The 57,671-nt window shown below is 34.8% G+C and carries 46 protein-coding genes and 2 pseudogenes (1 of these 48 running past the window's edge); 3 read left to right on the forward strand and 45 right to left on the reverse strand.

Going from position 1 to position 57,671, the window contains the following annotated elements; translation table 11 throughout:
- Positions 1-29: 29 nt before the first annotated feature.
- The 28 genes from KTB61_RS04195 to KTB61_RS04330 form a co-directional block, all read right to left on the reverse strand.
- Positions 30-314 carry a transposase gene (locus KTB61_RS04195; protein ID WP_009245215.1) on the reverse strand — a complete coding sequence of 95 codons (285 nt, stop codon included), beginning with the start codon at positions 312-314 and terminating at the stop codon, positions 30-32.
- A gap of 87 nt (positions 315-401) precedes the next feature.
- On the reverse strand, positions 402-857 hold the full coding sequence (locus KTB61_RS04200; protein ID WP_216696872.1) for an acyltransferase family protein: 456 nt from the start codon (positions 855-857) through the stop codon (positions 402-404).
- A gap of 38 nt (positions 858-895) precedes the next feature.
- Positions 896-2,935, reverse strand: coding sequence for a family 16 glycosylhydrolase (locus KTB61_RS04205; RefSeq protein ID WP_216696873.1), 2,040 nt, complete (start codon positions 2,933-2,935; stop codon positions 896-898).
- A 56-nt stretch (positions 2,936-2,991) separates the two neighbouring features.
- Positions 2,992-4,170 carry a Coenzyme F420 hydrogenase/dehydrogenase, beta subunit C-terminal domain gene (locus KTB61_RS04210; protein WP_269145772.1) on the reverse strand — a complete coding sequence of 393 codons (1,179 nt, stop codon included), beginning with the start codon at positions 4,168-4,170 and terminating at the stop codon, positions 2,992-2,994.
- 36 nt (positions 4,171-4,206) lie between these two features.
- Positions 4,207-5,301 carry a non-hydrolyzing UDP-N-acetylglucosamine 2-epimerase gene (wecB, locus tag KTB61_RS04215; protein WP_216696875.1) on the reverse strand — a complete coding sequence of 365 codons (1,095 nt, stop codon included), beginning with the start codon at positions 5,299-5,301 and terminating at the stop codon, positions 4,207-4,209.
- A 12-nt stretch (positions 5,302-5,313) separates the two neighbouring features.
- Entirely contained in the window at positions 5,314-6,858 is a 1,545-nt protein-coding gene (locus tag KTB61_RS04220) for an oligosaccharide flippase family protein (protein WP_216696876.1), read from the reverse strand.
- A 20-nt stretch (positions 6,859-6,878) separates the two neighbouring features.
- Complete coding sequence (locus tag KTB61_RS04225; protein WP_216696877.1) at positions 6,879-8,051, reverse strand: polysaccharide pyruvyl transferase family protein; 1,173 nt, start codon at positions 8,049-8,051, stop codon at positions 6,879-6,881.
- Positions 8,052-8,054: 3 nt separating this feature from the next.
- Entirely contained in the window at positions 8,055-9,095 is a 1,041-nt protein-coding gene (locus KTB61_RS04230; protein WP_216696878.1) for a glycosyltransferase family 2 protein, read from the reverse strand.
- Between the two features lie 19 nt (positions 9,096-9,114).
- Positions 9,115-9,681, reverse strand: a complete 567-nt coding sequence (locus tag KTB61_RS04235) for an acyltransferase (protein ID WP_216696879.1) — start codon at positions 9,679-9,681, stop codon at positions 9,115-9,117.
- Between the two features lie 23 nt (positions 9,682-9,704).
- Positions 9,705-10,682: a glycosyltransferase family 2 protein gene (locus KTB61_RS04240; RefSeq protein WP_216696880.1), complete on the reverse strand. Its 978-nt coding sequence runs from the start codon at positions 10,680-10,682 to the stop codon at positions 9,705-9,707.
- 2 nt (positions 10,683-10,684) lie between these two features.
- Positions 10,685-11,914: a glycosyltransferase family protein gene (locus KTB61_RS04245; RefSeq protein WP_216696881.1), complete on the reverse strand. Its 1,230-nt coding sequence runs from the start codon at positions 11,912-11,914 to the stop codon at positions 10,685-10,687.
- 110 nt (positions 11,915-12,024) lie between these two features.
- Positions 12,025-13,098, reverse strand: coding sequence for a glycosyltransferase family 4 protein (locus KTB61_RS04250; protein WP_216696882.1), 1,074 nt, complete (start codon positions 13,096-13,098; stop codon positions 12,025-12,027).
- An 11-nt stretch (positions 13,099-13,109) separates the two neighbouring features.
- Positions 13,110-13,778, reverse strand: coding sequence for a DUF1919 domain-containing protein (locus KTB61_RS04255; protein WP_216696883.1), 669 nt, complete (start codon positions 13,776-13,778; stop codon positions 13,110-13,112).
- Positions 13,775-14,896 (reverse strand): glycosyltransferase, encoded by a 1,122-nt coding sequence (locus KTB61_RS04260; protein ID WP_216696884.1) that lies wholly within the window; start codon positions 14,894-14,896, stop codon positions 13,775-13,777. The genes KTB61_RS04255 and KTB61_RS04260 overlap by 4 nt, the downstream gene beginning before the upstream one ends.
- A complete protein-coding gene (locus KTB61_RS04265; protein WP_216696885.1) occupies positions 14,893-16,668 on the reverse strand; it encodes an HAD-IIIC family phosphatase in 1,776 nt (591 codons plus the stop codon). Before KTB61_RS04265 ends, KTB61_RS04260 begins: the two co-directional genes overlap by 4 nt.
- A gap of 10 nt (positions 16,669-16,678) precedes the next feature.
- Positions 16,679-17,641 (reverse strand): polysaccharide deacetylase family protein, encoded by a 963-nt coding sequence (locus tag KTB61_RS04270; RefSeq protein ID WP_216696886.1) that lies wholly within the window; start codon positions 17,639-17,641, stop codon positions 16,679-16,681.
- Positions 17,642-17,662: 21 nt separating this feature from the next.
- Positions 17,663-18,760 carry an EpsG family protein gene (locus KTB61_RS04275; RefSeq protein WP_216696887.1) on the reverse strand — a complete coding sequence of 366 codons (1,098 nt, stop codon included), beginning with the start codon at positions 18,758-18,760 and terminating at the stop codon, positions 17,663-17,665.
- A gap of 13 nt (positions 18,761-18,773) precedes the next feature.
- Positions 18,774-20,492: a sugar transferase gene (locus KTB61_RS13210; protein ID WP_216696888.1), complete on the reverse strand. Its 1,719-nt coding sequence runs from the start codon at positions 20,490-20,492 to the stop codon at positions 18,774-18,776.
- Positions 20,493-20,521: 29 nt separating this feature from the next.
- A complete protein-coding gene (locus KTB61_RS04285) occupies positions 20,522-22,384 on the reverse strand; it encodes a polysaccharide biosynthesis protein (protein ID WP_216696889.1) in 1,863 nt (620 codons plus the stop codon).
- A 217-nt stretch (positions 22,385-22,601) separates the two neighbouring features.
- Positions 22,602-24,035 carry an adenylosuccinate lyase gene (purB, locus tag KTB61_RS04290; RefSeq protein WP_216696890.1) on the reverse strand — a complete coding sequence of 478 codons (1,434 nt, stop codon included), beginning with the start codon at positions 24,033-24,035 and terminating at the stop codon, positions 22,602-22,604.
- Between the two features lie 9 nt (positions 24,036-24,044).
- On the reverse strand, positions 24,045-25,472 hold the full coding sequence (gene purF, locus KTB61_RS04295; RefSeq protein ID WP_075759417.1) for an amidophosphoribosyltransferase: 1,428 nt from the start codon (positions 25,470-25,472) through the stop codon (positions 24,045-24,047).
- 20 nt (positions 25,473-25,492) lie between these two features.
- Positions 25,493-26,197, reverse strand: coding sequence for a phosphoribosylaminoimidazolesuccinocarboxamide synthase (gene purC / locus KTB61_RS04300; protein WP_075759418.1), 705 nt, complete (start codon positions 26,195-26,197; stop codon positions 25,493-25,495).
- A 124-nt stretch (positions 26,198-26,321) separates the two neighbouring features.
- Positions 26,322-27,524: a glycoside hydrolase family 3 protein gene (locus KTB61_RS04305; protein WP_075759419.1), complete on the reverse strand. Its 1,203-nt coding sequence runs from the start codon at positions 27,522-27,524 to the stop codon at positions 26,322-26,324.
- A 358-nt stretch (positions 27,525-27,882) separates the two neighbouring features.
- Positions 27,883-29,994 (reverse strand): sensor histidine kinase, encoded by a 2,112-nt coding sequence (locus tag KTB61_RS04310; protein WP_230973608.1) that lies wholly within the window; start codon positions 29,992-29,994, stop codon positions 27,883-27,885.
- Complete coding sequence (locus KTB61_RS04315; protein WP_075759420.1) at positions 29,966-30,673, reverse strand: response regulator transcription factor; 708 nt, start codon at positions 30,671-30,673, stop codon at positions 29,966-29,968. Before KTB61_RS04315 ends, KTB61_RS04310 begins: the two co-directional genes overlap by 29 nt.
- Before the next feature lie 218 nt (positions 30,674-30,891).
- A complete protein-coding gene (locus tag KTB61_RS04320) occupies positions 30,892-31,533 on the reverse strand; it encodes a YibE/F family protein (RefSeq protein WP_216696891.1) in 642 nt (213 codons plus the stop codon).
- Positions 31,534-31,870: 337 nt separating this feature from the next.
- Complete coding sequence (locus KTB61_RS04325; protein WP_216696892.1) at positions 31,871-32,884, reverse strand: Rpn family recombination-promoting nuclease/putative transposase; 1,014 nt, start codon at positions 32,882-32,884, stop codon at positions 31,871-31,873.
- A gap of 731 nt (positions 32,885-33,615) precedes the next feature.
- Positions 33,616-34,812 (reverse strand): NADP-dependent isocitrate dehydrogenase, encoded by a 1,197-nt coding sequence (locus tag KTB61_RS04330; protein ID WP_075759424.1) that lies wholly within the window; start codon positions 34,810-34,812, stop codon positions 33,616-33,618.
- A 216-nt stretch (positions 34,813-35,028) separates the two neighbouring features.
- On the opposite strand from KTB61_RS04330, the gene deoC reads away from it, so the two are divergent.
- Positions 35,029-35,739: a deoxyribose-phosphate aldolase gene (deoC, locus tag KTB61_RS04335; protein WP_075759425.1), complete on the forward strand. Its 711-nt coding sequence runs from the start codon at positions 35,029-35,031 to the stop codon at positions 35,737-35,739.
- Positions 35,740-35,853: 114 nt separating this feature from the next.
- On the opposite strand, the gene KTB61_RS04340 is transcribed toward deoC, so the two are convergent.
- From KTB61_RS04340 to KTB61_RS04370, 7 genes and pseudogenes are all read right to left on the reverse strand, one after another.
- Positions 35,854-37,569, reverse strand: coding sequence for a [FeFe] hydrogenase, group A (locus tag KTB61_RS04340; protein WP_216696893.1), 1,716 nt, complete (start codon positions 37,567-37,569; stop codon positions 35,854-35,856).
- Positions 37,563-37,811: pseudogene (locus tag KTB61_RS04345) on the reverse strand (NAD(P)-binding protein); the annotation flags it as partial. The pseudogene KTB61_RS04345 and the gene KTB61_RS04340, both read right to left, overlap by 7 nt.
- A 173-nt stretch (positions 37,812-37,984) precedes the next feature.
- Positions 37,985-39,569 (reverse strand): annotated as a pseudogene (locus KTB61_RS04350) (NAD(P)-binding protein); the annotation flags it as partial.
- Between the two features lie 448 nt (positions 39,570-40,017).
- Positions 40,018-40,854, reverse strand: a complete 837-nt coding sequence (locus KTB61_RS04355; RefSeq protein WP_216696894.1) for a DegV family protein — start codon at positions 40,852-40,854, stop codon at positions 40,018-40,020.
- Between the two features lie 86 nt (positions 40,855-40,940).
- Positions 40,941-41,621 carry an undecaprenyl phosphate translocase family protein gene (locus tag KTB61_RS04360; RefSeq protein ID WP_216696895.1) on the reverse strand — a complete coding sequence of 227 codons (681 nt, stop codon included), beginning with the start codon at positions 41,619-41,621 and terminating at the stop codon, positions 40,941-40,943.
- A 44-nt stretch (positions 41,622-41,665) separates the two neighbouring features.
- Positions 41,666-42,145 carry a DUF5721 family protein gene (locus KTB61_RS04365; RefSeq protein WP_075759431.1) on the reverse strand — a complete coding sequence of 160 codons (480 nt, stop codon included), beginning with the start codon at positions 42,143-42,145 and terminating at the stop codon, positions 41,666-41,668.
- Between the two features lie 87 nt (positions 42,146-42,232).
- Positions 42,233-43,522, reverse strand: a complete 1,290-nt coding sequence (locus KTB61_RS04370) for a S1C family serine protease (RefSeq protein ID WP_216696896.1) — start codon at positions 43,520-43,522, stop codon at positions 42,233-42,235.
- Between the two features lie 179 nt (positions 43,523-43,701).
- Between KTB61_RS04370 and KTB61_RS04375 the strand changes: the two genes are divergently transcribed.
- Together KTB61_RS04375 and KTB61_RS04380 are read left to right on the forward strand one after the other, a co-directional pair.
- The gene (locus KTB61_RS04375) at positions 43,702-45,132 is read left to right on the forward strand and encodes an undecaprenyl-phosphate glucose phosphotransferase (RefSeq protein ID WP_075759433.1); all 1,431 of its coding nucleotides are present in this window, start codon (positions 43,702-43,704) and stop codon (positions 45,130-45,132) included.
- A 49-nt stretch (positions 45,133-45,181) separates the two neighbouring features.
- The gene (locus KTB61_RS04380) at positions 45,182-46,207 is read left to right on the forward strand and encodes an LCP family protein (RefSeq protein WP_230973609.1); all 1,026 of its coding nucleotides are present in this window, start codon (positions 45,182-45,184) and stop codon (positions 46,205-46,207) included.
- Positions 46,208-46,309: 102 nt separating this feature from the next.
- Here KTB61_RS04380 and KTB61_RS04385 read toward each other — a convergent pair whose 3' ends face one another.
- The 10 genes from KTB61_RS04385 to KTB61_RS04430 form a co-directional block, all read right to left on the reverse strand.
- Positions 46,310-47,479: a CDP-glycerol glycerophosphotransferase family protein gene (locus KTB61_RS04385; protein ID WP_216696897.1), complete on the reverse strand. Its 1,170-nt coding sequence runs from the start codon at positions 47,477-47,479 to the stop codon at positions 46,310-46,312.
- Between the two features lie 9 nt (positions 47,480-47,488).
- Positions 47,489-48,424 carry a glycosyltransferase family 2 protein gene (locus KTB61_RS04390; protein WP_075760543.1) on the reverse strand — a complete coding sequence of 312 codons (936 nt, stop codon included), beginning with the start codon at positions 48,422-48,424 and terminating at the stop codon, positions 47,489-47,491.
- A gap of 52 nt (positions 48,425-48,476) precedes the next feature.
- Entirely contained in the window at positions 48,477-50,858 is a 2,382-nt protein-coding gene (locus KTB61_RS04395; RefSeq protein WP_216696898.1) for an alkaline phosphatase family protein, read from the reverse strand.
- Between the two features lie 9 nt (positions 50,859-50,867).
- A complete protein-coding gene (locus tag KTB61_RS04400) occupies positions 50,868-53,027 on the reverse strand; it encodes a bifunctional glycosyltransferase/CDP-glycerol:glycerophosphate glycerophosphotransferase (RefSeq protein WP_216696899.1) in 2,160 nt (719 codons plus the stop codon).
- 9 nt (positions 53,028-53,036) lie between these two features.
- Positions 53,037-54,209: a CDP-glycerol glycerophosphotransferase family protein gene (locus tag KTB61_RS04405; RefSeq protein ID WP_075759438.1), complete on the reverse strand. Its 1,173-nt coding sequence runs from the start codon at positions 54,207-54,209 to the stop codon at positions 53,037-53,039.
- A gap of 11 nt (positions 54,210-54,220) precedes the next feature.
- Entirely contained in the window at positions 54,221-55,120 is a 900-nt protein-coding gene (gene galU, locus KTB61_RS04410; protein ID WP_075759439.1) for a UTP--glucose-1-phosphate uridylyltransferase GalU, read from the reverse strand.
- A 21-nt stretch (positions 55,121-55,141) separates the two neighbouring features.
- Positions 55,142-55,561: a glycerol-3-phosphate cytidylyltransferase gene (tagD, locus tag KTB61_RS04415; RefSeq protein WP_075759440.1), complete on the reverse strand. Its 420-nt coding sequence runs from the start codon at positions 55,559-55,561 to the stop codon at positions 55,142-55,144.
- 23 nt (positions 55,562-55,584) lie between these two features.
- A complete protein-coding gene (locus tag KTB61_RS04420) occupies positions 55,585-56,325 on the reverse strand; it encodes an ABC transporter ATP-binding protein (protein WP_216696900.1) in 741 nt (246 codons plus the stop codon).
- 9 nt (positions 56,326-56,334) lie between these two features.
- Complete coding sequence (locus tag KTB61_RS04425; protein WP_216696901.1) at positions 56,335-57,111, reverse strand: ABC transporter permease; 777 nt, start codon at positions 57,109-57,111, stop codon at positions 56,335-56,337.
- A gap of 114 nt (positions 57,112-57,225) precedes the next feature.
- Positions 57,226-57,671, reverse strand: partial view of a bifunctional glycosyltransferase/CDP-glycerol:glycerophosphate glycerophosphotransferase gene (locus KTB61_RS04430; protein ID WP_216696902.1) — the 3' end only. Its footprint extends 2,101 nt past the window's final position; the window shows 446 of its 2,547 coding nt (coding positions 2,102-2,547); the start codon falls outside the window, past its right edge — the gene reads right to left on this strand; the stop codon is at positions 57,226-57,228.

The raw sequence follows: 57,671 nt of genomic DNA on the forward strand, positions 1-57,671 counted from the left end.
CTCAGCAACTTCGAGATAAATGGCTTCCGTCATTTTCCCAGAATGTTGATTGCTTTTTTTAGTACATCAAGAGCGTCCTGTGCATCACGAAGTTCACGTTTTAATCGTGCGATTTCTTTTGCTTCATCAGAAGCATAATTACCGGAACCACGGCATTCAATATCACCTGTCTCACGTAGCTCCTTTTGCCAACGTGATAATGTTTGTTGGCTGATTCCTAAATTTGATGCACAGCCCTGCAGTCCTAAGTCTCTGTGATCATGATAATACTGGACTGCATCCAGTTTAAATTGTTTGTCATAATGCTTTGCCATAATGAGATCCTCCTTCAGTGCGGTACCTACATTGTACCATGAAATAATAGATTGGGAATTCTCATTTTGACTTGTACTATTTATATTCTAGCACCAAAATCTTAAAATAATGATTGCATAAATAATGCACAATAAATACCACAAATGATAGTATGAACCATTTACAACCAGTGCTAATCCCCAATCAATAAATGCATGAATCGAAAACCACCCCGTCTCTAACCATGTAGGTATACTAAATAATAAATATATCAGAGACCACTCTATATACAAAACCATTATTTTTTTTTTATATTTTTTTATATAATTAGAATTTGAAGAATTATTCAAACATTTATTATCTTTAAATTCTAATTTTTGTGCTAAATAATATCCACTACATACAATAAAAAACGGCACTGCAACCCTAAATATAACATTTTCCAAATAGAAATTTCCAAAATCTGAAATATTCTTTAATGGTGCTACATGGATACCAATTACAAATAAAGATGCTATATATTTGGTTAAATCAATAGCAGGATTTCTATAACATCGTTTCATCATAACCACCTTAACATAATTTTTCTCACTCTGTTATATTATTTATACATTAAATCAAGAGAGTTCTCTAATGATAATACTTCTTCTTTTTCTAATGCTCTATCGTATGCAATAAAAGCTTGATAAACGGCATTTGAAATAGATTTATTACCAATCATTAAATTCATTCCAGATATATTCATTTTCTCTAAATTTTTAAAATCTTGCTCTTCTAAAATTAATTTTCCATTAATATAAAGTTTTATTATTTGATTAGTATCTTTTACTAGTATTGCATTTACAATTCTATCTCGCGAAAGATTAGAGTCAATTTCAAACTCTTTATTAATTATATTCATTCCGTTATTATCTTTAACATAAATATGCGTTGACTGAAGTTGAATATTTCCAGCTTCCGTTCCATTGGAATTTACAATTTCAAATGCATTACCACCACTATTCTCCACACCAGCAGGATAAAAATATCGTACAGCAACAGTAAATGGACCATTTATATCAAATAAACCCATTCCTGCAATATGTCTTCCATTTTCTACATATGCAGAATCATCTGAAATATATTTTTGTTGAAAACCCTTTCCACTTAGAAATTCTAATCCTGTTGATGAATCTCCTGTAACTTTAAAATCTTCCCCATTAGCAAGATCACTCTTCCAATTATCCTTTCTCCAACCCTTTTTGGTGTATTTTGCAACTAAACCTTTCGTATTAATTGTATCATCCACTTCCGGCTTACAATTTAACGACACAGACTTACTAACTTGACCATCTGCAGAAGAACATGTAATAATAACTTTGCCTCCTTTAGGATTAATTGCAGACACCACTCCATCTTTTACTGTCGCAATATTTTCATCACTACTATTCCATACTAATCTAGGATCTGTATTGTATTCAGGTTTTACAACTGTACGAATTACTGAGGTTGTATTATAATCTATGAATGGTGAATCAACATATAAATTTATATCTTTAATATTATTAGTTGCATCTTGTATGACCTTTAATATAGTACTTGCTTTTAATCCATCTGATGTAATCGCAGTAATTGTTGTCACACCATTGGAAATAGCTTTTACTGTTCCTGCTTTGCAAGTCGCAACACTTTCATCAGAACTACTCCAATTTATACAATAATTAGGGACATTTTTAATGTTAAATTGTGGATTCAAAACTCGACGCTGTCCAGCCTGCAATTCAAATTCCTTTCCACAATCTAGTTTTAATTTTGATGGCTTTTTTAATTTCTTTTCTGATTCTGGTAGATAATATCTAATCCAATCAACCTGAAATTCTGTTTCAGTAAGAGACTCTTCAGGATTCTCTTGAGAGCCACCTCCAATTGCAAGATCAAAAATAACGTTAAATGGTGAATATAATTCTTCTTGAAAATCTTTTTTTTCTAATTTTCCTATTAGATTTCTATCATAGTAAAATTTTATTGTATTTTCAGTTCGCTCCATTCCTACAATATGCCATTTATCATCATATTCAAAATCTGACAATTTTGTTTTCTCGAAGCACATTTTTCCCGTATCATCTTGCACCCAAATTGTACCACTTTGATGTTGTCTATTATGGGTAAACTCAACCATATCAATTTCCCCACATTCAGGCCAATTAATACCTTGGTTAACTGATAAATTAAAATCTCTCCAATAATTATACCCAGTCCCCCAAAAGGCAGGCCAACAACCTTTTTGAGAATCATACTTTACTTTTGCTTCAATTAATCCTGTACCAAATGCAAAACCTTTTCTAGAAATAATGGATCCTGAACTCCACGCATATCCCTTTTTCGGATTATCTTTTATTGCCTTTAAATGTAAAATTCCATTTTCACAAAATACATTTTTATTGTCTGAAGTATAAATTTGATGTTCTTTATTTCTAACTGCGCCTATTTCATAATCCCACACTTGTGTATTTAGTTTATCAAATTCATCATGCCACGCCAAAACTCTTCCTTTGGCTAAATCTTCTAAAAAAAAGGAAGTTCTATTTAAAAATATAATTATGAAAATTCCAACTATTATTAACAATATAAACAAAAATGTTAACCCTTTTTTCTTTGACATTTTTACAAATCTCCTTTTAAAAATTACATCAGTGTACAATGAAACATATACAAATTTTATCTATGGAAAATGTTTCTTGCTTTTATTTTAATTAAATTAATAAAGGATTTTTTTTCCGTGCTATTTGTATGTAATAAATCAACAATTTTCTCCATTTTATCTGCTCGAATATAGTCAAAAACTTCACTTCTATTATTATTCAAAATAGAAGAGTACAAAATAGAAGGATTTTTTTCACTAACCTGATCTAATTTTACCGGAAGAATTTTAATTTCTTTTAAAATTCTATTCATCAACTTTTTTCCTTTATCAGTATGGATAAGAACAGCCGATGTTCCTTTATTGTCATCCATTTCTGGTGCCACATCCCATATTCCCCAAAAATCACCTAAAGTAATATCGCTGACTCTATTATATCCTTTAAAATGACAATGTTCACAAGATAATCTAGATATAGAATTTGACACAAATAATTTCATAAATAAATCTTTTGAATTTATAGATACATATTTTTTGTCATCGCTATACTTATAAATATTCGAATACTGAAAACGGCTCCAACCCGTATGTTTTGATCTAAGATTTATCCAAATCGGATTTTTTCCATTATTGTCTATCTTAGCTCTGTATTTTACGTATTCCATCCAAGCCATTGGAGAGGGAACACTATGACAAATAAAATCTACACAAAACAATGATTCATAAGGCTTATTTAAAAATTGTTTTAATCCCGCAACCTGACAAGGAGTTCCTGAAAAAAGAACTATTTGTTTTTTCTGAAGCTTCTTTAGAATTTCAGAGAAACAATCTCCTAGTTCACTTTGTACATATTTTGCTCCTTGAAGTTTTGATATATGATTTTTGGAATCTATACAAATATGTTTTACCGAAAAATCTTCTGAATAAGCTGCTCCATACACTACTCCTCCCATATCCAAAATTGCATAAGCCAGTTCAGAAAAAATTCCACCAGAAGAACTGCATTCTCTAAGTTTTGTATTTAAAGAATACGCCGCATAGGCTTTTGTTTTATACTCATTTAAAGCCATAGAATGTATCACTGGGCAACTTTTCTCACATATTTTACAGTCAACACAGTATTGAGAATTTACAACGGGCTGGAGAAAACCTTCTTTATCCGTTTTCATAATAATACATTTTATTGGGCATGAAGAAACACACGCTGTACATCCGGTACAATCATTATGACTAGCTAAATGCGGCAATATTGACATCTCCTTTCAATTGTTGATATACAGATTTATTTTAATTTATTTATTTTCTAAAATATCAGCTATTCTTTTGCTTGCGAATCCATCTCCGTAAGGATTACTTGCATTACTCATTTTGGCATATTCTTGTTGATCTTCTAATAATTTTTTAAAATTCTGATAAATTGTCTCTTCCTCTGTTCCTACTAGTTTTAAGGTACCTGCGGCAATTCCTTCTGGTCTTTCAGTAGTATCTCTCATAACCAACACTGGCTTTCCAAGTGAAGGAGCTTCTTCTTGAATTCCTCCTGAATCAGTTAATATTAAATAACTTCTATTTAAAAAATTATGAAAGTCAAAAACTTCTAATGGTTCTATAATATGTATTCTATCATCTCCACCCAAAATATCATTTGCTACTTTTCTAACTTCCGGATTCATATGAATTGGATAAATAGCCTTCACATCAGAATGTTCATCCATAACTCGTTTGATAGCCTTAAACATATGAATCATAGGTTCTCCTAAGTTTTCTCGACGATGCGCTGTAATCATTATTAATCGACTATCTTCTGCCCATTCAAGTTCAGGATGTTTATAATCATCCTTAATTGTAGTTTTTAACGCATCTATTGCTGTATTTCCAGTAACATAAATTGTATTTTCTTTTTTTCCTTCTTTAATAAGATTATTTTTTGAAAGTTCCGTTGGAGCAAAATTATATTTACTTATAATACTCACTGCCTGACGATTAAACTCTTCAGGATATGGTGAATATATATTATAGGTACGCAAACCAGCTTCTACATGACCAACAGGAATCTGCATATAAAAACATGCTAAAGATGTAACAAAAGTTGTTGAAGTATCTCCATGGACTAAAACAACATCTGGTCTTACTTCTTCCAAAACTACCTTAACCTTATTTAATATGTTAGTTGTAATATCAAATAAAGTCTGATTTTGCTTCATAATAGACAAATCATAATCTGGAACGACTTTAAATGCTTCTAAAACCTGATTTAACATTTCTCTATGCTGTCCACTAACACAAACAATTGTCTTTATATTTTTTCTTGTTTTTAATTCATTCACCAAAGGACACATCTTAATTGCTTCAGGACGTGTTCCAAAAACTAACATTATTTTTTTCATTAAAATACCCTCTTAAATTTTTCTATTTTTCGCATGAATGTATTGCATCAATTTATTTATCGGTTGTCTCACAATATCTTTTTCATAATTATTTAAAATAAATCCGTACATTAGAATACAGTATATGACAGTATAAATGAATACGTTAACAAAAAAGAAAAACCAATTATTTAAAATAATAAATTTATTTAATAGTAATCCAATACTCATCATAACAGCAGGAATTATTGACATCTTAGCTATGTTTCGCCAAAACATAGGAATATCTATTCCTGTAATTTTATAATAATAAATATTCATAATTAATCCTTGTCCCAGTAAATATGAAATACATGAACATAATGCTGCTCCAATTCCACCTAAATATGGCACAACTATATAAGTGGAAATAACATTTGTAACAGCTATTATAAAATATACCTTAGCTCTAAATTGATGCTTATTCTGTGCAACAACAATGCTCATTCCCGTATTTTGGATCAACGGAATACACAATGGAAACAATGTTAAAATAGCAATCCAATAGGCATCTAAATAATTAGATCCCGCCCATAGTTTAATAAAAGTTTGTCCAAAAACTGTAAATCCTGAGATAATTAATGCAATAATAAAATATTGAATTCTTCCTACCCGAATAAATAACTCGGTAAGCTTCTCTTTTGTTGCTTTTTTAATAACCATTCCAGTTATTCTAGGTGTTAATACACCAGAAATTGATGTTGATAAATTCATAACAATATTATTAAATGTTCCACCAACATTATAAACTGCAACAACAACGCTACTGGTAAGCATCCCAAGAATCACTTTATCTGTTGACCAAAATAACATATCTACTAGTGTACCCAAAAAAATATATACAGAAAACCCCAACATTTCATGAATCAATTTGCTTGGCAATCGTGAAAATTTAGGTCTTATATGCAAACATTTAAAACTATATCCTATATTTAAAGGTAACATTATTAGCTGCAAAATAGTAGAAACCACTGCCATCCCTACTGACGCAAACCCTAAATAAAGAGCTATAAGATTTGCAATTGGGACAATTACAGTAGAAATCATATCCACCAATCGACGAAATATATACTTCTCATATGCCAATACAACAGAAGAAAATACACTAACTGGAAATGAAAGTGCTGTATTAAAAGTCATAATCAAAACTAATATATGAACTTTATCCAGTTCATACACAGTTAAACCTCGATGAAAAATAGGTTCAACATTATTAGCAATAGCAATTCCCACTAACATAACTAACACAGATAAAAAACTATATAATATTAAAAAGAATCCAAAGGTATTCTCAACTGCTTTTTTATTTCCTTCTGCCCTATATTTAGCAATATAACGGATAATAGTGCTTCCAAAACCAAAACTTAACAATGTGAGATAGCTAATCGCAGAACTTGATAACGAATAAAGTCCATACTCAGCTTGTCCTAATATCCGCAACATAACTGGTGTATAAAAAAAAGGTATCAAACTTCCTAAAACCAAGTTAAGATAAGATAAAACAACACCCATACGTAATTGATTAATTTGTTTTTTCATTTTTTCTTCCCATATGATAATTAATTATCTTTTGTTTTTAATTCATCTAAATAAACTTTTGCTCTCAACGCCTTTTCTTTATATTCCGGCATGATTTGATTAAGTTGATTCCTAATTTCATTTTCATGATACTCTATCCAATGATACACTTCTAATAAATCGTCAGCTTTCTGAATCATTTGAACTGGAATAACATAATTATCTTCTTTACCAAACAAATCAATGGCAATTCCTCTACTTTTTACAGAATACCCAATTACTAAAGTTGGTACACATGATGAATATGCGGCAATTGAAGCATGAGTTCTTGCTGCAATCATAATACGGCACTTTGAAATAATGTATTTTAACTTCATACAATTTTGATCAGAGATTAAAATTACACGATTTGAACTTTTAAAATGTTCATAAATAGGTTTTAAAATTTCTAAATCACTATTTCCCTTTTTTACAACATGAGGAATCAATGCAATCATATTATCTGTTGTATCTAAAATCTCTTGAATCAATCTATAAAAAGAATCTAATACTTGTGCTTTATATTCTGTATATTGTAAAATTAAAGGACTAAGATTAATTCCAACTGTTTTGCCTTCGAGAAAGCCCATAGGTAAATCAACTTTTTGATCAGGTAATACGAAAGCAGGATCAGAAACTGTACGCACATTTTTTACTACGCCTCTATACGCAAGTGCTTGCATTGTAATTGATTCCCTAACAGTAATCAAGTCATATCGTTTTAAATCTTCAATCACTGCAGAGGTTAAAACCTCTGGATCAATGGAACATCCCCATAAAACAGTTTTTATTCCTTTCCGTTTCATAATGTGATTAAGATCTGCCATTATTTCTCTTCCATTATAACAGTAATTATCCCCACCAATTGACAAACAAATGTCATCAGTTTTTATTCCATTCATTAAACTTTTTCGAGAAAAATATGTATATAATATTGTTGATTTCACTAATTTAATCAAAATTGCAGAAATTAAATATTTTAACGAATGACGCTCTAATTTTAAAATTTTATCATCGTGCACGTCAGCAATCTGATCTATTTCATATTTCAAATCTTCTTCATATCCCATTGAGTAAAGAATTGGTTTTTCTTGTATAATCTTGGACGTTGATCGTACCAATGCCTCACAGCCATGATTCTCACTCCCTGTATGATAATATAATACATATTTCATAAATTAAACTCCTAACATCTTCTTTTTTATCCTACTAATAAATTCAGAGAATTTAATACTTAAATAATATATAATATAAGAATTACTACATAAGCCCCAGTATTGAACTATATTAATATTAGATTTATTGATTGATTTACTACATTTTTTAAATTCTTTTGAATGAAAAACTTTAGAATTATATATTATTTTAGAAAAAATATCAGCTGTATTTTCTTTTGACCATGTATTTCTAAAAACTCGATCAAATGCATAAAAATATGATTGATAATATTCTTTTTTATAATTATTTTTATTACATTTAAGCACTTGAAAAGTCTCAAATAATTTTTTATATAAAATTTTATAAATGGCATTTAAATCTGAATAATATTTTTCACTTAATCCTTCATTATTTCCAACTGAATAATTATATAAAGGCACATTTATTATTTTAAAATCACAACGACTACACATAATATAATCCAATACAAAAATTAAATCCTCTCCCAATGAAAGACTTTCATTAAAGCGAATCTTATTATTCTCAATAATATTTCTTGAATATAATTTATTCCAGGGAATACCAAGTAATTCTCCTTTATTAAGAAGAAAAAAATCTTCATTTGTTATTATTTCATCATATGTATCACAAATATCTTTTTTATTTGCTTTTAATATATTGTCACATATTCTATAATAATTACAAACAGGTAAAACATTGGTCTTGCTTTTGAAACCTCTGTAAAGCTTATCGCACCAATCTGATTGAACAAAATCATCGGCATCACAAAAAAGAATGTAATCCCCCGTTGCACTATCTATCCCTATATTTCTTGCCAAGGAAACTCCTTTGTTTTCCGTATGTATTACTCGGATTCTAGAATCTATCTTAGAATATTCATCACAGATTTTTCCACTTTTATCTTTAGACCCATCATCTATCAAAATAATCTCTAAATTATCATATGTCTGATTTATAACACTCTTTATACAACGCTCCAAATACTTTTCAACTTGATAAACTGGAATAATAACGCTAATCAATTCATTCCCTTTCTTCATTTATAAAAATCCTTTTTCATCATTTAACATAACCATAGGTATTTTCTAATATACTACGCATTTCATTTTTCATGTCTTCACTTGCATCAGGCCACTCATACCATAGTGTTACGAAAATATTCTCCCCCCCTTTATGAACATTTTTAGTATGGCGTTTTGCATATTCATCATAAGAACAAATAAATTTGGCAGGATTCCCGACATATACACCATTACTCTCCAAATCATGTGTAACAACACTTCCTGCTCCGACAATAACATTATCACCTATTCTTACATTACATAATACAATAGAATTACAACCAATAAATACATTGTTACCTAATTTTACAATTCCTATTTTAGTATAACGACAACCAGGAGCTGTACTAGCATCATGTGCCAATAATTTGGCTCCAGTTGCCAAAGTAACATTATCTCCTACTGAGATCAACCACGGCCAATTTGAATCAATAGGATAACCAGAATTATAATGAAAATTTTTTCCTGATTTAAATCCATACTTATAACAATACTCCATTGCAGCTTTTTCCTCATTTACTATATGTAGAATACGTTTTATTTTATCCTTAAACTTAAATCCCATTACACATCAATCTCCTTTAAATTCTATAATCCTACTTTAAATAAATTACGAAGTATACAGGCAAACAAAAATTGATTCTTAGCCAAAAATAACCATATTTTGTGAGAAAATGATAAATCCTTAGTTTCCTTACCATTTACTCTAAATTGTTCTATAATACTTTTTAGATACTTCAACGCTTTTTTTTGTTCATTCTTTGGAAGGTAAGTAAGCGATAGCTGTCCGTGATACAAACATGTGAAAATTAAATTAATTTTTCCTTTTACTACCAATTCAGAAAAATGGGAATTCAAAAAATTCTGCCTCTCCACTTTTGCTTCTACAGCATCTAAGCGTTTAAGCGAATATTCTTCTCCCATAATACTATTTTCTCGTTGAAAATAATTGTATCCAATATAATCAATTGACACATACGTCTTAGCACGAGCAAAAACCTGATAACTCCAAAATTCATCTTCATGATATTTTCCTTTTTTAAAAAAAATATCTTCTATAATCTTTTGTTTATATAATTTATTCCAAACAACCTGTTGAATTCTATTATCAATTAATGCACTCATGGCACTAGTTCTATCAAAGACCTGTTCCGAAATATTACTTATATCTGTAGTTTCTAATATCTGTTCTTTCTTTTTTTGATATTCACAACCGACAATATCACAATCATACTTTTGAATTACGAAAAACAAATTTTCATAAAACAATGATTCAAGCCAATCATCACTATCGACAAAACTGATATATTCTCCTTTTGCTTGTAACATACCAGCATTTCTTGCATCAGATAATCCACCGTTTTTCTTATGAATAACTAAAACGCGCGAATCTGTTAACGCAAATCTGTCACAAATTTTCCCACTATTATCTGTTGATCCATCATCTACAAGTATAATTTGCAAATTATGATAAGATTGACGACAAATAGATTCAATGCAACGTTCTAACCATTGTTCAACGTTATAAACAGGTACAATCACACTAATTAATGACTTTTGTTCCATGACTACTCCTTAACACCCTCAAGTATTTTATGTATTGTTACTTTGGGATTAAAATCATCAACTGGTTTATTTTCTATATTTCCAAAATTTCCATCTTCAATCTGTTTAATTGCTCGAATAATATCTTCAACTGTATTTTCACAAAACATATATCGATTAAATTTCCCAAAATAATTTTTCAACACTTCTTGTTCCTCCGAAGTTCCGTCCATAATAAACAAGATTATTTTATTTGTCGCTGAATATTGATATATTTTTCCTGGAATTTGTCCACCTTTTCGATTACATAAAAAAATCAATACATTTGTACTATCTTCAATAGGTTTCAATTCATCTAAGGGTAATCTTGGATAAATATGCACATGCTCAGTAGGAACAAATAAATTACTGGGATCACCACAAATATTTACCCGAACACCAGTTCGAATAGCTGCTTGATAAAAAGGTTCTAAATTTCTAGCTGCTGGATAATATGCACCAAAATATCCATAACTATTCCTTTGTAAATTCTTTTGTGTCCGTTGTTCTTCTTTATAATAATAAGGAAGTGGTTGCCAATACATTTTATTTGCAAATTCAGGATATAATTTTTTTTGATTTTTTAATGTTAGTGGACTTACATAACAAACTTTTTCTGCAAAAGATATCAATCGTTTCTCTTCTCTATAAATACGTTTATCACTATTATAGCCATACGCATCACTATACCAAGGATCTTCCCAAATTTGAATCCAATGTTTGCCACTTATATGACCACTTTTTATTAAATTATGGGCTAATAAATGGCTCGTTGCTGGTGTTGAAATGGATAAAATATAATCAAACTCTTCATTGGATTGAAATGATTGAGCCTCTTTCATAAATTTTACATAAGTACCATGAACACCGTATAGAGACAAAACAAGCTTTTTTATAAATTTTATTGTTCTTCCTTTTAAACTTGGTTTGTCATCATCACTTATTATAACTGATTGCATACTTTCTTCTAATCGGTTATTTCTTTGTTTCTTCTTCAATGACATTTTTTCATAAAATGACACACCATAATATGTATACCTTTCCACTTCGTCAGGTATTATCATAGAGGTATCTGATACGTAATCTCGTCCATCAGCACTAAGTAATGTTACTTTATAACCTGAGTCAACTAACCCTTTAATATATGATAAATGACACAAATTTGCAGATGTATTTGTTTGAATATAGTCCCCATTAATTATTAAAATTTTCATCCCTTTTCTCCAACAATTTTTTAAGTTCAGTTTCCATAAATATATAACTATAGTATGTATATATAAAATATCAACAACATATAATTTTAACAAAAATAATACATATTCCTTTACTTTATATCATAATGGTATAATATTTTATTTACCCAAACATCTAACGAATATCTTTCTGACACTACTAGCTGTGTTTGTTTCATAGTTTTTGATTCAATTTTTTTCCCATCCAAATATTTTTTCATTTTATCAAACAAACTATCAACATTTTCTGTCTCAAAAAAATCTATTGACGGCAAATCATGTGCCCATTCTAATCCTGCAATATCGCTACTAATAATAGGCAAGCCAGCATAAGCCGCTTCACAAACTGCATAAGAAAATGTTTCCTTTCTGCTCGCCTGAATAAATACTTTTGAAATACAAAAAAGTTCATTTACATCCTCTACTGGATTTCCTTTTACAAGATAGGAAGGAGCAGATCCCTGTAAAAAATTATCTAACTCTAACCAAGTCTTGTCATTGCCATTAAGTAAAAGTTTAAAAATATATCCTTCTTTTGCAAGTCTCTCACATGCCTTAAGTATTAAATCGTCTCCTTTTCTATAAAAGTCCCATCCAAATGTCAAAAAATCATACTCCTTTTCTGACAATTGACTACAATCTTGTATCCTATCTAAATCGATACAATTAAGAACAATATTAGTTTGTCTTTTAGGAAAACCCATTTTAATGACACTCTCTCGGTAATAATCTGCCACAGACAAAAGTTCCGCTTTTTTTCCCACAGTTCCATATTGAAATTTCCAAAGATATTTTCTTAAACCTTTTTGTAAAGTAATTGGATCATGCAAATGCCAAAAGATTTTCACATCTTTTGGTGCTGTTACTGTAGCTGGAATATCATAAAGTTCAAAATGAGTATGTATAACTGATATATCATGTTCTTTATAAATTTTTTTAAATATTTTATATGTTTTTGGCAAAATACGAGCTTTGACCTCTGGTAAAAAATATACTTTGGCTCTTTTCTGAATAGATTTACACCAATTATATTTTGCTGCTTTTTCAACAAAAGCATAAATTGTTTCTATTCCCATGTCTTGAAGTCTTTCTTCCAATCTTTCAAGAGAAGCAATAAAATTACCTGGATACGTTGCCCCATATGCACATACTTGTAAAACTTTCATATTTTCAATCCTTATTTCACAAATGGAGAAATATTATATTCTCTACCTTTAGCTTCATTAAACCACTTAACAAAATCAAAACAATTTTCATATTCACGACTATCATCAAAATAATTTCTTGCTAAAATATTGCCAACTTCCCCATCATCATGATATTTAGGAAGATAAAGCGTATACGGAATATCGTTATATTCCTTCGCAGTAAATACAACAATACCTCGAGCTTTTATTTGCCCAAGAGCTTTTATTTCTTCTTCTGTAATTCCATCTCGCTCTTCGCAAAAAACGAACAAATTATTTTTATTTATTCTTTTTACTCGTTCTTTCCATTTGATTACTGCCTCTTCTTCAGATGTATAATGAGTAAAATGGATAGTAATATCACCTAATTTCGCACATGGACAAGTATATTCTGGATGTTTAAAAAATTTAAAATCTTTAGCCAAATAATCATCTAAATGAGTGACAAATTTAACAAAATCTGTTTGTGTCATCATCAAATTGACTGTCGGTGACATAAACTTTAATCCTAAATCATGAAATAAAATACCTCCTAAACAATTAGGAGCCAAAAATGTAATATCTTTATTTTTAAGTTGAGCACGCATTTTGTGTCTTCGTTTTTGTGCAATCGGATTGTGCTGTTCTACTTTATTTTTTACTTTATCAAGAATTGTCATACCTTAGTTAACCCCTTTAACATTTTTTCTGTAGCCGCTACAGTTTGCTCTGTACTAAATAACTTTCCACGTTCGCGCGCTTTTCTTTTATACTTATTTAATAAATCAGGAGACCCTATCAAACCTTTTATTGCTTCATACAGTGCTTCTTCATCATTTTCTGTTATAATACCATATTCATTATTTTCACCTAGCATTTCTTTCATTCCTGACACTTCGACTGTACATACAGGAGTGCCAACAATCAAAGACTCTGTTGCCGCTGTGCTAAACCCTTCTGCAAAAGAAGTACAAATAAATAAATCACATTTAGCGGTATATTTATATGGATTTGTCTGATATCCTAAAAAAGTAAAACTTTTTTCTAAATTATTCTTTTTAATCCATCTTTTTAAATTTTCTTCTTCTTCCCCAGATCCTAATAAATAAGTATGCACAGGAAATTTTTCATCAATTAATTTCTTATGTATTCTAAGTAATCGGTCAAAACCCTTTGATTTTTTAAGTGTACCAATGCCACATAATTTTATTTCTTCCGAATGAAATAAATTTTCGCTCACTAATTCTCTAGATTTTCTAAGAATAACATCACTTTCTACTGTATTATATAAAACTTCAGGATTAATATCTGAAAAAATGCTGTGAAAATCATTCGCTACATAATCGGAAACTGCAATTGTTTTGTCAAACTTTAAATAACAATTTTTTGCTTCCTTTATTGATCGAAATGCTCGTGAAGCCTTTTTAGCATCATGTTGCTCCACATGAATCCATGATACTAACTTTGTTTTTGGATCCGTACATCCACTTACTATACGAGCAGACGGACCTTCCAAATATGAAATTACAATATCATACTTTTCATTACCTACACATTTTTTATATAGCTGATTAGGAGAAAGTAATTTCATAATTTTACTATTGCCTCGTATCATTCTTTCCCAAATAAAATGGTAATGAATTTCCGATGATAGAAATTGTTCATTCACTCCCCCACCAAATAATGCAATCACTGAAATATCAAATTCTTTATGATTCATATTATTAACTAAATTAACAAGAACTTTTTCTGCTCCGCCTTGAGATAAATCGTGAATTAAAAATAATATTTTTATCATTTCATTTCTCCAAAAACTTTTACTATTGATGCATTATTTAATCTAGAATCAAAAGAATATTGAACCAATTTATCACTTTGTTTTTGAATCACAAATCCTATTTCTTCTAACGTATTTCTTAATAATACATTTTTTTTGGTTTTTTTAATAAAAAACTTTCCACTATCGCATTTTTCTTTATACAATAATTCATGAAATAATGCACTCTCTACATACTTTCCAGCAACTCTACATGACATCGCAAATTCTGTAAAAATTAGTTCACTATCCTTAACATAATATTGACCATATCCGACAATACCATATTCTCCAAAGTCATCTTTGCATGAAAAAGCGAAATTATTATGATTCTCTCGATTAAGTACCTTTGCAAATTCTTCCTTTGAATATTTATTTCCAGACATGTTTAATTGATTTGTTCTTATAACTAATTCATAACAACGCAATTTTTCTTCTTCTGTTTTCGGTTCAAACAATTGCAATTGCAAATTACATTGGTTTAGAAATTCAATCGTATCATTATTCCCACTATTCAATAACTGATTTCTTTTTTCCTCTGCTTTATACATAAGGCGACGATTCTTGCTTTCTTCTGTTACTACAACATCAAATTCTGGGCGAGCTAAAAGCGTTTCAATCTCAGTTTCATCATAAACTCTAATCTGCGGATATACAGATTTCACCTGTTCTCTCTCAAAAATAGAATCATCAATAAATGCAAATGTATCAATACCAATATTAAGGCTTGTTGCTATTTGTAACATAGAATTGCTTTTTGCATTCCAATGAATTTGAGGATATAAAAAGTAATCTGCTATGCCTAAGTTCTCAACTACTTTCCAAGCTGATTCATAATCATTCTTGCTTGCTATAGATTGAATAATACCTTTTGCATCTAAATCTTTCATGACATCTAATACATGATCTTTCAATTGCAATGTATTTGGATCATCAGTCTCAATTAAAGTTCCATCCCATAACGTATTATCTAAATCCCAAACAACACATTTTACAGTATTAGCTGATCCCTCTTTTATCACTTTCTTGCCTTTCACAAAATCACACCATAAAATATCTATTAAAGCTTCAATATTATTTTCAGGATATACTTTTAATAGATTCCCTGTCTTCCAACATTCTGGAGATAGATTTTGTCTTTCTATCACATGAAGATTCTCACCCGGTACTACTTTTAAAGATGTCTTAAATACTGGAGTATGATCATCATATATTTCAATGATTAGCTGATATGCTTCCTTTTCATGACTATACCCATGAAATAAAAATGCATCTGGTTGATTGTCCAATCCATCTAACTTCCGAAGATTTCTGCGTCGCAAAAATTCAATTGTTCTGATACTTTCCCATTTTACTTTCGTTGGTAATTTGCTGTTTGCGATTTTTTTTAAGATGTTCCCCAATTTCTGATTTTTTTTACATAATTGATAATAAGCCTTTGGTGATAACATCGCAGGAAAAATGATAGTCATCATGTTGGCCCACTTGCGAAATTGAATATGGGTTCCTTGTCCACAACACGCACGTTTATCAGCAAATGTCTGCATACCATTATCAAAACGTTTGCATCTCCCGTCTTTTCGTTCAGCATAATGGACACAATCTTTATAACATGTTGGAGCAGAACATTCTAAACAATGTTCCTCCCACATAGTCGGACGAATTGCTGTAACCATATATTCATTTTTTATATTTCTTCTATATTCTGTTCGACTATTTTTTTTTCGACGATCTGCGTAATAGAATTGATACATGACACTCTCCCTATCCTATCTGTTTCCTTGCTACTTCCCTCATATTCAGGCTTTTCATGCCATATTTTTTATTTAAATATCGATAATATTGAAAAATCTCTTCTAATTGTTTTAAATGATCTTCTGTCATAATTCCAATATTATGTGGATGCCACCACAAATGAAATGTCAATCCATTTTTAGCAGCATGTAACATTTGTTTTTTTATTCTCATCATTTTTAAAGGCTCTAGAAATTTCAATGGTTTCATAATTGGTTTATACATTCTAGAACCAACCAAATTTACAATTCCATTTTCAATATTAGGATGATATCCACCTTGACCAGTCAATGGAAAATACACATCGGCTAAACGTAACAATCTTAATAAAGGACGAAATCTTATCTTTTCATGAATCCAGTCATTTTCTTCATCACGATATGCATTAATTCCGAATTTATTTAACACTGCTATATACTCATCTGAACATTGATTTCTCGGCAAAACAATCGATGATAAAGAGTATCCTTTATCACTTGCCAAAGCCACTGCCGCTTTAATGTCTTCCTCAAACTGCTCCAATGTCTGTCCTTTTTCTCTGCAATAATAATGTGAAAATGTATGACTTGCTATTTCCTGTCCATCAGTACATGCAATTTCTTTAATCAATGAAGGTGCATAAAAACATGGTGCCGTTTGTTCATTTTCTCCAATTTTAGAAAAACACCGATAAGACAACAACTTTTTATTTGTATATGTGGGAAACTTGCCTTTCTCAGGAAAATACTGTCGCAACTCATCAAAATTTTCTGCAAACATAAATCCTACTGTTGCCCATGTTGCGTGAATTTGATAATGCTTAAACATTTCTAAAAGTTTAGGGATCGCTTCACGCCCGCCAAGTACATTAGCACGATAATCACTTAACGAAGTACAATCCTGCATTCCCCAAAATAATTCAAAATCTAATGATACAATTAATGTTCCTGGCATATCCTTTACCTTCCCTTATCTTTAAATAAGCCCCCATGTTAAATGCATCTGATAATAATAAAATAACAAATAAAATCCTATTAACCCCAAATACACAATCTTTTGTGATTTTTCCGTAAATAAATGTTCAATCTCCCATGGTAATAAAATATAATTGTATAATGAAAAATAAATCGGTATTCTTCCAATGAAAATTCCGCTCGTAAACATAGATATTACATAAAATCCAGTCGATATAATCGACATATTAACACACAAATTGATAAGAGAATCATTTTCTTCCCATATTATTTTCCTACCAATGTAAGATAAAACTGTTGGCACCGCATAAACTAACACCCTTAATACATTTGTTCCGTCATCTTGGGCTTCTTGCCAATCACTAACCACATTTTTATATTGTGTATCAGCTAGTCCGCTATCTAAAATGCTGGTAAATTTTCCAATAAATGCTATTGCTAAAAGTATTGCAATAATAAATAAAACAGTCCTTTTATTCCATGCGTCTCCTTTTACTATAAAAATAAATGGTATTAATAATAATGCACTTTGGTGCATTGTCGAAGCTATTAAAACAAAGATAATGAATTTTATTTTTTTATCTTCTAATATCAAACCAATGCATGCAAATGTAATGGCAACGGCAGTAAATTGACGAATTCCATTATACATCCATGATATATAATCGCTAGAAGACAAAAATAAGAATACGCTAATTACATAATTACAAGAATATTTCCGATATGCAAACAAAAGACAAATGCCTTGAATAAATGCAAGAATCATAAAATAAGCAACATCATGATTGCCTATAATAACTCTTAAAATCGCCGACAAAATATAAAATCCTTTATCCTTCGTTAACGATGCTATATAATGCGGTAAACCAGAAAAAGACTGTGGCATGTTAATAAAATTTTGACGATATACCGCTGTATCCGCAAAATCTCCTCTCGTCCCTGCCATAATGATAATCGGCAAGAAGATCAAAAACGCCCATAACAGTTTATATCGATATTCAATTTTCCCTTGTACTTGAATTGCTTCCTGAGTGTTTGCATTACTCAATAATAACGGTGCAATTCCTATCCATAGAATAATTAGAATATAACTTGACATAGTGTCCTTCTTTCTAGTCTACGATTGCTCTGATTGTTTTCTCTACTACCATCTCTTTTGCAAACTGTTTCTTCATTTTTTGTCTTCCTTTTTGTCCCATCATTTCTCTTTCCTCTGGACTTAGTTCAACAAATTGCTGCATCTTTTTATACAGGTCTTTTGCATTCTTAACCTTACACAAATATCCATTTATTCCTTTACTTACGGCTTCTCTGCATCCTGGAATGTCACTGGTGATCAGTGCCCTTCCACTGGCTGCTGCCTCTAAAAGTACATTGGACATTCCTTCATGATACGATGGCAGCACAACACAGTGTGCTTTTTTATAAAATGGTCTGACTTCTTCCTGAAAGCCATGAAATTTTACAATATCTTCTTTCTGAAGCTCTTCTACTTCCTGTTTATATTCATCTTCAAAGAAACCAATCATATCTAATACAACTTTTTCGCCATATTGCTTTTTTAAAGCTTTCATGGCACGAAACAGCTCATTTACACCTTTTTCTTCCATAACACGTCCTACAAACAAAAAATGTATGCTATCTGCCTCTTTATATGGAAAATATGTATAGTGTTCTAAATTTACTCCTGCTCCTGGTAAAATGGTCTGCTGATTTTGTGATAAAATCTTTCTCTTACGAAATTCTCTGGCATTTTCTTTATTCTCAAAGAAAACCGTTTTTACCTTTCGAAATGCAAGCTTATATAAGATGGTTACAAACTCTGCCAGACCTGGTTTCTGGAATGCGGTTCCAAGACCTTGTACATTGGCACAGTATGGTATGTTCAGTAAACTGCAAACCAGTCCCGCGTAGATATTTGGCTTAATAGAATAGGTAACTACCATATCTGGCTTTTCTTCTTTTAACATTTTTAAATATGTTCGAATCAATTTCCAGTCTGTTTTCGGATTAATTCCTCTACGGTCAATAGGAGTCTCAATACATCTGCATCCCATTTCTTTAAAATCTTCTTCATGACCTACATATGGCATACTCAAAACAACGTTATAATTTTCCATCAGTTTCTGTATGAGTTCCCTTCGGAATTGGTATAGCATATAAGAGTGATTCGTTAAAATCATAATCTTTTGCTGTTTTGAAGATTGTACCTCTTTTGTTGCTGCCATTTCCATTGCTCCGGTTCCACCTTCTACTACACCTTCACTTTTGGCAACAGATTTCACGGTTCCCAACAAACATCTTACATCCATCCAAAAACTTAGATGTTGTGCGTAATAACCGTCAAGTTCTGCTTTTACCGGTATTTCCAGTTCATCCCTTCCATGAATCTGTGCCCATCCGGAAATTCCCGGTTTTACATCATTCGCGCCATATTTGTCACGTTCTTCGATTAAATCATACTGATTCCAAAGTGCTGGTCTAGGCCCAATAATGGACATATCCCCATTTATCAATACATTATGTAAGATCTGTGGTAGTTCATCCAGACTGGTTTTCCTTAAAAATTTGCCCATTCTGGTAATATACGCTTCAGGATCCTTTAACAGATGTGTTGGCATATCCTTTGGCGTATCTGTACGCATAGTCCGGAATTTATATATATCAAAATGAGTCTTATGAATTCCCACGCGTTTCTGCTTAAAATATACCGGTCCTGGAGAATCCAGCTTAATTAAGACTGCGATTATCAAAAAAACCGGCCACAAAAATATCATGGCTCCTCCGCATAGAACAATATCTAAAAATCTTTTGATTTTCTTTTGATACATCTCTTTTCCTTTCATTCGATTTTATTCTATCATACATCTTCCTTAAGCGTATATTCCGGTACGATTTTCTTCACAATCTGGCGTATTTCTTTACTTTCTGAAAATGCTGCTTTTTCCAGTTCTTTTAAACTCTCCCAGAATTCTTCCTCTTTGATCGGGATTGGCTGTCCAATAAAGATCCTTTCATTTTCTGTTTCTTTCTTATTATCTTCATCAATCAGCAGTTCTTCATAAAGTTTTTCTCCTGGCCTGAGTCCTGTAAATACGATCTTGATATCTTCATCTGGTGTTAAACCTGACAATCGGATCATATTTTCTGCCAGATCCAGGATCTTCACAGGCTCTCCCATATCCAGAATAAAGATTTCGCCGCCTTTTGCGTAGGCTCCTGCCTCCAGAACCAGGCTTACTGCCTCCGGTATTGTCATAAAATAGCGGATAATATCAGGATGAGTTACCGTTACCGGTCCTCCTGCTGCTATCTGTTTTCGAAACAATGGTACTACGCTTCCGTTACTTCCCAGTACATTTCCAAAACGTACTGCTACATATTCCGTATCGGATTTCTGATTAAACATCTGGATGATCATTTCACAGATACGTTTGGAAGCTCCCATGATATTGGTCGGTCGCACCGCTTTATCTGTAGAAATCAAAACCATACGTTTTACCCCAAAATCATTTGCCTGAGTTGCAACGTTTAAAGTACCAAATACATTATTCTTTATGGCATCACACGGACTGCTTTCCATAAGTGGTACATGTTTATGAGCCGCCGCATGAAATACCAGTTCCGGTCTGTATTTATCAAAGATATTCCGGATTCTTTTTCGATTCTGCACGGATACGATCAGTACGATCATATCCAGTTCCGGATATTTGCGTTTTAACTCCATCTGAAGTTCGTATGCGTTATTTTCATAATTGTCAATAACGATCAGCTGTTTTGGATGATAACCGGCAATCTGCCGACATAATTCACTTCCTATGGATCCCCCACCTCCGGTTACCATAACCTTGCGTCCTTCCACATAGGACATAATGGATGGGAGATTGGTTTTAACTGCTTCTCTTCCCAGAAGATCTTCAATCTGTACTTCACGAAGCATAGATACTTTCACTTCCGAATTGATCAGCTGATACAAGCCCGGAAGAGTACTCATCTTACAGCCGGTACTTTTACAGATATTTAAAATACTTTTCCTGTCTTTTGCCTTAAGCGTTGGAATTGCCAGAATGATTTCTTCGATGCCAAACTGGATAGCATATCTTGGTATTCTCTGTCTTCCGCCAACTACCGGTACTCCATTTAAGTATGTCCCCCATTTTTTTGGATCATCGTCTATGATACAGACGATATCCTTCTCAACAAGACTGCTGTTCTTAATTTCATTTAAGATCATACTTCCTGCTTCCCCTGCACCGATCAGCATCACAGGGATCTGTGGCTTATTCGGTTTTTGAAGAGGAACCCTTCTTCCTCCACGGAGTACACGAATCAAAATTCTTGGAATGGCTGCAAACAGACCCAGCCATCCAAGATAAAGAATTGCATAACTTCTTGGAATCGGAAGATTCAGCATATGCATTCCCACAAACTGAAATAATGTACTGATTCCCACTGCCTTAACCACATTGAGAAAGTCCATCACACTGGCAAAACGCCAGAGTGTGGCATACAAATGATACGCTGCAAATATGATGATCGTACAGAAAGTATTGATCCATGCAAACCGAAAAAGTGTATCTAAAAACATGGGATCGACCTGTGATGGCACAAATTCAAACCTTGTGAGTATAGCCATAGCAGAAGCTCCCTGTATCAATATAATATCCAGCACAAACAAAAGAATGGCTGCTCGTTTTCTAGCAAATAACTCCTTCATCTTCATCTTTCTTTTCTCTTTTCTCTTTTCATCCCTTACATCATATATTTTTTATTAAAATAACTATATTATTATAGCACGAAATGAGCAACTTTCATATATTCCTTTATAAAAATAATTATTTTCCTTTTAATTTTGCCTTTTCCCATATAACTGAAAAAAACTTTCCAGTCAAACATTTTTTTGATGTTTTTCCAGAAAGCTTCTTTCTTTTTTTTAATTTTTATACGTTAATTTCCGCTGTCATTCCCAGCACTTCTTTATTGGCATCCAGTATTGGCTGTACCACTTCTGTTACGAATTCTTCTGTCTGCTGTGGTGCACGTCCTACAAAGTTCTTTGGATCCATAATGGATTCTAACTGTTCTTTTGTCATTCCAAAGGCAGGATCTGCTGCAATTCTGTCTAACAGATCATTTGGTTTTCCTTCTTCTTTCACAACTTTTCCTGCTGCCATAGAGTGTACACGGATCTTTTCATGAAGTTCCTGACGGTCTCCACCGGCTTTTACCGCATCCATCATGATATTTTCTGTTGCCATAAATGGCAGCTCGCTCATCAGGCGGCTTTCAATAACTTTTGGATATACAACCAGTCCGTCTACTACATTTAAGTACAGATCAAGGATACCATCAATTGCAAGGAATCCTTCTGGTACAGACAGACGTTTGTTTGCTGAGTCATCCAGAGTTCTTTCAAACCACTGTGTTGAAGCAACCAGTGCAGGGTTCATGGCATCTGACATTACATAATTAGCAAGAGATGCGATTCTTTCACTTCTCATAGGATTTCTCTTATATGCCATTGCAGATGAACCGATCTGGTTCTTTTCAAATGGTTCTTCTACTTCTTTCAGATGCTGAAGCAGACGGATGTCATTCGAGAATTTATGTGCAGACTGTGCAATCTGGCTTAATACATTGATTACACGGGAATCAATTTTTCTGGAATAAGTCTGTCCGGAAACCGGCTGACATTTTGTGAATCCCATTTTTTCAGCGATCATTCCATCAATTTTCTTGATTGTTTCGTGGTCCCCTTCAAACAGCTCTAAAAAGCTTGCCTGTGTTCCTGTAGTTCCTTTAGAGCCAAGGAGACGCATGTTTTCAATTACATGATCAAGGTCTTCCAGGTCATATACCAGATCCATCAGCCACAGGGATGCTCTCTTACCAACAGTTGTTGGCTGTGCAGGCTGAAAATGTGTGAATCCAAGGGTTGGAAGGTCTTTGTATTTTAATGCAAACTTGGATAACTCATTCATTACGTTGAGAAGCTTGGTACGAACCAGTTTCAGGGCTTCTGTCATGATAATAATGTCTGTGTTATCTCCAACATAGCAGGAAGTAGCTCCCAGATGGATGATTCCTTTTGCTTTTGGACACTGCTGTCCATAAGCATATACATGAGACATAACGTCATGACGGACCAGTTTCTCACGTTCTTTTGCCACTTCATAATTAATATCTTCTGCATGTGCTTTCAGTTCATCAATCTGTTCCTGTGTAATATCCAGACCTAATTCTTTTTCAACTTCTGCCAGTGCAATCCACAGTTTTCTCCATGTCTTAAACTTCTTATCAGGGGAGAAAATATACTGCATTTCTTTACTTGCGTAACGTTCTGATAATGGACTTTGATATCTATCGTTGCTCATAAAAACTCCTTATCTTTCAAAATTTCCACGAATATCTCTTGTTGGTGGTTCCATTGGATATTTTCCTGTAAAGCATCCTTTACAGATAGGAAGTCCTTTTACCATTTCTGATAAACGTTCTTCTCTTAAATATCCTAAACTGTCCGCTCCAATGATTTGACAAATTTCATTGACGGAACGGTTATATGCAATCAGCTGTTCTCTTTCCGGAATATCAGTTCCGAAATAACATGGCCATAAAAATGGCGGAGAACTGATTCGTACATGGACTTCCTTAGCTCCTGCATCTCTTAACATAGATACGATACGGTCGCTGGTTGTTCCTCGTACGATAGAATCATCAATCATAATGACTCTTTTCCCTTTCACTGCTTCTGCCAGTACATTTAATTTAATCTGTACGCTGGATTCCCGGCTGCTCTGTCCCGGTTTAATGAAAGTACGTCCTACGTAAGAATTCTTAACGAAGGCTGTTCCATATGGAATTCCGGATTCCAGGGAATAACCCAGTGCTGCTGCATTTCCTGATTCCGGTACACCTACTACCACATCTGCCTCAACCGGTGAATCCTGTGCCAGGTATCTTCCTGCCATAATTCTGGAATGATAAACACTGACACCGTCAATTTCGCTATCTGGTCTTGCAAAATAAATATATTCAAAAACACATCTTGCAGACTTTTCCTGTGGAAGGCACATATCACAGTTGGATACGATTCCTTCTTTTGTTATGGATACAATCTCTCCCGGCAATACATCACGGACAAATTCTGCTCCGATGGTATCCAGGGCACAGGATTCTGATGCCAGAATATATGCATTATCACGTTTTCCAATACAAAGAGGCTTGAATCCGAAAGGATCTCTTGCCCCAATCAGTTTTCTTGGAGACATAACGATTAAAGAATATGCTCCTTTAATCTTCTTCATGGCATTTGCAACCGCATCTTCAACATTTTTTGTTTTGACACGTTCTCTTGCTATGTGATATGCAATTACTTCAGAATCAATGGTTGTCTGGAAAATAGCTCCTGTCTGCTCCAGTTCTTCTCTTAATTCCAAAGCATTGATCAGGTTTCCGTTATGCGCCAGCCCCAATGTTCCTTTGATATAATTCAATACCAGCGGCTGTGCATTCTCACGGGTACTTTCTCCTGCTGTAGAATATCTGACATGTCCTACACCAATATCACCCTTTAATGTTTCCAGCTTTTCTTTGGTAAATACTTCATTACATAGCCCCATACCCTTCTTGGTACAGATATTTCCTTTCGGTCCATTGGTATCTGCTACAGTAATTCCACAGCTTTCCTGTCCTCTGTGCTGTAATGCAAATAATCCATAATAAATCGTCGAAGCTACATCATTTCCATCGAAGTCATAAATTCCAAATACTCCGCATTCCTCTCCAAGCTTATCAAAATTTTCTCTGCTCATCTTACTAATATCAGCCTTTCTTATAAACCAAGTCTTCTGTACACTTCTTCATATGCTGCCTCAACATTCCCCATGTCTCTGCGGAAACGGTCTTTATCTAACTTTTCATTTGTTTCTGCATCCCATAAACGGCATGTATCCGGGGAAATCTCATCAGCAAGGATAATTTCACCTTTATAGCGTCCAAATTCAATCTTAAAGTCAACCAGTCTGATTCCTGCTTTTGCAAATTCTTCCTTTAATACTTCATTAACTTTAAATGCATATCTTGTAATGGCATCAATTTCTTCTTTTGTAGCTTTTCCTAAAGCTATAGCATAATAAGAATTGATAAATGGATCTCCGAGCTCATCATCTTTGTAGCTGAATTCCAATGTAGGCTGCAACAGCTCAAAGCCTTCTTCGATTCCTAATTTCTTAGAAAAGCTTCCTGCTGCGATGTTACGTACAATAACTTCTAATGGCACGATTTCCACTTTTTTAACAACTGTTTCACGATCGCTTAATTCCTGTATATAATGTGTTGGAACGCCTTTCCTTTCCAGAATCTTAAATATATAGTTTGTCATACGGTTGTTTACAACCCCTTTTCCCAGGATTGTACCTTTTTTCTCACCATTAAAGGCTGTTGCATCATCTTTATAGTCAACAAGCAGCAGATCCGGATCATCTGTCTGGAAAACCTTTTTAGCCTTTCCTTCATAAAGTAAGTCTCGTTTTTCCATGGTCAAACTCCTTTTTTGTGTAAAAAGTATGCAAAATTCAAATTTGTTCATTTTTGATACTAACACAGATAATAAAAAACTGCAAGGCAGTTTCTTCTATAATAAAACTGTCCTGCAGCTATCTTTATGAATTACTTTTTAACAAATCTGTATCTGGAGGTATCTCTCCTCGCTTTAATTTGGTATAGATAATCCTTTCCACTGAATCATCAATCTGTGATTCTTTTATGGTTCCGTTACGAAGTGCTATCTTTACTGCTTTGTATGCTTTCTTCAGATTTTCCGGCATGACCACAATATCATTTCCTGCCTGAATGGCTTTCACTGCCGCTTCTCCTGCAGAATAATTATCTGTAATAGACTTCATATTCATAGCATCTGTTATGATCATTCCGTCATACTCCAGCTCTTTTCGTAATATATCCGTAACCACACGTTTACTTAAACTGGATGGTTCTTCTTCATCTGTCACATTGGCAAGCATCAGATGTGAAACCATGATCGCATCTGTCTTTGCTTTGATTCCCGCCTGAAATGGAAGGAAATCTGTCTTCCTTAACTCCTGGATACTCTGCTCGGTTTTGATACTTCCTGTATGGGTATCCCCATTTGTATCCCCGCTTCCCGGAAAATGTTTCAGCGTTGCAGAAATCTGCTGCTTTTGCATACTTTTTACTAAAGTGGAAATAATATCTGCCACCTTACCTGCATCACTTCCGAAACTCCGGTCACCAATCTCAATATTATCGGCATTAGTCAGTACGTCTGCCACAGGAGCAAAATTCATATTAAATCCAAGTGCTTTAAGTTCCTTGCTCTGGTTTTTTCCCATATCTTCAATCTGCTGATCATCATAAGTCTCGCCTATTTTTCTGGCAGATGGATAATGTGTCACGTTCATTTTGTCATTAGAGGCTACACGAGATACCTCTCCACCTTCTTCATCTACTGCAACAAATAAAGGAACATAAGATGCATCTTGTAAATCTGAAATCAACTGTCTGGTCTGTTTGGCTGTTTTCATATTCTTTGAGAATAGAACCACTCCCCCAACGGGATACTTTTTCAAAGTTTCTTTCATCTCACTGGTAATCTTGGTCTGATTCTTACTGTCTGCCTGATCCAGAGAATACAATGAAACCATAAAAAGCTGTCCTATCTTATTCTTTAAAGACATCTCATCTGTAATATCTTCTGCCATACCTTCTAATGTTGCCTCATCCAGATCCTCGGTTTTTAATTTTGTTTCTTTTTTTCCATCTATATTACACCCTGCAAAAAAAAGCATAATAAATGCCAGGGTAAAACTCAACAGTCGCTTCTTCATCTTTTGAAATTCCTTTCATATCTGCAGATTCAATATGAAACTTCATATTTTAACAAGCATTTATTTTTATAAAATTATAGCATTTTCCCGCAATAGTGTCTATGAATCTTCTGTGAACATCGTAAAAAAAGAAGCCCTCATTTTAGAGAGCTCCCCCTGAGAATGCCTAAAACATACTTATCTTTATGTTAAAGCAACCATGTATCATAAGCTTCCATTCAAGATAATATCGGGCCAGTATATTTCAGACACCAGCTTATTATATACTTTTTCATTTATTTTTTCTATTATTTTTAAAAATAAATACAATTTTTTACCAATTTCCACACCTTTCATATCATATAAATTATTTACTATATTAAACAATATTTTTATTTGTAATTTTTTGGAATTTCACTGTTACTTTAAACTGGTCTCCTTCAATTTTTACGGCAAATTCTCCTCCACAGTTTTTAGTAAAACTATCAGCAATTGACAGCCCCAGTCCGTTTCCTTCACTGGATCTTGACTTTTCTGCTCTTGCAAATCGTTCCATGATTTCTTCTTCTGTAAAGTTCATTTCATAGGAAGCAGTATTGATTACTTCCAATTGTATATTTTCTGCCTCTTCTGTTATGTTTACAAAAATTCTCGTTCCTTTCAGCGAATATTTTAATGCATTTTCCACGACATTTTGTACCACACGATACATCCGGTTTACATCTCCCAGAAACTGTGTGTTTTCTGCCTCACATCGGAACCGTATTGCAAATCCTGCTTCTTTTATCTGGTCTTCCATATCTCCCAGCGTCTGCTCCAGAAGTCTCCTCATATCCATGACTTCCAGATTAATTTTTATATCTCCACTGGTAGACTTGGCCAATTCGAATAAATCTGCAATGATATTTTTCAAACGCTCTGTCTTTTTTGTGAGGATCTGTACATAATCTCTGGCTTCCGGAGAAAGAGTTTCGTCTCTGCTTAACAGATCCACATATCCAATGATAGAAGTCAAAGGAGTTTTCAGATCATGAGAAACATTAGTGATTAAATCAATCTTCATTCTCTCCCCTTTAAGCTGAGCTTCCAGGGCTTTTTCCATTCCACTTCCTATATTGGTAAGTTTCTGACTATAATCATAATATGCAGATTCTTTTGCAATATCTGTCACTGCAGATAATTCTCCGTTGGAAATTTTTTCAATCTGCTCTACCAGTTTACATAAATCTCTTTGTTCCTCTGCATAGCGGTCAGAATATTTTGTCAGATACCGAATAGCAAAAACTCCAAGAACAGCCAGACCAAAGCCAACAAAGCCCAATGCACTTATAGAACAGATCAGTAATATTACCGCTGCAATCAGGATCCTTCTGGCAATCTGGAATTGCCTGATTCGATCTTTTGCGTGTTGTTCAGCAAAAGACATTGCTTCATATTCCAGTTTTTGTCGCTCTTTGGAATTTCGATACCATTTTCTGAAATATCCGACACATAAAGTTGAGTCTAAGAAGTTATGCTCTTTTAAACGCCAAACTGTTGTCTGGACGCAAATAGCAAACAATCCAATCAGCACTGGCATCACCATATAAGAAGACATCATTGCAACTTCTACAGAAGAACCAGCAGTATTTCCATTGACATACTGTCTGCTCACTTCCGCTATCATCATAGGAATCGAAATGATACATCCGATTCCGCAAATAGCTATCATTGCAATCACTTCCCACCAGATTCGGTCCAGCGCTTTGAAAAATCTGGTTCGATTCTTCTGTAATGCAAAAAGAATGATCAACAGGATCGTTCCTAAAACTTCAATCCCTACTATTATCATCGCTTCTTTTATACATCTTTTAACCATCGGTTGATCCTGTTTGTACTCCGTTTTCAGAGTGTTCATAAAATCTGTTGAAAACTCCAGTCTTATGTTCAAAGATTCCAGTCTCTGCTTCTTCTGGTCATCAATAAAGAAATCCGGTGGCAATGTATTAAGAAGAGAATATTGAGAAGTCTCCTTATAAAATTCACTGGCATCCAAACCCTCAGGATTTACGGCATAACGTTCAATTTGTCCATTTTTTCTTAAATTATAAGATGGATTTCGTTGAAGCTTATAATCAATAACTTTATTAACTGCAGATTTATCTAATTCTAAATCACCATAAGTAGTTGTTGATTTTTTTGATTTTTTCCCATAAGGCTGAATTACAAGATCCGCTTTTAACTTATATCCGGAAGGGATCTTTATATCGTCTGTATGGTAATATGCCTCCTTGTCAATAATCCCCTGATCCTTTGCCCAGTCAATAATCACTTTTTCCATAACATCAGCCATCACATCTGACTCTTCAAAGGATGTATCATATGATACAGAATCCATTACATTTGCAAACCTGTTACTTACATTGACTCCTTCAATGGCAGCTGCTGACATAACAATAATAACAATTGTAATGCAAAGCGTATTAATCCATTTTTTCCATTTTGTATCCAATTCCCCACACCACCTTCAAATATCTTGGATTTTTTGTATCAATTTCTATTTTCTCCCGGATACGTCGGATATGGACCATGACCGTGTTTTCTGTGGCATAAGCTTCTTCGTTCCAGACCCGTTCATATATTTCATCTGCTGAAAATACCCTGCCCAGATTTCTCATAAGTAAATGAAGAATTTTATATTCTGTTGCAGTCACTTTTACCGGTTCCCCGTCTACCAGTATTCTTTTTCCTTCCGTATCCAGAATCAATCCTCCATTCACAATCTGATTTTTGTTTTCACCCGCTGATCTCATACTTCCCAGCTGCAAATATCTTCTTAACTGAGACTTTACTCTGGCTACAAGCTCATCCGGGCGAAATGGCTTGCTGACATAATCATCTGCTCCCATGGATAACCCCAGTATCTTGTCGCTTTCTTCTGTCTTGGCAGATAAAATAATAATCGGTATATTTTTACTTTCGCGTATTTTCATAGTTGCAGACAATCCATCCATCTTTGGCATCATCACATCGATGATCAAAAGGTGAATATCCTGTTCCATAAGCAAATCCATTGCTTCCAAGCCATCATAAGCCGTCAGCACAAAGAAGCCTTCCATCTCCAAACGTTTTTTAATTGCCCCTACAATTTCTCTGTCATCATCTACGACCAGAATCCTCGGTTGATCCATAATATCCTCCCTATCCTTTGATATCCTTAGCTTATCAATAAATTCTGTAAAAAATCTCAATGGAAAAATAACAAGTTTCTTACAATTATAGCAGATTTAACTTTATGAAAGAAGAATAACACACAATCTCCATCACGCTTTCTTGCCTTCGAGCAATCCAGATGTGATTGGATCTTGTGTGTTATTTGTATAAACTCACCTATAAATTTTTTCTCTTTCTATTTTGAATTGCGTCCCAGCATCCATGCACTAATGAGAGACGTAAACGGTACTGCAAGAATAACTCCTAAACTGGAGGATAGTCCTTGCATGATTTCAATTCCCACGGAATACATGTTGATAATCTGCTGGTACTCATAGTTATATGCATAGATAAAAACCAGAGTGTTGATGGAGCCACCGGTAAATGCGAGTATCAGTGTATTGGTCATGGTTCCCATCATATCACGCCCAACATTCATGCCAGATGTAAACAAGTCTCTGGATGACATTTCCGGATTATTTTCTTTCAGTTCATTAACCGTAGATGCTACTGACATCCCAACATCCATCACAGCTCCCAATGCTGCAATCAAAATACCGGCAAACAGTAATTCCCCAATTTTAATCTTGGTCATTTCTCCCACATAGACCAGATTTTCAATATCAGATACATTATATCCACTAATGGAAGCCACCTTTCCAAAAATCCATGCAAAGATTCCAGCAAAGACAACACCGATAATGGTTCCTGCCATTGCCGATATGGATTTTTTAGTAATTCCATCAATCATACACATTGTAACAATTGTTGAAAATGCTATGACCAGCACTGCCGCAAAAATTGGTGACACTCCCTGATAAATTAGCAGAAATAACACACATCTCCATCACGCTTCCCTCCCTCCGGTCAGTCCAGATGTGATTGGATCTTGTGTGTTATTCTTTAACCTATAGTACACTTCCTCCAGGGGAACATTCTATCAGCAAGTATATTCTGCATTACAATTACACTAATTCCCTATCTCGCTTCCGCCCTTTCAGTCCAGATGTGATTGGTTCTTGTGTGTTATTCTTTAACCTATAGTAAACTACCTGATAAAGTATCTTCTCTTCATTTTCCCGAGAAAAGATTACTTATTTGAAAAAAACATCCTAAGCAAAATATCTGCACAAACCCAGTTTGGAAGCCTTTTGCGGGGATGCTCTTTTCATAATCTACTCACCATTTTCCAATAACTTCTCTATTTCTTCTTTCCTTAGCTCCGTTACTTCTGCTATCTGCTCAATACTCATCCCATTTTTTGACATTTTTAGTATCAATACTTTTCTCTCCTGATTTCTTCCTTCAATTTTCCCCTGATTCCTTCCTTCGATTCTTCCTTCATTCCTTCCTTCGATTCTTCCTTCATTCCTTCCTTCATTTTTCCCATCCATAATTAATTCTGCAATTGCATTTCCCATATCAAACTCCTCCCCTTTCTCTGTGTTCCGAAATAGTAATATCAAATCTTCATTGTCCAGTAATTCGACCAGTGCTTTCTTGGAGCTTTCATCTAACTGTTTTAATTCTTTTTCTTTTTTCTTTATATATTCTTGTAATTTCTCTTTTTGATACTTATATTTTATCATTGATAATATATATTGTAAATCCCCTTGAAAATTTTTCATATTTTTTAGTTTAGAAATGTCAATTAAATTTATTTTATAGTTGTAAATATATTTCTGAATATTGTATTTTTCCATACCCATTTGATTCATTATTCCATAGATACTTTTATCACCTTCCCACTCCTGTTCTCCATGGTACAACACCAATGTAATTATGGGATAAATTTTCTGGCTCTTGGTCATTTTACTCCGATATGTTTTTCCGCTTTTCTGATTTACCCGGATTTCAAGATTCCTTTTTTGTCCATCATAGGACAATGCATCATACAACATCACTCTAATCGGCATAGAATAATCAATCTCTGACTGACTTTCTACCCCTAATAAAAAATGAATATCTCCTGCTACATACTCCATAAACACATCCCGGTATCGTTTGATTACCTGATTCAGCCCCTTTGCCTCCTTATCTCGCTGTACAAACACTTCTTCTGAATTAATTTCCTTTAGATTCTCAGGATGAATAATCTGTTTTCCAGAAAATAAACACCCGTTAAACAAATCAGCAAATTTTTCCTTGTCTTTTAAGAGATTTTTCATCGCTGCATCGACCTGCTTCATTAGACATGCACCTCCGTAAATAATAGAATTGATGGTTAGATTTTGAATAGATAGAAATGAACAAGACTCTTTTTCCTATTTTTTACATTTTAGCACAATGGAAAAATTTGTCAATATATGGAAACAACACATAGTCTTCGGCACGCTTCCCTCCCTAACGGTCAGTCCAGATGTGCCTGTCTCCTATGTGTTGTTTCTCCTGGTTTTTTTCTCCTTCTGGTTTTCTTAACAGCCTTCTCCATCAAATTTCCCTCCCTTTCGGTCTGTTCTGATGTGCCTGTCTCCTATGTGTTGTTTCTCCTGGTTTTTTCTCCTTCTGGTTTTCTTAACAGCCTTCTCCATCAAATTTCCCTCCCTTTCGGTCTGTTCTGATGTGCCTGTTTCCTATGTGTTGTTTCTCCTGGTTTTTTCTCCTTCTGGTTTTCTTAACAGCCTTCTCCATCAAATTTCCCTCCCTTTCGGTCTGTTCTGATGTGCCTGTTTCCTATGTGTTGTTTCTCCTGGTTTTTTTCTCCTTCTGGTTTTCTTAACAGCCTTCTCCATCAAATTTCCCTCCCTTTCGGTCTGTCCTGATGTGCCTCCTATGTATTGTTTCTTCTAAATTATTCTCCCCTGTTGTTTGCCTCAACAATCTCCTCAGAAAAATAATCTGCATGAAAAAAACATCCCAAGCAAAACAATCTGCACAAACGAAGTGCGGAAGCGTTTTGCGGGGATGCTTTTTGAATACTCTATAATCTTTCTGCGATTGCTTTTATGAATCCTTCACTGTTTACTGCATTTACATTTTCCAGTGTTGTGATCAGTGCAAGGTCTTTTGTCATTGTTCCTGATTCAATGGTGTCCAGTGTTGCTTTTTCAAGCTTGTCTGCAAATTCCATTAATTCTTTGTTTCCATCTAATTCTCCACGTTTTCTTAATGCTCCTGTCCATGCAAAGATAGTTGCCACAGAGTTTGTAGATGTTTCTTCACCTTTTAAGTGTTTGTAGTAATGACGCTGAACAGTTCCGTGCGCTGCTTCGTATTCATAGTATCCCTGTGGAGATACCAATACAGATGTCATCATAGCCAGTGAACCAAATGCTGAAGAAATCATATCACTCATGACGTCCCCATCATAGTTCTTACATGCCCAGATATATCCACCTTCTGATTTCATTACACGTGCTACTGCATCGTCGATCAGTGTGTAGAAATATTCAATTCCTGCTGCTTCAAACTTATCTGCAAATTCTGCATCATAGATTTCCTGGAAAATATCTTTAAATGTGTGATCATATTTTTTTGAAATAGTATCTTTTGTTGCAAACCAGAGATCCTGTTTTGTATCTAATGCATATGTAAAACAGCTTCTTGCAAAACTTTCAATAGATTTATCAATATTGTGCATTCCCTGAATGATTCCTGGTCCGTCAAAATCATGAATAGTCTCACGGATTTCTGTTCCATCTTCTCCTGTATAAACCAGTTCTGTTTTTCCTGGTCCTGGTACTTTAATTTCAACACCTTTATATACATCACCATATGCATGTCTGGCAATTGTAATTGGTTTTTTCCATCTGCTGACTGTTGGTTCGATTCCTTTAACTGTAATTGGTGCGCGGAAAACTGTACCATCCAGAATGGCACGGATTGTACCATTAGGGCTCTTCCACATTTCTTTCAGATTGTATTCATCCATTCTTGCAGCATTTGGTGTAATTGTCGCACATTTAACGGCAACTCCATACTTCTTTGTTGCTTCAGCAGAATCAAAAGTTACCTGATCGTTTGTCTCGTTTCTGTGCTCTAATCCAAGGTCATAATACTCTGTTTTTAAATCAATAAACGGTAATAACAATTCATCCTTGATCATCTTCCAAAGGATTCTTGTCATCTCATCTCCATCCATTTCAACTAGCGGGGTGGTCATCTGAATTTTGCTCATATTTGCTCCTCCTGTATCTGTATTTCATCGTTGCCTAGGTGAATATGTCTGCCTATTGGGGTTTATTATAGCGAAAAATCTGAAAGAAGTAAACAATGTACAAAAAAATAAGCAATTTAGCGTATTAAAGCAAGAAAGTGATATTTGATATTTCATTTACATAATGTTATATTTACACTAACATATTCAGTATTTATTTAAGAGGAGGACTTTATTTTGAGAAGTTATACCATTGATGAATTATCTCGTTTGATCGACCATACAAATTTACATACTGATGCAACACCAGAAGACATGGAAATATTATGCCAGGAAGCGAAAGATTACCATTTTAAAATGGTTGCTATTAATCAGGTACAGTCAGCTTTATGTGCAAAACTGTTAAGAGGTACTGATATTCATGTTGGTGCTGCTATTTCGTTTCCACTGGGTCAGACTACCATCGAGTCCAAAGCTTTTGATACAGAAAATGCTATCGAGATCGGTGCCACTGAAATTGATTATGTAATAAATCAGACGGAAGTGAAAGCTAAAAATTGGGATTACATAAGAAAAGAAATGGAAACCATAGTTAATATTTGCCGTAAACACAATGTTCTTAGTAAAGTCATTTTTGAAAACTGCTATTTAACAGACGAAGAAAAGATTAAACTTGCTGAAATTGCCAAAGAGGTAGAACCAGATTTCATTAAAACCTCCACAGGTTTTGGTACTGGTGGTGCAACTATTGAAGATGTAAAATTAATGAAAAAACATGTTGGAAATACAGTAAAAGTAAAAGCAGCTGGCGGAATCCGGGACGCTAAAACCTTTATTGCTATGATTAAAGCCGGTGCTCAGAGAATTGGCACAAGTTCTGGTGTAAAAATTATTGAAGAATTAAAAGAAATCATGAAAGAAAATAATACTACAGTCATTGAAATTTAAAAATATCTGGCCAGTGCACCTATATTACCGTACAGCAAAAACAGCACTTTCATATTTGAAGTGCTGTTTTTACTTTTACCATTAGAAGTTAGAGAAAATATTATATTCCTGGCATTACTTATGCTTTGTATGTAATAACATATGGGCTTTATGTGAATTTGGTGCTTCAAAGAAATCCTCATACAATTTTTTAATATCTGGATTTTCATGAGAAAAACGTATTTGTGCATTCTTATCCAGGAAGTACAGATTCTGTCCTCGTTCTGCAGCCAGCTCATATCCATCATGAATCGGCTGTCCTCCTCCACCGGAACATCCTCCCGGACAGGCCATAACTTCTACAAAGTGATATTTTACTTCCTTTCTGCGAATGGCTTCCATTAAGTCCCGGGTATTTTGAAGGCCACTGACAACTGCAACTCGTATTTCTTTTCCAGCGACATCCAGTTTAGCCTCTGTCCATCCCTTTTCCTTTACTCCACGGATTTCTTTAAATGCATCTGTCTTTGGATTTTTCCCTGTTATAAGGAAATATGCAGATCTTAAAGCTGCTTCCATTACTCCTCCGGTAGCTCCGAATATGACACCTGCACCGGTCCCTTCTGTAAATGGCCGGTCAAATCCTATATCTTTTAATGTTGAAGGATCAATATGATCTGCTTTGATCATTCGGTCCAGTTCTCTGGTAGTTAATACGCAATCAATATCATGTCCTGCATATTCTTCATAAAACAGTTTCATTTCTCTTTCTGCTTTTTTAGCCAGACAAGGCATAACAGATATTGTAAATATATTATCAGGGTTTAATCCTTTCTGTTTTGCAAAAACAGTTTTCATAACAGCCCCAAACATCTGCTGCGGTGATTTTGCACTGGAGAGACGTCCCACCATATTAGGATACTGAGTTTTAATAAATCGAATCCATCCAGGACAGCAGGAGGTGAACATTGGATATTCATCCAGATCACCGCTGGTAAAACGTTCTACAAATTCTGTTCCCTCTTCCATGATCGTAAGATCTGCTGAGAATGATGTATCAAATACATAATCCACACCGATTCGGCGTAATGCATCTGCAATTTTTTCTACCGTTGCTTCTTCTCTTGATAGTCCAAGAGATTCTCCCCATGCCGTACGTACTGCAGGTGCAATCTGTGCAACCACCACCTTATCTTTATTTTCAATGGCTCTGTAAAGCTTATCTGTATCGTCTCTTTCTCTTAATGCTCCCGTCGGGCAATGTGTAATACACTGACCGCATAAAACACAATCTGCATCCTGAATTTCTCTGTTTCCAGACACTCCAACAGTTGTTCTGGAACCTGTTCCTGTAACATCCCAGATGTTCATACCCTGTATCTTGTCACATACCTGAATACATCTCATACATTTAATACATTTATTGGTATCACGAATCAACGGGAATGTATGATCCCATTCCTGGGCAACCAGTTCCTTTTTATATGGATTATCAATAATGTTTAAATCATTTGCAATGGTCTGAAGACTGCAGTTTCCGCTGCGAACACATGTAGCACATTGAGCATCATGCTGTGATAAGATCATTTCCACAGTGTTTCTGCGATTTCTCCGTACTTTTGGGCTATTGGTGTATATGACCATGCCTTCATCAACCACATTATTACATGAAGTAACCAGACGGTCTTTTCCCTCCACTTCAACAACACATACTCTGCAGGCACTGATTTCATTAATTCCCTTAAGATAGCATAATTTAGGAACCGGGATATTTACAGAAGCTGCTGCCTCCATAATGGTTGTTCCCTCTTCTACACATACTTTTTGATTATCAATTATAAGATTTACCATTTTGTATCCCTCCCTCCTTTGAAAATGCCATATCCAAAGTGATCACAGCGTAAACATCTGGATGCTTCCTGACAGGCTTCGTTTTTCGTCATACAATTTTCTATTCCATCAAAGTCACAGATTCTTTCTCCAGCTTCTCTTTCAGTTAAGTTAACCCTTCCACAAGGTGGTTTATCCTCTAATTTCGGTTCTGGTATAATGACATCGGTTGTAATTTCATGATGGAATCCAAGGTATTCATCTTCAAGACTCGCTCGCGAGTCTTGGCGCGGAATTCGGGTCTGCATAGCAGACATACTTCCAATCCGAATTCCTGCGCATCCTCGCGGAGCGTATATCAGATGGGGGATTGAAACCCGCCACTGATACATAATTGTTGCTCACCGCCTACAGAGGCGGGAGTCATCCCTCATCTGATATTTGCCGCAATTACCTTACCAGCTGCAATTGCTGAAATAACAGTAGAAGGACCTGTTGCACAATCACCACCTGCAAATACACCAGGCATTTCATCAAATCCGCCAAATTTTTCTACATTGATTCGTCCTCTTTGTACCGGTACTCCTGCTTCTTCAAAATGCTGATATTCTATATCCTGTCCAATTGCAACAATCAGGCGCTGACATGGAATAAAGACATCATCTTCCCCGGTAGGTTTCACGCTGGCACGTCCTCCTTTGATCTGGCTGATCATCTGAGGGGTTACCCAGATTCCTTTTATATTTCCTTCTTCGTCTTTTTCAATTCTTGATGGTGCCATCAGGGTTTTAATCTCAACACCCTCAGCCTGGGCACCACTGATTTCATCTGGAAGAGCTGTCATATCCGCAACTCTTCTGCGGTATACGATACTAACCTTCTTTGCCCCAAGTCTTACAGAAGTGCGTACTGCATCCATGGATACATTTCCCCCACCGATTACAGCTACTTCTTTTCCTTTGAGATTTTCCTGTGTTCCGTATCCGACATTACGCAGAAACTGAACCGCAGAAACAACTCCTTTGGCATCTTCTCCCTCAAGACCTAATTTCTTATCTGTACTGGCTCCAATGGTGATCAGAACCGCATCATATTTTTCTTTTAGATCTACAATGGAATAGTCTTTTCCAATGACTTTTCCAAGATCTACTTTTACTCCGGTATCTAAAATTGCTTTAATATCGTCATCTAATCTCTCTTTTGGCAGTCGATAATTCGGAATACCATAACGAAGCATTCCACCAAGTTTTGGAAGCATTTCATAAACTGTAACCTGATGTCCCATCAGCTGAAGATAATAAGCCGCACTTAATCCTCCCGGACCTCCACCTACTACAGCAATGTTTTTCCCTGTAGATGGTGCACATTCCGGCGGTGCAACATATCCTGCTGCATCTGCTGCCATTCTTTTCAGACCCCGGATGTTTACTGCGTCATCAATCATATTCCGGCGGCACAAAGCTTCACATGGATGTTCACAAATAAATGCGCATGTTGTTGGAAATGGATTATCTTTTCGGATTAAACGAATTGCATCCTCATATCTTCCTTCCCTGACTAATGCAATATATCCCGGAATATCAACCCGTGCAGGACATCTGGATACACAAGGTACAGGCTGATTTATTGTATTTAAACAGCGATGATGAATAATATGTTCCAGATAGTCATCTTTAAATCCTTCCACACCGTTATATACCATTTTGGCTGCTTCATATCCAATAGCACAATCTGCTGATTCCATAATTGACAGAGCCGTTTCACGAATAACAGTTAATGTTTTAACCGTTGCCCGTCCATCCAGAACGTCCTCAATAAGATTCTTCAATTGTCCAAGTCCAACGCGACATGGAACACATTTTCCACAGCTTTGTGCATGACATATTTCCAAAAAAAGCTCTAGATATATCTACCGGGCATAATCCAGGTGGACTGGATTCTATTCTCTGTTCCAGATTTTTATAAAGACACTCCACGACCAGCTGTGACTGATCTGGAGTAATTAATTCTAAACGACTCATTCAACAAATCCTCCTATCAAATTTTTTTGCTTTTCTCTAAATTTATACAAATTTTTTTAGGTGTCCTAATAATTTTTTACATTATAAATACTTTGAGAAAAATTTTCAATAGTTTTTGTGCAAAAACAACGTTAATTTTATATCAATTCAATGCTTTTTTGTGCAATTTTTTTAACAAAGTTTTTCTTTATTTTAGAGAATAAAAAAGCGGACAAGTCCACTATCAACTCCCTGTATCCCTCAATCATGAGGGACTTGTTCCGCTTTGCGTGCCGATGTGCAGCAGTTTTAACTGCTTTCCTTTGCACATCGTGCACATCCGCACGGAGCGTTTATTATTACATAGGAAATTCAAAGGAATTTCCTATGTAATAATAAAAACCCTTACCTTAAAAATGAATTATCATATCTAAAGTAAGGGTTATATTTTTATTTATTCTAATAATAGTTAATAGGAGACAATAATTCCTCCATCACATGCATATAAACTGCTGACACCTTTGGTATCAATAATAATGATATCTCCCACCTTAAGATTCTTCTGTATCAGCTCTTTTACATACTCTGCACGCTTTGGACAATTACAATGAGCAATGGCAAGTACTCTTTCTGAAAGATCCCTGCCTTCTTTCACGATAGCTTCTATCATCTTAGATAATGCCTTCTTAGTTCCTCTTGCCTGAGTAAGCTTCTGAATTACACCATCTCTGGTTCCTTCCATAACCGGTTTGATATTCAGTGCACTGGCAAGAGTCGCGGATACTCTGGATAACCTTCCGTTTCTTCTTAATACTTCCAAAGTTTCCAACACAAAATAAGTTCTCTGAGTCGAAATATATTCTTCAACTTTCTCAACTACCTGATCAAAGTTCATTCCCTGAGAAGCATATTCATAAATCTTTCTTGCAATCAGAATCTGTGTTGTAGATGCTCCTCTGGAATTAAAAACATAGATATTTTTTTCTCCATTTTCTTCTTCATACAGATTCTTTCCTAATACTGCACTGTTATAAGACCCGCTTAGCTCTGCTGATAATGTTACCACATAAATATCATCGGCCTCTCCGTAAGCATTCATATAACTCTCCGGTGCCGGGCAGGCAGACTTAACTTCTCCAGTACTATTGGCAACTTTTTCAAGGAAAGAGGCCTGATCAAATGTTTCATCATCGATAATCTCTTCTCCATCAACAATTAATGTCAATGGAATACATGAATAACAACCTTTTTCAAAATCCTCTTGTGTTAAGTCTGTGCAGCTGTCGCACACAATATGAAAACTCATTTACGTATCTCCTTTTAAAAACTTTCTAATATAGTATTTATTACTACTTATTTTATCATATCCTCAGAAAAAAAGAAATATGAAAACTAGGATTCTTTTTCTCCTAATTGTTTTACAATCAGTATTCCAAAAACGAAAGCAATGATTCCCGTAAGGATTGTGAAAAAATCCACAGAAAAGTTTCTGATCTCTGACAAAATTCCTACAGGAGATGCAAAAATCAATCCAAGAATTCCCCAGTAAGTAATAATCTTATGATGTTTAAATAAGAATTCTATCAAATTAGCAATTAAAAAAACACCTGTAACAACACCAGCTGCCATCGGTCCCAGCAACAGAACTCCAATGGCAAATAATTTAACGGCCATTATCATTGATATCTCCAAAACCACTGTTTGCGTGTCGCTTCCAAAAAGTGGAAGACATGCGGTCAGCAAAAAGAAAATAGCAAATACAAAAATTCCTGCTGCTCTGAATCCCGATATTTCAATAACCTTTAAAATCTCCGGTATGCCTCCAAGAATCAGGCCTGTAAATAAAAGGTGTGTCTGAACCGGATATTCTAAAAACATCCAGCGAATTATATAAGACAATCCGGAAAACCCCAGTAGTATTCCTATCCCAACAGGCATAAGAATTCTAAGACTTTCCCTAAATTCCTTTTTTATATGGGTCACAGCATAGATAATCTTATCATAAACGCCCATAGAAATCGCCAAAGTCCCTCCGCTAACTCCCGGCAGGATATTTGCCACTCCAATGAACATTCCGCAACAGATTTGCAACAGATTTTTTTCAAGAATTTCATTCTCTACATAAACTCCTTCAAGCGTTCTTTAATTTCTATATCCCATGCTTCCTCAAGAGTTTTATCCATCACAAAAGTTTTTCTTGATACCCCCGTGGTACATTTGAGACTTTGTCTGTCATAGAGTACATTTAAAAATAAACCTGCAATCTCATCTGTCCGCATAGGCAAATGGTATTTTATAAGAAACTCTTCCACCTGTTCTGGTTTTAACATCATGACAAATTGAAAATGAAGCGGTGTCTTTTTTCCCTTCACCAGAGAAAAAATCTTTGCCTTCTGCCTCTCCCACGGAACATAAGGATATGTACCATATTGTTCCCATTCATCCGTATCAAAAAACTCCTTTAAAATTCTTCCACTGAATTCATATGCAATATCCATAGATAACTTTCCTTCATTCATAAGAAAATCATCAAATAAATTTCCTCCCAGGAATCCTGCCATGAACTTCTTCACCTGCTCTATTTCAATTAATACCATATAATTCTCCTTTGCCTCGTGCATGTAATAAAAAAGAATGGACAGCACTTACTATCCATTCCATTTTATCTTTCTCTATGGAGTTTTTCAATTATTTTCTGTATTGCTGGTTGATGGTGCATCTGCTTTTTTACCCAGTGTTACTGTAACCGTCTGTGTTTTATAAGTACCCATCTGGTTCTGTCGCTTAATTTCAATTTTAACAGATGTACCTGCCTTCATATTTGAAATCTTATCCTTTAATCCATCCATGGTTGAAACTGATTTTCCAGCAATTTTTACGATAACATCTCCTGCACTGATTCCTGCTTTCTGTGCCGGGGATCCCTGAACAACCTGCTGTACATATACTCCTGATGGCATATCAAACTGTGACCCCATGGAACTGTCAATGGTCTGACCTGATATTCCAAGATAAGCCTGTTCAGATTCATCTATCGCTTCATTTTTAATTAACTGGTCAATAATCGGCTTAGCTGTATTAATCGGAATTGCATATCCCATACCTTCTACATCTTCAGAAGAATATTTTACTGTATTAATACCAATCAGCTCACCTTTGCTGTTTAACAGGGCTCCACCACTGTTACCAGGGTTAATTGCCGCATCTGTCTGAAGTAATGTCATGGTTTTATCTGTTAACTGAACTTCTCTGTTTAATGCACTAATATAACCACCTGTTACAGACTGTCCGTATCCAAGAGCATTTCCAATGGCAATTGCCTGCTCTCCTGTTTTCAGTTTATCAGAATCTCCCAATGTGATTATTGCAATTTTCTTTAAAGTTGAAGATTTCATATCTTTTACATTCACTTCTACAACAGCAAGATCCGCATCACTATCTGTTCCGCGGATAGCTGCACTTGCACTTTCATCATCCACAAATCCAACAGATAAAGATTTAGCATCTTCTACTACATGGTTATTTGTGACAATCAGAAGCTTTCCATTTTGTTTTCCGATGATAATTCCTGAACCAACACCTTCTGTTTCACTGCTTTGCTCTCGTCCGAACCATCCCTGAGTGGTACTTTCAAATTTTCCGGTAATGGATACAATAGAAGGCATTACATTTTCTGAAACACTTGAAAGATCATTACTGGAAGAACTGGATGATGAACTGCTGGTCTTGGTTGTTGCCAGCTGAGTACCAGTGCTTCCAACACCTGCTTTTGAAAATCCAAACATAACACCCTGCATCACAAGCCCTGCAATCAATCCAAATGCCACTGCTGAAGCACATATTCGCAGCCACCATCTGCCATCTTTTGATTCCTTTGATTTCTTTGTCTTTTTCTCTTCAGTTTTTTCTTCTTCTCTCCACTGATCTGCTGTTGTCCACTGATCATCATTGTTTATATTATTATATTCACTCATTTGAACTAATCTCCTTTCTCGTTTCTCTTTGCATTAAATATACCTGATAATTGTGTTGAAATTGTGTTCTATTTGTTATAAAAGTAAGAAAAAAAATAAGAAAAACATAAGATAACTTTCCATTGTATCGTATCACTTTATCCCTTATAATAATAGCAAGAAAAAGGAGTATTCATAATATGATAAAGAAAAATCAAACTTATTTAAACAGACTGCATGTTTTAATTGATGCTCTCTGCATTTATTTTTCAGGTTTTGTTGCCTATTACGTGAGATTTTGTCTGGAAATATTCGGTTTTAAAGTCTACAAAGAATTATTTGAGTATAACCGTTATTATTTCCCTTTTAAGGATTATCAGAAGCCTTTAATTTGCGCACTAATTATTCTCCTTCTATTATATGCATTTTTTGGGCTGTATACACCAAAACGATACCAAAGAGGCAGCAAAGAACTTGTTAATTTATTCAAAGCCAATGTTTTGGGACTTGGAATTTCTGCATTCATTATTACTATTTTCCAGATTCAGAATTTCCCTCGTTCCCTGTATCTGATGTTTTATATATTTAACTTTATTTTTGGTGTAATTTCAAGATATATTATTCGAAAAATTTTGAAAATCAATCGAAAAAAAGGACGCAACATCAAACATACGGTGTTTGTAGGATTCAGTACCTCTGCGGCAGCATATATTGATCGTATCATCGCCAATCCTCACTGGGGATTAAAGGTTCACGGAATTTTCGATAATACTGTCAGTGAAAACTTTGACTATCGTGGAGTAAAATATATCGGTAAACTTTCCGATCTGGCTGATTATCTGGAGCATACTTCTCTGGATGAAGTCGCTATTACATTAAATCTGAATGAATATGACAAACTGGAGAAACTGGTTGCTGTTTGTGAGAAATCCGGTGTTCATACGAAATTTGTTCCGGATTACTACAACTTTATTTCTACAAATCCTTATACAGAAGACTTAGACGGACTTCCGGTTATCAATATCCGTAATGTTCCTCTTACCAATACATTAAACCGCATGATCAAACGTTTCATTGATATTATCGGCTCTATTGTTGCTTTGATCTTATTTTCACCGATTATGCTTGTTGTAGCAATTCTGGTAAAAAGAAGTTCTCCTGGACCAATATTATTTGCTCAGGAACGTATCGGACTTGGCAACAAACCATTTAAAATGTACAAATTCCGCTCCATGGGTGTTCAGGATCCAAAAAAAGAAGCCAAGCAGTGGACAACAAAAAATGATGCCAGGGTAACACCGGTTGGAAAGATTATTCGTAAGACAAGTCTTGACGAACTTCCTCAGTTCTGGAATGTTTTGCGAGGGGATATGAGCCTGATCGGACCTCGTCCGGAACGGCCTTTATTCGTTGAAAAATTTAAAGAAGAAATTCCTCGTTACATGATCAAACATCAGGTTCGTCCTGGTATTACCGGATGGGCACAGGTTAATGGTTTCCGTGGAGATACTTCTATTCGCGGTCGAATTGAACATGATTTATATTATATTGAAAACTGGTCTTTAGGTCTGGATATCAAGATTTTATTCCTTACATTCTTTAAGGGATTTGTAAATAAAAATGCTTATTAAAAAGGATGGCCTATGCCATCCTTTTTTAGTCGTCTCAGGAGGTGCAAAATTGAGTAAAAAACGAAGAAAAAAAAGACGTAGTTCACCAATTAGAACTTTGGTATTTCTCTTAACACTGATTCTGCTTCTTATAGGTGTTTTTGCAGGTATGGTCTACACAAAACTTGGCAGTACACAAACTAGTCCTTTGGATCAAAGCCAGCTGGTCACTGTAAATAACGATTCCAGCATGAAAGATTATACCAATTATGCGTTCTTTGGTATTGATTCACAAACCGGAAGTATGTCAGACCGTGGTAATCGTTCTGATTCCATTATCATCGTGAGCATCAATAACTCTACAAAAGAGGTGAAGCTTTTATCAGTTTACAGAGATACCTTTGTTAGTATTAACGGACGTTATAATAAAATCAATGCCGCATACTCTTGGGGTGGTCCGGAACTGGCAGTCAGTACTATTAACCGTAATCTGGATCTGAACATTGAAAAATATGCTACTGTAAACTTCAAAATACTGGCAGATCTGGTAGATGCCATTGGCGGAATTGAAGTGGATGTTGACAGCAGTATTCTTAAAAATTTAAACGCTTATATCAAAGATATGAATCGTATCAATGGTGGTAATTCCCCAACTCTTCCTTCTGGCGGCACATATACTCTGGATGGAAATCAGGCAGTTGCCTATTCCAGAATCCGTTATACCGCAGGTGGTGATTTGGCAAGAGCCGGACGGCAACGGGAAGTTTTACAGAAGATCTTTGAAAAAGGAAAGAAGAGCCCGCTAAAACTGATGTCCGCATTGGATAAAGTCCTCCCTCAGGTAAAGACCAATATGGATCAGAAGGAATTATTTAACATGTTTCTTTCTGCCTTCCGCTATGAAATCAAAGATCAGCAGGGATTCCCATGGGATCAGAAGGAAATGAAATACTACGGAACCTACTATGGTTTTCCTACCACACTAAAAGAAAATGCCATTCGGGCACATAAATATCTATTTGGAACAGATAATTATCAGATCAGCGACGAGCTTGGAAGAATCAATCAGAAGATTATATGGCGCGTAGGGTATTAAACAAAAGCACCCCTCGGCAACAGTTTCATGAGATGCTTATGCATCACACTGCAGATTGTTGCTATGGGGTGCTTTTATAGATGTATCCTGAGTCGTTGTCTTTTAATTAAGTCTTTTAATGATTTCCAATAGTTTTTTTCCAATAGGACCCTGTCCTTCTTTACAGTAGAAGAAGTTACAAACCCTTTCCCGTTCTTCCTTAAAATAATCCTCACCTTGAATCAGTCTTTCAAATTCCTCCATTAACTGATCAAAATTTTCTGCCTTATAACCTGGAGTTACCTCTTCATAATCGTAATACATTTCACGATCGGTATTTAAATAATCCTGATAATCAAAGTTGTAAAAAACGATTGGACGGTCTAACAGTAAATAATCAATATAAGTACTGGAATAATCCGTTACAAGGATATCTGTATCCATTAAAAGTTCCTGTATATCCATTGATTTTCCTGTTATGTCTGTTATATTAGAATACTTCGAAACATCAACAGATTCCTTCTGATGATAAAAATGCCGTTTTATTACAAAAACAGTTTCATTTTCCACACACCATTGATTTAACTTCTCAAAATCAAACTGTTCCATCAACGGAAATGGGATTTCCCCTTCTTTTCTATGAGTCGGTGTATATAAAATAATCTTTTTACCCTTTGCTGCTTTCTTAAGTTTATGTTCCATTGGGAACATTCCTTCAACATCATAAAAAGCATCATTTCTTGGCTGACCCAAAGTAATAATATGACTTTCCGGACGTCGGAACGCGCTCTCATAGATTTTTGAATATGCATCACTGGTTGCTACCACATATTCTTTTCCCAAAGGAATCTGCTGAATAGCTCTACGGATTTTCTGTCCTCTGCTATCCCAGTTTTTAACCTTATAATCATCATATCCCACTTTCTTCAAGGGCACTCCATGCCAAAGGTTTAAAAAAACCGCTCTTCCCATGAAGCCATGATTTACGTCACTGATTCCATTGCACATGACCACATACTTTGCCCGAAGCTGCATCCATATTCCTCTGAGACTATCAAATTCATATGCTTCATATCCCAGAGCACGAACTTTATGACAGACAGTCCGGCTCTTTGTAATCCAGACAGGTCTTATTTCCGGATCTTTCTGGGCTTCTAAAAATAAATATTTAGGATTATCCGCATACTGTTCTCCCAGCCAGGCACCAAAAATATATATTTTCCTGCTGCGGGGAAAAAGACATGATAAATACATCATGCAATATTTCATTATAAGTTTTACTGCGCCTTTCATAAGCTCCTTTTATCCCCAAAGCCACTGCATCAGCTTACGGATATTTCCTTCCTTTAATACATGATAATTTTTATAAAATGCAAGACGACGGATTTTACCTTTATAATACAGATCTCCATATGTGTTTAAAAGTTCATATACATCCAGGTTTTCAATATCTTCACCGTAGACACTGACAAATCCCTGAATCTGTTCCATAGATTCTATCATCATTCTTCGATAAGTATTTTTGCCCTCTCGAAGACGCTGATAAAGATAAACAGGATTTCCTGCATGTTTGGCACCAACTGAATTGTGTCCATGCTGACGATAATACATGGTCGGTTCATTGACAAACCCTATTTTCCCAAATACTTTCGCAATCAAAGCGGCCCAGTAATCATGCATAATAATCTTAGAAACCGGCAGTAATTGAAGAAAATACTGCTGTAAACATCGATTAATCATTACCGTACATCCGGTAACAGAATTCTGCACGATCAGCTGATTCAGATAAATACGCTTTGGAATGTCTGCATACTGGAAAAAGGATTCTGCGATCATTTCCAGATTTTCATCTGCTACTGACAAATCGGTATGAACAAGAATCGGGGTTTTTTCTCCATATCTGGTTTCCAGTGCTTCCATTTTCTGCAGAGTAAGATAAATCTTATCTGGTTTCCAGACATCATCCTGATCACAAAACATAAAATGAGGACCATAAGAATTACGGAGTAAGTTTATAAAATTGTTTTTTGCACTGCCGGTAGGCGGATCATTTTTCATAATCGTCACCTGATTGGGATGCTGCTTTTTAAATTCTTCCAATATATCCAGTGTATGATCGGTAGAACCATCATCACCAACTACCAGCTGCCAGTTTTCATATGTTTGTGCTGCAATTGATTCTAACTGAGCTTTTAAATAATCCTCTCCGTTCAGTGTAGCTAAAAGAATCGTGACCATAACACCAACCTCCTGATTTGCTAATGTCCCTCCATGCTCTGATATAAATTCCTCATTTTCCAAGGTAAAACAAGCTGTCATTTCTCTGTTTCTTTGCGAACATATGATGATATTGTACCATCTGATATTCTTTCAGATCCTCCGGTAAATCATTCAAACTATCAATTCCATATAAATTCTGTTTATTGTCCATATAAACACTTCCGGTTACCACAGGATATTTTTTATATAATTCCTGCAGATAACATTCATATGGTGTTTTTTCCATCCCGCATACCTGAATAACTTTTGAAGCCAGATAATTTGGACTGATTGCCTTAATCTCTTCTTCTTTAATATCATAATTTGCCCAGATCACAAATGGAACCTGGTGCTTTTTCTGTTCACGTTCTATGGTGGAACTCTGATCTTTTGCCATTACTTTATTATAGAAACTGTCTGGAAGTTTTGGCTGATGATCTCCAAACATCACGATCACCGTTGGTTCCTTCACTTTTTCAAAATATGAAACCAGATTTTTAAATGCATCATCTGTCTTTTTAATAAGACTTAAATATCGATTTGCAGATGGAGTACTGCTTGCATCTGTAATGCTTATTTTCTGGTCAAAGTTTGCAAAATCTTTATCATAACCTCCATGATTCTGAATGGTTACATTAAACATATAAAATGGATCATTACTGCTTTTCTTTGCATTTTCATATTCAGAAATAATCTTGTTAAAATCTTCCTGATCACTAATATAGCTTCTAACAGTCTGCGGATTTTTAAAGGAATCAATTGCCAGATATTTTGAAAAACCAAGTAATGGATATACATTTTCCCGATTATAACCATTAGCTTTATATGGATGTAATACCAGATTTCCCTGATATCCCTGATTCTTTAGTGTTGTAGTCAGACTTCCCAGCTGATCTTTTACCTGATACTGGTACGCAACGGATCCTCCTGGCAAAAATGCCATGGTGTTTCCTGTCAGAAACTCAAATTCTGAATTTGCAGTCTGTCCTCCATAACTGGACATATACATTGTTCCCTTTACTGTATCTTTTGTTAGATTTCTGATAAAAGGCATGGCATCCTGATTGGTACTGAAATTTCCCAATACTGTCAGATCGGAAAATGCTTCATTCATAATGGCAATCACATTAGGCTTATTCTTTGTAACAGTTTTGTTATCCTCTTCTGCCTTTTTAACATAAGGCTTCATAATTTCATTTACTTTTTCCACTGAATACCCGTCAGGTTTCTCTACAACCAGAAATTTAATACTTGATGCAAAAATCGTAGCATATCCGTATCTGTTACAGCTGACAGTGGGATTCCATACTTTTACTTTGATACCAAATCTCTGTATTCCTTCATTTGTACTGAAAATAGAAAAGCATACAGCCATAAGTACTGCGAAAACACCAGCAGGCAACACTCTCTTTTTGCCTCTGAATCCTTTTTCACACTGCAATCTTACTGCCACAAAAATGAAACCAAGAATCAAGACTCCATTCCATAGTATGGCGGTATTCACATCGTATTTATATTCTGTTGCCACGTTTGCAGCAGTTCCAACAGTTGCAAAATCCACCGGCATAAGCGAAGTACCTCTGAATTTTGTCACATAAAAGTTGGCAAGACCTAATCCTGATGTGGTCAAAACAGTAAGAATTGCTGCCCATGTCGTTCGATTGGTCACCATATAAAACAGCATTAAAACAGTTCCATAAACCAATAGATTAAATAATGCATATTTTAATCCAATAAATCGCAGACTTACAGAGTTAAAACGTTCCATCAAAATATAACAGAACATCGGAGTAACAGCAAATACTCCTCTGCTTAGCCATCGATTCCATGTTTCACTTAATGGATTAGGTATAAAGATGAGAACTGATAACAGTAAAATGGCAGCTAAAAGCATACTGTATTTTTTAAGATTAAAGCCATTATAATATACAGTTATCTTACCGCTTTTTAAAACAATATTCTGCCCTTTTGCCACATCCTTCATCTTCAGATGAAGTTTATAAGTCTCTCCCTTATGAATCTTCTTCTGAACACTTATTACTGTTCCTTTGATTCCCTTATGATATTTTGCCATGGACAAACGACCCATAGGGATATTTTCCTGCCATACCGTTTGATTGTTTTCGTCAGTTATCCATACAGCCATGGTTCCTTTTGCTATATTGCCCAAAGGATTATAAACACTCATTTCTAACTGCTGCAAATCTCCATAATCTGCTTGAAATTCAAGGTTTTCCTCCCATCCGCTTTCCATCATATCCCCTTTTTTATGATCCATGGAAAGAGTTTCAAACATTTCTCCCTTAAAGGTCTCTGACTGGGTTAATGCAAAGATGAAATATGCAATTAATAAGGCAACACATACAATACGGCCATATTTACTTATTTGTGTCTTTTTCTTCTCTAAGTTCATTATTATACCTTATTTGTTAAACACCATGTTTACGATACGTTCTGTTGCATGTCCATCATCAAAACAACAGAATCTATCATAAAACTCATCATATTTTTCTTTATACTGTTCTTCAATCTGATCAATATTTTTAATAGCATTGATTACTTCATCATTGGTCATCAAAAGCGGACCTGGCACTTCTGTCTGGATATCAATATAAAATCCATGCAGAATATCTCTGTATTTTTCTAAGTCATAGGTAAAGAATAAAATAGGTCTTCTTAAATTTGCAAAATCAAAGAATACAGAAGAATAATCTGTCATACAAATATCTGAAATTAAATATAATTCCGCAATATCCGGATATTTACATACATTGAATACAAAATCTTCCATACCGGTTACATCGATAGCATCTGCAATAAAATAATGTGTACGAAGAAGAACTACATATTCATCTCCTATTTCTTTCTGGAGACGTTTCAGATCCAATGCAAGATTAAATTTATAAGCCCCATGATCATAATATTCATCATCACGCCATGTAGGTGCATAGAGAATCGTTTTTTTATCTGCCGGAATTCCCAGCTTCTTCTTCAACTCTGCAGCAATCTGCTCCTTATTTGGTGCATATAAAATATCATTTCTTGGATAACCTGTTTCTATTATTTTTTCTTTTTCATATAAAAAGCATGTATGGAAAGCTTCTGTAGAAAACGGATTGGCCGATACCAGACAATCCCAAAATCTGGACTGACTGTATATCTGTCTTTTATATGTTGGAGATGCAGAATAGTTCTCTTCCATATCAAATCCCAGCTTTTTCAAAGGTGTACCATGCCATGTTTCCAGTAAATACTGACTGTCCCTTTTCTCAAACCACACAGGCTGACGTACATTGGTTACCCAGTATTTTGCTCTTGTTATATAATAGAAATATCCCAGGCTAAAACGAGGAACTTTTTTAGGATTTCCTGGAATTTTCATTGATTTATCATTGATGATCCAGATAAATTTATACTGATCTCCATAATTTTTCAAAAGATACTCATAGATATATTTAGGACTGTCAGAATACTGCTTACCAAAAAAGCTTTCAAACACCACCCATTGATCCTGCTGTGAAAAACGTTCGAATATGTATTTACTGATTGTCCGATACATAAAACGCTTTTCTGTAAGCATTCTATGAATTTTTCTTTTGGCAAGAATATGATTAATTTTCTTCTTACATGCCTCATAAGATTCCTGCTGTAATGCCTTTAAAACTTTCTTCTCATTGTCTTCCTGATTACAAATCCTGCTATTATCCACAGTCTGAGCATATTCATGAACAGGCAAAAACCGGCTGTTTTTCCATTCGGAAGCTTTATCTCTGCGGACTTTCTGTAAAAATCCTTTCCCGCAGAATGTAACAAACTTCTGATCAATAATTCCTTTCAGTTCCGGTGTAATCTTTCCAATGGCTTTATAAGCTTTGGAAAGTCTCTGTGGACGGTCTTCTATATCTGCTTTAGATAAGGATGGATACTGGATTTCATCATTATGCCCACGTTTAATATAATCCGCCTTCTTACAAAAACCAATAGATTTTGTCTTCTCAAGAAAATATGCCAATAATGGAATATCACAATAATATTCAAGATCTTCATCAAAGCATAAACATTCTTCATCAAAACCGGATTTCTTTATTAACATATGAATACAGCTCAGCAGAGACACATCTATTCGATTTTCAACTAAATCTTTCCATGGCTGTCCGCAAAACTCCTGATCCTCTTCATTATGCTGTTCTGCTCCATAATAAACCATCCTGCGGAACCAGGTCTGCTTTATAACTCCATAAGTTAAATCATAGTTTTCTTTGTCTGCAGCATCTACCAGCTCTTCCAATGTTGTTTCTGCCAGATAATCATCGCTGTCAAGGAAATACAGATATTCTCCCTGTGCCTTTTGAATTCCCAGATTTCTCGCTGCAGAAACGCCGTTTTTCTCATGCAGATCATAAATTTTCAGATTCAGTTTGTCTTTATATGAAGAAAGAAGCTTATCTGCTTCTTTCTCTTCCACATGATCTTTTATAATTAAAGTTTCAAAATCTTTCCAGGTCTGTTCAGATAAACTGTCCAGACAATCTGTTATAAAATGCAGTCCCCTATGAAAAGGAACGATTACGCTGACTTTCATCAGATCCTCCTATCTGCTTTCTTTTTTAATGATTTCTATTACTTTTTCAGAAGCATGTCCATCATCTACATGATTATATTTTTTATGATATGCCTCATATTTCTTTTCCCACTGCTGAGGATCATACTCTTTTATATCCGTAATCAGCTGTTTGGTTTCTTTTGAAATCGGTCCCGGTGCCTCTTCTACAAAATCAAAATAAAATCCTCTAAGATTATCTTTGTAATCATCCAAATCATATGCAAAAAAGAACATAGGACGTCTTAACAGACTATAATCAAACATTACAGAAGAATAATCCGTGATCATCATATCTGATACCAGATATAACCAGGCAATATCCTTTGTTTCATCAAAGGTGTACACAAAACCTTTATAAGGGCTCCAGTCTACCTTATCTGCCACAAGATAATGATATTTTACAATAAATACATATTCCTCTGAAAGCTGTTCCATAGCCATATCAAAATCAAGTTTGGATGCAAATTTATATTTACCTTTTTCACTGTATTCATTATCGCGCCATGTCGGTGCATAAAGAATTATCTTTTTATCTAACGGCAATCCAAGTTTTTTCTTATATTCATTAATTTTTTCAGGCTGATTATCCCTAATCAGAACATCATTCCTTGGATACCCAATCTGCAACATTGGACGATCTTTAAAATCAAAACATGATTGAAAGATTTCTGTTGAAAACTGATTCTGGGAAATCAGATAATCCCAATCCCTGCATGTAACGCGGAATTGTCTGTGGTATTCCTCAATATCGCTACTTCCACCCATATTCATTCGATCCATGTCCAAAGCCAGTTTTTTCAATGGCGTACCATGCCATGTCTGAATATATGTGATGCTCTTCTTTTTTTGCACATATAAAGGCTGACGACTGTCAAAGACCCATATTCCTGCCCTCATTAAATACCAGAAATACGTGAAATAATTGTTTCGAATCTTTTTACATTTTCCCGGTACCTCTATACCAGTATCAAAGAAAAACCATACACACTCATATTCATGGTCTAATCCCTGACGAACCATTTCTTCATAAATGTATCTTGGATTTCCTGTATAATTTCTCCCATTACTGCTTTGAAAAATAATGATATTCTTGTTTACCGGAATAATATATGTTAAGACCTTATATATTTGAATTGTAATATTCTTAATTAACTGTTTCATAAAATTCCTACTTATTTATTAATTTCTGCAGCTTTCTGCACAAGATATTCTGCCACCTGATTATGAAGTTCCGGACGATCTAAAGCGAAATCAATGGTAGCCTTGATAAATCCAAATTTATCTCCAACATCATATCGGATTCCTTCAAAGTCATATGCATAAACAGCCTGTGTATCAATCAAACGACAAATTGCGTCTGTTAACTGAATTTCTCCACCGGCACCTGCTCCCTGACTTTCTAACAGTCCAAAGATTTCCGGTGTCAATACATAACGTCCAAGAACTGCCATACGGCTAGGTGCTTCTTCCTGTTTTGGCTTTTCAACCATATTATCAAGCTTAACTGCACGTCCATCTGCCGGTATATTCCGGTTAGGTGCTACAATACCATATTTACTGACCTGATCTTGTGCTACCGTCTGGACACCAACAACAGATGCATGATGCTTTTCATATGCTGTAATCAACTGATGCAATGCAGGTTCTCCACCTTTATTGATAACAACATCATCTCCTAAAAGTACTGCAAAAGGTTCATTTCCAATAAAAGATTTTGCACAAAGTACTGCATGTCCCAGACCTTTTGGTTCTTTCTGACGAACATAGTAAATATTAGCCATATTTGCAATATCGTTAATCAGTTTTACCTGTTCCAGCTTTCCGGATTCTGTCAATCTGGCTTCCAGTTCATAGTCTTTGTCAAAATGATTTTCCATACAATGTTTATTTGAATTGGTAATAATCAGAATTTCTTCAATTCCGCTGGCAACTGCTTCTTCAACAATATACTGTACTGTCGGAATGTCAACAATCGGAAGCATCTCCTTTGGCATTGCCTTTGTTGCCGGTAAAAACCTTGTTCCTAATCCCGCTGCAGGAATAACAGCTTTTCTAACCTTTTGTGTACTCATAAGCACCTCCAATAATAACTCCTAATTATCCCCTTCGTCTTTTTGCTGTCCAACTAAGCCCAGATCCTGTTTAATCTTTGTGGTTGAAATTCCTTCTGTTCTTGGCAGATAAACAACTTCACAATAATCTTTCAGAAAATCAAATTTTCCTTCCCAGTCATTTCCCATAACGAAAGTATCTACTTTAAATTCCTTGACATCAGAAATTTTCTGCTCCCAGCTGTTCTCAGGAATTACCAGATCTACATAACGAACAGCTTCTACCAGCTGTTTACGTTCTTCATAGCTAAAATAACATTTTTTCTGTTTTTCATTCCAGTTAAATTCATCAGAAGAAACCACAACAATCAGATAATCTCCTAATTCCTTTGCTCTTCTTAATAAATTAATATGTCCCGCATGTAATAAATCAAACGTTCCATAAGTAATAACTTTTCTCATCGTGCACCTCCGCAATATTTTAATTATTTTGTTTTCTCTTCATAAATTTTACTTACTTCTTCAATACTTCCATTGGCGATAATATGTCCTTTTTCCAATAAAATGGCTTTATTGCAAAGACGCTTCACCTGATCCAAAGAATGTGATACAAAAAGCACTGTGACCCCTTTATCAAACATACTCATAATTTTGGCCTCACTCTTCTTGCGGAACTTGGCATCACCTACGGACAACACTTCATCCAAGATCAGAATATCCGGTTCCACCAGTGTTGCAACAGAAAATCCAAGTCTGGATTTCATACCGGAAGAATAATTCTTTACCGGTACATCAATGAATTTCCCTAATTCTGAGAATTCGATGATCTCGTCCAATTTTTCATCCAGGAATTTCTTGGAAAATCCAAGAACGGCTCCATATAAATAAATATTCTCCCGTCCTGTATACTGCTGGTCAAAACCTGCTCCCAGCTCAAGGAGCGGTGCAATTTTTCCTTTTGTCGTAACTGTTCCTTCTGTTGCCTTTAATACTCCGGCAATAACTTTCAGCAGAGTACTCTTACCAGCTCCGTTTAATCCGAGAATTCCTAAACGATCCCCTTTATTTAAACTAAAATTAATATCTTTTAATGCCCAGAATTCATTATATGAAATTTGACGTTTTAATAACTTAATGACATAGTCTTTTAAATCGTCGACTTTCTCCTGACTAAGGTTGAATTTCATGCCGACATTTTCAACTCGCAATACTTCTTTCTTCGCCATGACAACCTCCTAAATATGCAGAATAAACTCATCTTGCTTCTTGTAGAAAAATACCAGACCAACAATTACACTAACAACAGCAAATACAACAGATGCCGCCAGAAATTTCATATTCATAGGCATTCCAAAAACTGCCTGTCTGAAATTGTGAATCAAAAGATACAATGGATTTAATTTCAGAATCCATCCAAATCCTGAGTTTAATAATCTCTCCGGATAATAGAAAATTGCTGAAGCATACATAATTATCATCAGCCCTACAGACCATAGATATTCCAAATCACGGAAAAATACTGCCATTGTTGACAAAATCATTCCTACACCAAAAGCAGTCACCAAAATTAATATCAATGGTATAAACGCCTGCAACATATAAATTGTAGGGTAGACTTTCAGAACAATTGCCACTGCAACCAGAACAATCAATGAAATAGCAAAAATAATATAATTAAACAATACACTGGATAATGGATAAATATATTTGGGAACATATACTTTTTTTATCATCCCTGCATTTGTCCTTATTGCTTTCATAGCACCACTTGTTGCTGATGAAAAGAAACTATACATTAATCGCCCGCATAAGATGTACACCGGAAACTGCGGATCTTTGTTTCCAAACAATGTTCCGAATACAATACTTAATACAATCATCGTTAACAATGGTTCCAGTAAAGTCCATAAAATTCCCAGATATGACCGACGATATTTCAGTTTGACACCTTTTTTTACGAGTTCGTAAAGAAGAAATCTGTATTTCTTAAAATTTTCAATATACGTTTTCATGATTTTTCTCCATATTTACTAATTTAAATATCACTTGTTATTATACTATTTTATAACAAGATATTCAATTATCGATTTAGAGGACACCTCTGCTTCACATGGTCTTCCCTATCTTTAGATTACATTTCTTATTTCATCTTTGTTTAGAATCGTTAATCCAGGTAAACTCCTTTCAAAACCTCTCTCACGAGCAATTTTGCGATATTTTTCGCTTTTATGATTTTTTCTCTTTAATTCAAGCCAAGTCAATATCACGTTATAGCTGTAAATAATATATGTCATTTTTTGATTATATTCGGTATACATCCATTCATTCATTTTAGAATCAAAATATTTCAGTCGAATCGCAAATACTGTGTTATCACTTTGATTTTCTTGATAAATCTGGTCAAACTCTTCTTTTGAATCAATTCGATTTTGAAATACATATACTTTTCGTGGTTTTTCTTTATTAAACGAATAATCCGTTATTTTTACATGCTCAAAATTTCCCTCAAAAAATGCTTCATTCACATATTTTGCAGCATCAACAGAATCATGTTTAATATACTCATCATAAT

The sequence above is a fragment of the Anaerostipes faecalis genome, from assembly GCF_018982945.1.
Lineage (GTDB): Bacteria > Bacillota > Clostridia > Lachnospirales > Lachnospiraceae > Anaerostipes > Anaerostipes faecalis.

What these genes read in the sequence shown, in the direction of transcription:
- KTB61_RS13210 (WP_216696888.1), bottom strand. Translation starts at nt 20,492, where the DNA reads ATGTATCAAAAGAAAATCAAAAGATTTTTAGATATTGTTCTATGCGGA.
- KTB61_RS04340 (WP_216696893.1), bottom strand. Translation starts at nt 37,569, where the DNA reads ATGGTAAATCTTATAATTGATAATCAAAAAGTATGTGTAGAAGAGGGA.
- KTB61_RS04255 (WP_216696883.1), bottom strand. Translation starts at nt 13,778, where the DNA reads ATGACAATTCTTGATAAAGTAAAAAATAAAGTAGAACAGCACAATCCG.
- galU (WP_075759439.1), bottom strand. Translation starts at nt 55,120, where the DNA reads ATGAGTACACAAAAGGTTAGAAAAGCTGTTATTCCTGCAGCGGGATTA.
- KTB61_RS04210 (WP_269145772.1), bottom strand. Translation starts at nt 4,170, where the DNA reads ATGTCAATATTGCCGCATTTAGCTAGTCATAATGATTGTACCGGATGT.
- KTB61_RS04330 (WP_075759424.1), bottom strand. Translation starts at nt 34,812, where the DNA reads ATGAGCAAAATTCAGATGACCACCCCGCTAGTTGAAATGGATGGAGAT.
- tagD (WP_075759440.1), bottom strand. Translation starts at nt 55,561, where the DNA reads ATGAGAAAAGTTATTACTTATGGAACGTTTGATTTATTACATGCGGGA.
- wecB (WP_216696875.1), bottom strand. Translation starts at nt 5,301, where the DNA reads ATGAAAAAAATAATGTTAGTTTTTGGAACACGTCCTGAAGCAATTAAG.
- KTB61_RS04195 (WP_009245215.1), bottom strand. Translation starts at nt 314, where the DNA reads ATGGCAAAGCATTATGACAAACAATTTAAACTGGATGCAGTCCAGTAT.
- KTB61_RS04420 (WP_216696900.1), bottom strand. Translation starts at nt 56,325, where the DNA reads ATGGCGAAGAAAGAAGTATTGCGAGTTGAAAATGTCGGCATGAAATTC.
- KTB61_RS04245 (WP_216696881.1), bottom strand. Translation starts at nt 11,914, where the DNA reads ATGAAAATTTTAATAATTAATGGGGACTATATTCAAACAAATACATCT.
- KTB61_RS04385 (WP_216696897.1), bottom strand. Translation starts at nt 47,479, where the DNA reads ATGAAAGGCGCAGTAAAACTTATAATGAAATATTGCATGATGTATTTA.
- KTB61_RS04275 (WP_216696887.1), bottom strand. Translation starts at nt 18,760, where the DNA reads ATGTCAAGTTATATTCTAATTATTCTATGGATAGGAATTGCACCGTTA.
- KTB61_RS04390 (WP_075760543.1), bottom strand. Translation starts at nt 48,424, where the DNA reads ATGGTCACGATTCTTTTAGCTACACTGAACGGAGAGGATTATTTAAAA.
- KTB61_RS04405 (WP_075759438.1), bottom strand. Translation starts at nt 54,209, where the DNA reads ATGAAACAGTTAATTAAGAATATTACAATTCAAATATATAAGGTCTTA.
- KTB61_RS04325 (WP_216696892.1), bottom strand. Translation starts at nt 32,884, where the DNA reads ATGAAGCAGGTCGATGCAGCGATGAAAAATCTCTTAAAAGACAAGGAA.
- KTB61_RS04285 (WP_216696889.1), bottom strand. Translation starts at nt 22,384, where the DNA reads ATGAAGATGAAGGAGTTATTTGCTAGAAAACGAGCAGCCATTCTTTTG.
- KTB61_RS04395 (WP_216696898.1), bottom strand. Translation starts at nt 50,858, where the DNA reads ATGAACTTAGAGAAGAAAAAGACACAAATAAGTAAATATGGCCGTATT.
- KTB61_RS04360 (WP_216696895.1), bottom strand. Translation starts at nt 41,621, where the DNA reads ATGTTCATTGGAGTGGCAAATATCCTGCCGGGAGTTAGCGGAGGGACT.
- KTB61_RS04365 (WP_075759431.1), bottom strand. Translation starts at nt 42,145, where the DNA reads ATGGTATTAATTGAAATAGAGCAGGTGAAGAAGTTCATGGCAGGATTC.
- KTB61_RS04200 (WP_216696872.1), bottom strand. Translation starts at nt 857, where the DNA reads ATGAAACGATGTTATAGAAATCCTGCTATTGATTTAACCAAATATATA.
- KTB61_RS04425 (WP_216696901.1), bottom strand. Translation starts at nt 57,111, where the DNA reads ATGAAAACGTATATTGAAAATTTTAAGAAATACAGATTTCTTCTTTAC.
- KTB61_RS04230 (WP_216696878.1), bottom strand. Translation starts at nt 9,095, where the DNA reads ATGAAGAAAGGGAATGAATTGATTAGCGTTATTATTCCAGTTTATCAA.
- KTB61_RS04265 (WP_216696885.1), bottom strand. Translation starts at nt 16,668, where the DNA reads ATGTATCAATTCTATTACGCAGATCGTCGAAAAAAAAATAGTCGAACA.
- KTB61_RS04270 (WP_216696886.1), bottom strand. Translation starts at nt 17,641, where the DNA reads ATGCCAGGAACATTAATTGTATCATTAGATTTTGAATTATTTTGGGGA.
- KTB61_RS04220 (WP_216696876.1), bottom strand. Translation starts at nt 6,858, where the DNA reads ATGAAAAAACAAATTAATCAATTACGTATGGGTGTTGTTTTATCTTAT.
- KTB61_RS04225 (WP_216696877.1), bottom strand. Translation starts at nt 8,051, where the DNA reads ATGAAATATGTATTATATTATCATACAGGGAGTGAGAATCATGGCTGT.
- KTB61_RS04370 (WP_216696896.1), bottom strand. Translation starts at nt 43,522, where the DNA reads ATGAGTGAATATAATAATATAAACAATGATGATCAGTGGACAACAGCA.
- KTB61_RS04240 (WP_216696880.1), bottom strand. Translation starts at nt 10,682, where the DNA reads ATGGAACAAAAGTCATTAATTAGTGTGATTGTACCTGTTTATAACGTT.
- purB (WP_216696890.1), bottom strand. Translation starts at nt 24,035, where the DNA reads ATGAGCAACGATAGATATCAAAGTCCATTATCAGAACGTTACGCAAGT.
- purF (WP_075759417.1), bottom strand. Translation starts at nt 25,472, where the DNA reads ATGAGCAGAGAAAATTTTGATAAGCTTGGAGAGGAATGCGGAGTATTT.
- KTB61_RS04235 (WP_216696879.1), bottom strand. Translation starts at nt 9,681, where the DNA reads ATGGGATTTAAGTTTAAGGATAAAATAAAACGTATTCTACATATAGTA.
- KTB61_RS04250 (WP_216696882.1), bottom strand. Translation starts at nt 13,098, where the DNA reads ATGAAAGTTTTACAAGTATGTGCATATGGGGCAACGTATCCAGGTAAT.
- KTB61_RS04305 (WP_075759419.1), bottom strand. Translation starts at nt 27,524, where the DNA reads ATGAAGAAGCGACTGTTGAGTTTTACCCTGGCATTTATTATGCTTTTT.
- purC (WP_075759418.1), bottom strand. Translation starts at nt 26,197, where the DNA reads ATGGAAAAACGAGACTTACTTTATGAAGGAAAGGCTAAAAAGGTTTTC.
- KTB61_RS04355 (WP_216696894.1), bottom strand. Translation starts at nt 40,854, where the DNA reads ATGAGTTTTCATATTGTGTGCGACAGCTGCACAGACTTAACACAAGAG.
- KTB61_RS04375 (WP_075759433.1), top strand. Translation starts at nt 43,702, where the DNA reads ATGATAAAGAAAAATCAAACTTATTTAAACAGACTGCATGTTTTAATT.
- KTB61_RS04400 (WP_216696899.1), bottom strand. Translation starts at nt 53,027, where the DNA reads ATGAAAGTCAGCGTAATCGTTCCTTTTCATAGGGGACTGCATTTTATA.
- KTB61_RS04260 (WP_216696884.1), bottom strand. Translation starts at nt 14,896, where the DNA reads ATGATAAAAATATTATTTTTAATTCACGATTTATCTCAAGGCGGAGCA.
- KTB61_RS04205 (WP_216696873.1), bottom strand. Translation starts at nt 2,935, where the DNA reads ATGTCAAAGAAAAAAGGGTTAACATTTTTGTTTATATTGTTAATAATA.
- KTB61_RS04315 (WP_075759420.1), bottom strand. Translation starts at nt 30,673, where the DNA reads ATGGATCAACCGAGGATTCTGGTCGTAGATGATGACAGAGAAATTGTA.